Here is a 57,671-nt window from a genome sequence, read left to right as displayed (position 1 = left end):
CCTGTGTAACAAGCTGCCATTGTCAGCTGGTAAAGGTCAGTCAGCAGGCTGTAATCAGCGGTAGAGAGGTTCAGTTCTTGGCTTTGGTGGCTGTCCAAGTCTGGCAAAGTTGTCATGTAAGAGCGTCCTTTGAAGAATGCTTCTTCTATTATGGTAGTTTTTACCATAAATAATGTCAACTCTTGGATAAGTCAGTTCATGCTACTGCTAGTCAACGGTATCTTTACAGAAAGTAAATACTAAAATTTTCAATTAATTTATATTTATTAATAGTTATTTCTATTAATTATGTCAGACAAAAAGTGCTGAGTACAGATGCGACGCCAGTCGCTACAACGGGGGGAACCCCCGCAACGCGCTGGCTCATTAATCGCGTCTGTACAAGAATTAGGAATTTTATCTCTTTTCTGTCCCTCCACCTGCTTGCAATCGCTCCGTTATAATTAGAACTGAATGACTCGCGAAGAAGCTAAAGTATTGCAAACATATCTGAATAAGCATTGCATAGGTTGTCAATATATTGAGAAGAGGAGCTAGGAGAGAAGAACAGGACTAGAGTATAAACATCACAATTAATAGTGACTCAAAAAAGGAGTTTATATTATGTCTATTTCCAAAATGCTTGCTAGCATAACCCAATATATTTCGGAAGCTGCAATGCGGATTTTTGGTCCTAATGATGATGCTTATCCTACTATTGGTGTACAACCATTTACAGGCGATCCTTATAAAAAAGGTACAGCTGACAGTTGGTAGATAATGAAAGAGTAATAAATGACGTATCAGGAAATAATTAATATAAAGGCGTGAGTATAAACCTCACGCCTTTTTGCTTGGTTATTAAGGAGTCATAGCAACATAATTTAAAATTTAGGGAGATTCCTCAAAGATAGCTTTTTGTTGTAACCAATCTTGACCTACTTGGATACTGATATCCGAGTCTAAATTGCCAGTGCTTTCTACCCGCACATCTCCGAATCCTAAAGAATTGCGAATTAATTCAGCACTTGCACCATCTCCTTGTTGGGCAATAATATTAGTTACTTCTAAAGGTTCATTCCAAGGTTTAGAAACATAAATATTGCGATAACCAGCTTTTTCTAGAGCTCTAATTAATGGTCTAAGATTAGAGCGATCGCCACCTGTGCTGTCTTGAATTGCCACTCGCAAAGAACTTGGGTCACTCACCTGCTGTTCGCTTGTTGATTCCAAACCAAAGTGTTGCGTCATCAACTTGACAATACTATTTTTATTGGGTAACCAATAGCTAGCATCATACTCGTTTTTCTCACTGAAGCGACCTGGCAGCAATAACATCTGCATATTGGAGCGATTGGTTCGCACTCCAAAACCCACAAGCGCAACTAATTCCTCAACTGTTAAATTAGTGTCGATATTTTCTTTAACTACGTTGAGAATTTTAGGTAATTGAGCTACTGTCACTGGGTTGAGAGTCTGGTCAATTAAGGCACGAATCACAATTTGTTGCCGTTGAATCCGACCAATGTCTCCGAGTTCATCATGACGAAAACGTAGTAATTGCAGTGCTTGGTCGCCGTTGAGGTGCTGCTTGCCTGCTTTTAAATTGATGTAGAGGTGTTGGGAATCATCTTGGTACTTCATATCTTTGGGGACATAAACTGTCACTCCACCCAAAGCATCAATTAGCTTACCTACTCCCAGAACATTAATTCGCACATAGCGGTCAATTCCTACACCGCCCAAAACGTTACTGACAGTTTTAGCAGTCAAAGCTGGCCCGCCTTCAACATTGGCGGCATTAATTTTTTTCACTCCATATCCCTCGATTTCTGTACGGGTATCTCTAGGGATAGAGAGCATGACCACTTTTTTTGTCTCTGGGTCAAATTTCATTAAGAGCATGACATCGGAAAGACCATCAAAAGAGTTTACCTGAGGCAGGTATCTCAGATTTTTGGTTTCGGCGGGAGCATTTTGGACATCCGGCGGCAGTACGCTCATCCCCATAACTAAGAGATTGACAGGGCGAGTTAATTGTGAAAATCGTAAGCCATCACCAGAGATGCGATCGCCATCAAAGACTGCTTCTTCTTGGGGACTTAAATCGGCTTGCTGCAATGGTGTACTAGTTAAAGAAACCGCCAACAGCGCCCCTGCCGTTGCTGATACCATTGCAATACCGCTCATACCCACCCAGAACCACAGCCAGCGTCCTGATTTCGAGTTCTGGGAATTTTTGTCCTTTGGGTTGGGGGCGTTTGCTGATTGATTTCCTTCCGCCGAAGTTCTTTGAATGGTCACAGACTTCCTCACATTTAACTGATCGAATTAGGTAAATTTGCAGACTAAATAATATGCAGACAAATTAACTCATAATAGTTAACTTTTGATGAATCATGCTGACTATTTAACCGTTGCCTCTACCACAACACCACAACACTTATAGCAGCATTTCTCCTTCTTTGTGGCAAATCCGGAGATGTTTTATTGCAGTATGACAACAATAAGCTGGTTTGACCAGATCCGGTAGTAGGTAATCTGTTATTTGTGAACATTTTAAGTAAAACTACCAACCGAGCGATCGCTTGCAATAATTAAGGTCAGTATTTACCCAATACTCGTTCAGCAAAATTGCTAAACCCTGCTAAACGATTAGACTTGCCTTTGATGAGGCGAAACATGAGCCAGATACTTACCAAAAAATAACTAGATGTAAAAAAGCTATTAAGGATTAATAAACGCAGTGTAAAAAAGTTTGAAGTTTCTGCTCCAGCTGCTAACAATAAGTAACCCAATAGCCAAGTCAATGCCAGAGTAATAGACAGACGACTCACAACCAGTTGTTCCCGACTTCCCTGGCGGTGGTAGAGAGTCCACAGGGATGGAAAAAAGCCAATAATTGGAATCAAATGTATAAGCAATAGTCTTCTAAAACTAGCTGTATCTTGAATAGGGATTAGGGATTGGGGATTAGGAATTGGGGATTGGGAAGAGTTATCCCCAGTCACGCCAGTTTGCTTGACCGAAGTAACCTCCGCACGCGACTGGCTCCCCAGTTCCCCATTGCCCCTAATCCCCAGAGGGGGCCCCGAGTTCCCCAGTTCCCCAGTCTCTGACAAAGGCAAATTATCAATTGGTTCAAAATTTTCCATTGGGATGAGTCTAATCCTAAACAAGAGAGATGAAATCAGTGATGTAGTCAGAGATAATAAGCTGTAAAGAAGGATTTTATGTAGTTATATCCCGCAATCGGCTAAAGATGCAGACACGCAAGCTAGTCAACTGGTGGCAGACACTTACACCAATAGCGCGAATCGGGGCGATCGCGTTATTCGCCCCGCTGCTAGTTCTCAATGGTTGGGCTATTTCGGCAATTTTCCACTATTTCCATTCCTTAATAGTCATTTTAGTCGGAGCCTCAGTTCTAGCATTTCTACTTAACTACCCTGTAAGCTGGATGGAGCGTCGCGGTGCTAGGCGAGAGCAAGTTGCCATTTTAGTCTTTTTATTGGCTTTATCGATTCTCTTGGCGCTGGGTGTTACTCTATTTCCCCTAGCCCTTACCCAAGCTCAGCAACTGGTGGCTCGCTTACCAGAGTTGATTGATTCAGGACGCTCTCAGTTAATGATGTTAAACGAGAAAGCAGAAGTTCTCGGCTTACCGATTAATCTTGATGCTCTTGTAGTCCAAATCAACGATCGCGTCAAGGGACAATTGCAAGCGATCGCCGGACAAGTTTTGAATTTGGCTGTTGTCACATTCACCAGCTTGCTGGATTTTCTCTTGACAATGGTTTTGACTTTCTATCTTTTGCAGCACGGGGGTGAACTTTGGCAGAGTTTAGTAGAATGGCTGCCAGCGAAATTTCGCGCACCTTTCTCTCAAACAGTACGCCTGAGTTTTCAAAATTTCTTCATCACCCAGCTGATTTTATCTACTTGTATGGCCTCAGCCCTGATTCCTGCTTTTTTGTGGCTGAAAGTGCCATTTGGTTTGTTATTTGGCTTAACCATCGGCATCATGGCTCTTGTCCCCTTTGGTGGTTCTGTGGGCATTGCCCTTACCACCTCCTTAGTAGCGCTGCAAGATTTCTGGATGGGAATCAGGGTTTTAATAGCAGCCGTTATCGTACAGCAAATTCTAGAAAACTTAATTGCACCCCGAATTTTGGGTAATTTTACAGGTTTAAACCCAGTCTGGATATTAATTTCAGTCTTGACAGGTGCAAGAATTGGTGGGCTTTTAGGCGTGATTGTAGCAGTACCCACTGCTGTAATCATTAAAACTGCTTTAACCGCCCTACGTCCGACTTTGCTTAGCAGCGAGGACGACAGTACCACGACTAAAGAGATACCTACATCCGTTACACCAGAGGAATCTCCAAAAGCAGAGACAAAAAATCCTTTGAGTGTTTCGGAACCTACATTACCCTAGGAAGAAAGCAGAGGGGCAGGGGAGCAGAAGAGAGATAAAATTCCTAACTCTTGTACAGACGCGATTAATGAGCCAGCGCGTTGCGGGGGTTCCCCCCGTTGTAGCGACTGGCATCGCGTCTCTCCTAACTCAGCAACGCCACTTCCTTCAAGCCGACAGAGCCACCCACGAGACTGGCTCCGCAGAACTCTTACTGCGGTTCCACAATTGAACCCATAAACAAAACGCTTCCTGTCTGATTATCTCGGATAGCACAGAAGAAGGGACGGTCAACAATCATGCGAAATGGTTCTGGTTTCTGTCTCAAAGATGTTGTCTCTATTCCCACTGAGGTAGCTGCTGCTGCTTCTGTGCCTTCTTCATTCACTTCAACAAAAGTTTTATGCTTAACCTGACTAATTGTAAGATTCTTACCTATGCCAGAAAAGTTGGCTTTATCGCTAAAAGCCTCTTCCATGCCTAAAGCTTTTAACGCATCGTTGAGTGTAACATCGTAGTCTGTTTTAAAACGGGGCAAGCGAATAAATCCTTCCCGTTTGTGGAACTGAGTCATCCATTTTTCCCAGTTATCAAGACTTAAGTTCTGATATAAGACATTGAGATTAGAGTTTTGTCTAGGCAAAAAGACATAAAAGCTGATTTTGCCATCTGTACCGTAAGGCAAACTTACTGCCTGGAATTGCTCGTTTTCATAGTATCTGTAGTCGCCTGTTTGCGACATCATGGTGTGCTGCTTCTGCTTGCCAGATATGAGAAAAAAGGGATGTTCGGCTGTTTGCGACTTATCAAATTCGTTGCTCCATTTCCCTTTGAAATATATAGCGTTAATTAGAAATAACACTTCATCGGGTTTAATTGTTTCAATTATTTTGTTGATTTTGCCGCTTGTATTGTCATTGACCCAGTTATTGATTGTATCAGGCGCTGTGGCATCTTGAAAGTCTAAATTTGTCACCTTAGCTTTGTAAAAATCCTGGGTTTTCTGGAGAAAGTCTGGCTGCAAGCTAACACCTTTTTTTACCCACAGCGAGTTAGCAATAGTTAGCTGAACTTTCTCACCAGGATTTTCCAAGAATTCCTTTAATGAAGCGTAAGCAGAGTTAATTTCTGGTAAACTCATACCTTGTAATTCCAGGGTTTTAGCTATTGCCTGCTGAGTAGAGCCACTAGCACCGTTGTAGGTCATAGCTAGAGCGATCGCTACACTTGAAGGAGAAACAAAAATGTTGTTTTCACTACTGTTATTTTTCAGGATTTCTGAAAATAGCTTGAAGCCAAATTTATTATTAGCATTAACAAGCCTTGTATCATTGCTCACTGTTTTTTTTGGCAAGGGAGACTCTGACTGAGGTATATCGGATTGGGCAAGTGCGCTCGAACTACTATTATTCACCTGAGAACAGCTTAATACACCTAATAGAACAACGCTAGCTGCTGCCATAACATAACGTCTTCCTAGACTTACGCCATATCGTCTTTGTAGAAAACTTTCTTTCACACCACTCAACTTCTGCCGATTCATTCTGCCACCTCGCTTGCCAAATACTTTTAGCTATCTGTGAACATTGACGCTAATGAAGTGTGTTAATTATTAACTATTGCATTGGCAACAACAGAAATATGCCATGGTTACAGTTTTGGTAACGGTAAGTAATTGAAAGTAATTAAATGTCAGTTGTACATGGTACTGATTAAAGCAGCTTGATTTTTAAGGATACCTGATATTTTAAATAAATGTATTTTAAACTACTTAATGACTTAGCAATCGCTTTTATTATATTTCATGCTATAAAAAATATGATGTTTTTGTGAGGTATTTTGTGCTGCATTTGTAGTTAGTACTTCAGTGCTTAAATATTTAAGGATTCAAGTTCTCACTAAAAATGCATTTACCACGCAAAATTGATGAAACAGAACGCTAGTTTCTATCTCCTGCACAAATTAGACATTAATTAGCAAGAATATTATTTCTTTGTTAGCTATAGTTATGACCTTATAAAACTCCAAAAAAGAAATTATCCCACTTTAAGTTTTTGACTGTTAACGGTTAACAGTCAACAGTCAAAAACTATATTATTTGAAAGTTCCTCAATTAACTGGCACACTCCACCAAGCCAAACTATAGGGTTGAGTTGCTTCGTTTACCTGCTGACGAAACTGAACGCGGATTTTGTAATTGCCTGTAGCAAGAACAGGACAGAAAATATGTTCTACACTATCAATTTGACTGATGGAAGAGCAAACAGCACCAGTATCTTGATTCATAGCATCAGCTTTTACTAAGTAGAGGTCGAGGTTATTTAAACCGCGATCGCTAAAATTTTCACCTACATCATATTGTTGGTTTTTATTATTATCATTTAACTGTACTAATCGATCCCAACTTAAAGTGATAGCTACAAAACTACCCTGCTTTAACGGTTTAGCTAACACATATTCCGTAGACGCACCGACATTTACTATACGATAATCCCAACCAATGGCAGGCACAGCAACTGATGGTTGCCATTGACCAGCACTAAATTGCTGATAGGCACGAAGCGCATTTAAATGGCCCGTTCCCATTTGGGAATCTAAGGGAATTGTGGGGTCTTTGTAAGCATCGGAAGCTAGCCAATCTTGATTTTGTTTATCAATTAACGTCCGAGCCATTCCTAAGTACAACCCGTTACCAGTATCTAGGATTTTGTCTGCCGAATTCAGCAATACAGCTTTCATGACCTGATGCCGCCGTGCATCAATGCTCCAATTGGGTTGTTTTTTCCGTGTCTGTCGGTCACTAAATTCCTGCAACAAGGCAACAGTAGCAGTAACGTGAGGTGCTGCAAAACTTGTACCTGTGACTTTGTTCAATTTGCCATCTGGATTCAGCAAAGGAATGTTACTACCTGGTGCTACTAAACTAATAGAGCGACGACCATCCAAATTAAACTCTTTGCCGGCTAATCGACCACTGACTCCATAATTAGTACCTGCCAGATTGGAAACGTCAACTTTATTAAAAATCCCTCCCCGGCGCGATGAAAAAGCCACGTTTAGTCCATTAAAATTATCTGTAGGGATGGGAATACCTCCTTTACCTTGATTGCCTGCGATCGCATACAAAACATCATGAAAGCGACTAGACCAATCAATACATAGAGTTAGTAAGGCTTTGCCATCTAAAACAGCATCTGGGCGAGGATCGCGGTTGAGAGGTTCGCCAAAACTAAAGTTAATGGCACGGACATCGCCACTGTTTTGCAGCGCGATATGCTGGGCCGATAAACACTCCTCTGGCTGACCCATGTTTTTTGTAGAACCCACAGCAGAAGAATACAGTCTGGCTCCCGGAGCAATTCCTGGTAATCCTTTGTCTGTGCTGACCATAACACCAGCAACATTGTAGGCGTGAGGGTCAACACCACTATTGGACTTAGCTGGCCCATTGCGTAAAAAGATGCCAGCTAGAGATATAGCACGATTTTTAGACACTGCTTTATCCCACCCAAACATTCCCGGACGACCGATTTCTACCTGACCAATAGCAATCTTGCGACCGATTAAATTATAAGGAGGTTGGTGTAACTTCAGAGCATCAATACCGTTGGTTCCTAAGGAACTTTGTAAAGCCGAAGCAAGTACTGGTGCGCTCACACAAGAAACACTCAATCCCCAAATTATCCAAGTTAGTTTTTTGGTCATATTTAATAGTTAATAGTCAGTTGTTAGTTGTCAGAAGTCAGAAGGTGAGACAGCGCGGTCTTGGGGGTTTCCCCCATGAGCGACTGCGAACCCGAAGGGTAGAAGGTAGGAAGGAGTCAGAAGTTATTTCTCCCCTATCTCTCACCTAGCGAGGATTAAATAGATATCGGGATCGCTCAATATTTTGTTACACTATATTGTTACAATGCTTACAGACGAGGACGCTAAAAACCCACTAGCCATGACCCAAAACCTATCTCAAAAGCCCATTGTAATTGCTCCATCTATCCTATCAGCCGATTTTAGTCGTCTAGGTGACGAAGTTCGCGCCGTAGATGCAGCTGGAGCAGATTGGATTCATGTTGATGTAATGGACGGCCGTTTTGTACCTAATATTACGATAGGGCCTCTGGTTGTGGAGGCGATTCGTCCAGTTACGACAAAGCCACTGGATGTGCATTTGATGATTGTGGAACCAGAAAGGTATGTAGAAGGTTTCGCTAAAGCTGGTGCTGATATTATTTCTGTACATGCTGAGCATAATGCCTCGCCGCACCTACACCGTACTCTGGGCCAAATTAAAGAACTTGGTAAAAAAGCAGGGGTAGTACTCAATCCTTCAACACCTTTAGATTTTATTGAGTACGTGTTGGAGCTTTGCGATTTAGTACTAATTATGAGCGTTAACCCTGGCTTTGGTGGTCAAAGTTTTATTCCCGCTGTAGTACCCAAAATCCGCAAGCTGCGTCAAATGTGCGATGAACGGGGTCTTGACCCTTGGATTGAAGTGGATGGCGGACTGAAGGCAAATAATACTTGGCAGGTTTTAGAAGCAGGAGCTAATGCAATTGTTGCAGGTTCAGCTGTATTTAACGCCAAAGATTATGGCGAAGCAATTACAGCCATTCGCAACAGCAAGCGTCCTGCGCCAGAATTAGCAAAAGTTTAATCTATTGTTTAATGCAAATATATAACTAGAAGTAGGTGAGCAAACAAATTGCTCACCTACTTTTTTACTAAGAGTTTTTGCTAGCTTCTTCTTACAAAAAGATTAAAAGTTAACTTGTTTGTTTAGCTCAACTTTGTACTTGTTTTTGCTTTTTGGAATAATGTTTTTTAAACAAAAGACCTAATCCCAAAGCTGTAGCTGACCCCAGAATAGTGAATGGTTCGGGAACTGGCTTGTTCTCCCATCCCCAAGAGACACCATTGTAGATAGTCACCTCTTTGGGTTTGTCTGTGTTCAGGCTAACGAGGAATAGCTCAGCAGTCCAATTGTGGCTTTTATCAGCATCAAATCTTCTTGGACCATCTTCAAAATGGGGTGGAGTTGCAAAAGTAACGTCCAGATCATAAAATAGCCTTCCTGGATCTGTAAAAGGTTTGGTTCGTGTAGCATCTATAGCATTATCATTATCACCATGGTTACCTATAGCACTATGATTATTGAAGACCCTCTGAATCCAATGAAGTACTGTTTTACCCGCAGTAGTTGGATCGGCACCTTTGGGCAAATAATCTAATGAAAAATCTGCTCCAACTTGCGTGGCTGTTCCCACCGCTTTATATGTTGCGATCTTAAATGAACCTTCTAAATCATTCGCCGCTGTACTAAATGACCAGCCATTAGGGGTAAATCGATCGTTAAGTAGCTTTAATAGCCCTGCTGTTCCACCTTTGGCAAGTTCAGTGGCTGGGAATGGCTTTAGCGTAGTCACCCATTTTTTTCCACCTATTGTATACTCTTGTTTCTCTACGGGAGCGCTAGGTGGAGTAATACTGAATGCAAAAACAGATTGACCCGAAAATGCAACTAGTGGGCTGATAGCTAAACCAATAATGATATTACGTGGTGTTTTCATTGTTTTCACTCCTCTTGGAAATATTAGTTGTTAAAACAAGTTTGTGTGATTAGTCGCTTGTTTACATGGGTTTATAATTTATACCAAAACGCAAAATTAATGCTAATTGTGTGGCAAGACTAAAGAAATCTCAGTAATTGGAGTTTCTACTTGTCCAGTCCAAATATCTGTTAATATCTTCTGTTCTGGATAAGAGATTTGCACAGTTTCCTGACTACTGTGATATGTAAAGCGGAAACCATAGATACCCGGTTTGAGGTCTTCAAAACGCCATAAACCGCCAAATCGATCTGGTCCTTCAAGTTGAAGTTTGTTATTCTTCCAAGCAAGGGTTCCATCTAAAAAAAATGTTACACTTTCTCCAGGATGAACAAATGGACAATCAGATTCCCTGATAAGACGAGATACATTACGACCTCCTTCAAGTTGTAAATGTTTGCCGTTTTGTTCTATCAAATTTGGAAAAATTGTGTCATAACTGCAAAATCGCATAGACTTCTGAGTGTTGTTGCTAATGCGAACACCAAGCTTTACAAGAGTTTTAGAACTAGGCTTGTTTTCTGGAATTGGCAATACATGTTCTGATGCTACAGTTTCAAAAAATATTCCTTTTTGTTCAACCATAGTTTTCTCAGCAAATTCTGGAGGTTTTGATTGTTCTAGCATCCGAATTTGCATATTTTTTTGAAAGGTGAAGCCTCTGTAGGTATAGCTCAGTAGGATTGCTTCAGCAAGCACTAATACTAAAGTTAGACAGATTAACAGACAGCTACGCATTGTTAAGTTTGAAGCTATCTCCACCAGTTGTTTCAATATCAGTAAAGTGGCAACAGAAAAGTTCAGGTAATTGCGGTTCCAAAAGTGGGTCGGCTAAGTCAAGGCTGGATGATGCTCCTGCAAATATAGCAGCACCTACACCGATTTTTATTGAACTCATGGCAAAACCAGTTGAAGTTGAATTTAAACTGTGTTATACCAATTTTCTGTAAACTTGCACTTAATAATTAATCGTCAATAATTGCATAGACCAAAGATTTAGTCTTATTTCTTTGGTAAATATTAAGTGCATTATTATATGAAATTAGTATTGTTCAATATCTACCACAGAGAATCTAGTATTTCTCACTATACCTGAACAAAAATTAGTATTTTTATCTAAATTTTAATTAGTTGACTAAATAAAAACGATCACCATAAAAATGCATGATAAAAAATAATTTTTAGTAAATTTCATAGAGGAGTTTTTTAAAAAAATATTACAAAGATTATACTTTTATTAAAGTAGCTATAGTTTAATACGCCATAGTTTTGTTAAACTTTAAACGCTATTGTCTAGTGGTGATTCTCAACAGAATAGCCAAGTACGATATCTATTAAATAATTATACTAAACAGCAAAAACCGATTCTGCCAAAGAATCGGCTTGAGAAAGTGGTACCTAATGGCTTTCTAGTCTAATCGACAAAATTCAAATTAATAAGTAAATTTCTGTTACCTTTTATATTATTATCTACTTAATCTTGCCCAACTTGTTATTTTCCAAATAGTAAAAAAGAGAGCAGCAGAAACCAAAGCTCCAAGATTCCATTTCACAGAATTCTTGAGCAAATTCAGCTTTTGAGTAGATTGAGTGGCTTGTGCTTGATTTCTAATCTGTGCTTTTGCCTTAGAAACTTCTGACAATACTTGACTCTTCAATTCTTGAGGATTTTTAGTATTTGATGAGCGACCCTGGCTCTTTAACAAATTATCTATCTGCTGTGGTGTAGCTTGGCTCACTCGCTTTTCGACTTGTTCAGCTTGAGATATTTGTTGTTGTGATAAAGTGTTAATTTGAGTATAGCTTTGCTTGGTAAGCCTAACAGTGTTACCAATCGATAAAGGAATTAGCAATATAAACAATATAGCCAGCAATAAAGTTAACCAAGATAAAAATTTTAAAGTTACAAATTCCCATTTCGCTCTTGCATGTAGCTCTCCATAAAACACCAACGCTAACCCAATCAAAGGTACAGGTACTCGTTCAACCAATGAGCCAAAAGTTTGAAATTCCCAAGCGGGGTTCATAAAGCTTGGTGGAATCAACATCTCCACAATGTCGAAGAGTGCTAAAAGTAATAGACCATAGCCAAGAACTCGCAAAATAGTCATCGAGCTTGTTTGGCTGAAGACAAATTCTTGTAGTTCTTGTACTAAAGGAATAAATTTATCGCTACTTGATTTAGTCATGTTTTTAACAAATTATCAACAATTGAATTGAGAGATATTAAAGCTTTACGAAAGCAAACTGAATGCTACTAAAAAAAAGAAACCCACGTGGCTTACGAAAATTTCTAGTTATACAAATCATTAAAAATATGGCTATATATATAACTCATCTATAATCTCGACTTATCTCAATTTACTCTTAAAAGCAGAGACAACATTATAGTTTCCCTTAAAATGAGAAACTATGCAAATATCATCTTCAACAAGCACAACAATAGTAGTTTTACGTTCAGACTCTAGTGATTTTGGCTTGTTTGTAGTTTTTGTTAAAGAAACCTTCACAAAAACTAATACAACACTACCGAGAGTAACAGCTAACAATAAAATACGCAGTTTTTTCCACAGAGTCATTGACTTGAAGACTCCGCAATATTCTGTTTTTTAATTTCCTGCTCATGGAGGAGAAACCAGTAGAATAACCCAAAAATTAGTACTGTAATAATTCCAAATACTGAGGAACCACCCCCCACATGCCAGTAATGAAATGTTGGTTGGTGTTGTTTTGCCGCCATCACAGCTAGGATGGCAATACGTGCTCCATTCACAAGAAATGCTACAAAAACAGCCACAATAGGTACTAATATTCTCCTTTTCGGTTTAGGAGGAAACATGAACAAACCAATCACAGCTAGTGACAGAAGATGACACATCCATTCTAGACCGGCACATTCACCAGCAACTTTGATACCACCTGTTGGCAGATTAATATAGTTATCTTGCAGAGATACTTCAAACCCCGTGTACCAAAGTAGTAAAGTTGAATATTTGGCAGTTAGAGTAGCCAAGGGGGTAATATCAATTAGAGATAAAATAGTTACCTTTGGAACACCAAGAAAAAACAAGATTGTTAGTTCTTGCCAAAATTGCTTGAATCCCTTTAGTCCAGAAGCAAGTAAGCTAAGACCAATGGCTGAAATAAATGGTGATATATGAAGAAATGTTTTTAGCCACTTTCCATGGTGCAAATTAGCACTTTGCCAAAGTATAAAACCAATGAACGTTATGCCTAAAATACTAGGAAAAATTCCACTTTCTAAGGTCAATTTATGGCGTTTTTCTACCAGTGTGGAGGCTACAGCAAATAAACATAAGACACTTATACCCAAGTAGGAATCATCTCCAGTTCTCCACACCAGAGTTAGAAGAATTGCAATCAAGCCTCCTCCTATTCCTAATAGCCAGAATTGGGAATTCTTCAATGGTTTAATTGCAGAATCAGTAGCTTTCATGTAAATTTTCTTGGATTTAAATTCTTATGAAAAATGAACCTTAGTGTCAACTTTTTCTAATAATGGGACTTTAATTAGCGATCGCAGACGTTGCCGAAGCTATCACTCGCGACGATCGCTCAACTTTGCGTAAAGCCGAAGCTACTTACAGTCTTATATTTTGCTTTCAGTTTTTTGCTACTGGCAAGGTTATCAGTAATTCTCCTGGAATGCAACAGTAATCATCGTTACTGGTTAAGTAACTATAATCAATTACTGTGAGTAAATTTTAATAAAATCTTTAATGTAATTATTTTTATAAATTTATTTTTTATATTATCCAAAGCTAGATGCTATAAGCTTTATAACCTGAGAATGAATATATAGTTGTATGAAAATTATGTAAATTTGCTTTTGGGCAACCACAATACTTATACTATTTTATACATATAAAAGATTCTATTTTGGTATCCAAATAAAATATTTTTGAATAAAAAAGGTGGGCAATGCCCACCCCGATGCCTTAACGCTCTGGATTAAAAATTTACTTGCGACTACCCAACCATTTCGCCGCTGCAATGCCGATAATACCTGCCACTATGGGATTGCTGAGAAACTTAATAATGCCTGGTTGTTCCGCTAGCACTTCACGGAAAACATCAGGGTGGTTGTGATAAACGAAGGATGCAAGTTTGCTAACATCATCAGCACTCATGCGGCTGGCGTGGTGGGTGGACAGACCAAGCTGTTGCTCTAGATGTCGCTCGTCCAATCCTCTGGATTTCAAGTGTTTGAAAAAGGCGCGTGCTACATCGTCCCGTTCGTTTGGTTTAATTTGAGCGATCGCCTTTTGTAATTCAGGCTCCATTTGGCTGGTAGGAATCCTGTCTGGATGTACAGACCGACCAAACAATTGTCGCCGTTGATCGGTTGTTGTCCGCTGGGCAAAGTCGTCGAAATTCTCATATTCAGTCGTTGAATCTGACCTCGCATCGTCTAGAGATTCAACATTTCCTTCAGCCAAATCTTTCATTATTTGGCGTTTGTACTCTTCGCTGCTTGTCACTTTACTTAGTCTCCTTACTCACGTCAGATTTTTCAACAATCTGACAGTCACTATGCGCTTATTCAGAATTGACTATCATCAAACTTATATTTCAAATTCAGTCATTAAGTGTACTGAATTTGATTAGTTTGAGTGTCATATTTAGCAGTCAAAATCAACTTTTTATCAGGCCCGTAAACCAAAATAGTTAAATCTTGATTGGGAAAGTTTTTCCGAAAACCTTGTGCTAGAGATTTTGCTAAAGGTCGCACTTCGTTGGGACGGACTTGAGGGGAAATAACAATTCCTAGCTTATTGTTATCGCGTACATATGCATCTTTGATCAACCCTTTAGATGTTTGCACAACCCAGGTTCCAAAACTTTCCCCTGACGGAGTATTACCTCGCTCTAGTTGTGAATAAGTTACATCTCGACCAATTACTGGTGGCGCAGTTGTGCGGTCAGCTTGTGTTAAAGTGTTACCACCACAAGCAGTACTTATCATCAGCACCACAATCAATACAAAAGTTGTCGCTATTTTGCGACTCTGCTCAAGCAGAATCATTTTTCGCCTCCTTGGGTAAGACACTTCTAAATAGGCAATTCAATTTCAGCGAGATGAATTGCACAAAACTTACAGCTCGTTATTGGTAATACTTAAGCTAAAAGAAAATCATAGCAAACTATCAATTTTCTCTACTCTATCGAAATTATTAATCTGTGAAAATTAGCAATTAATGCTTCAAACATGTATGCACGCACTGAGAATACCACAAATAACCCCTATCTCCCCTTATCAAAAGGGGATGAAAGGGGTTTAACCGAATTGCTTCTTGTTTTTGCAAAATGAGGCATCCCCAGCTATGTCACTAAATTGCAAAAAGGATATTTTTTAATTAATCAAGCTTTCTCTTAACGTTATCTTTCACGTCTTCAATTCCATGACGTACTTCGCTTTCAGCTTGCTTTGCTTTACCTTCGGCTTTATCTTCGGGATCTCCAGTAACATTTCCTAGAGCTTCTTGAGCCTTACCTTCAATGTTTTTACCAGCTGCTTTAGCGCGATCTTCGATACTCATTTTATACTCCTAAATTTTGTAAGAAAAAAATTTCAAAGTCGTTAATTATTGTCAATTAACTTTGAAACTCTTTGTTATTACCTTTACAACTTAACTTAAGGTTATTGCTGGAGCCTTCCACCAGAAGACATATTATTAATCTATGTAAAAAGAAAGAGACAAAAGCAAGTCAGATATAGGTGTTGTGAGTGCAATACTCTAAAAAGTAGATTGGTATGATTAACCTAAATATAGCAATCCGCTTTGATTTGGAGAACTTAATTTGCTTAGTGCGCTTCGCGCATCAAGCAAGCGCGATAGGCAGGTAATAGGCTTTTCGATTTGTACCTAGCTTCGCAAAAATAAAATAGGAGTCCTATATGTAATATTTTGTAATTAAACAGGTTTGTTATCAACAAGTAGTAAATTTAAACAGTGAGATTTGTCCCTTTACTAAATAACAAAAAATAAATTATTTAATATTTATAGAGGGCGTTATTTCATTAATCCAGCATTGGATGCATCCCAGTTTTTATTTTGCAATGAGAGAATAGCTGTCATTGCAAGGAGGAACGACATAGGCAGAGCCTTCTCGCAGAGTAGCAATCGCATAGACTCGCTCGTAGTTGGAGGATTTGGCGATTGCTTTGCTTCTCTTCTCTTGTCGGAGACGCTGCGCGTACAGGGGTACGAGACGCTAACGCGAGCGCTCGCAATGACATGCAAAATAGTGGGATGCTCCCTCCAGCATTTTTGTCTCATAGTTTACAACTGGGAAATCCTTTGCATCCACTAAATAAAACGTTTATTTATTATTAACTACTTAAATAAAAAGCCCAGTTTCTCTATGAAACTGGGTCTTTACATTTATCTTAATTATTTTTTAACCTAATCTAGAAAACCCATTAAATTCGCAGAATCATCTATATTATTTGATGCCACTGGACGGTTACCGAACACTGAATAGCTTTCAGAAACTACCAGTGAACTTGAGGAAATTGGACGAATACCAGATGAACTAATACTGTCAACGATTTGGAATGTATTGGCACTAATTGGACGAATGCCAGCTTCGTTAATTGTCTCAACTACTTGCAAATGACTAATGCCGATAGGACGTACTCCAGCAATCGAGACTGTCTCTGCAACTTCCAAGTCACTGCTAGCAATGGGACGTACTCCAGCAATAACGAGTGTTCCACTACTCTCTGGCGCTGGCAGATCGGTATTTGGCTCGATTTTATCTGTATTCAAACTAGAACCCTGATTATTTTCAACTTCCACTGTTGTTTCCCCTTTGAGCTTGGCTCGCCTTTGCCTAGGACTAATTGCTTTACCAGTGCTGCTTATGCTCATAACCAAACACCTCTGGATTTATTAAGTTAATTTTACAATAATTAAGGAAAAATGAATTTTTTCCTACATATGAAAGTTTAACCTTAAACAAGCTTGCATAGGTATAAATATCTTCAAAATCTACATATAAGTAAATGTAAATTGTAAAATTTTACAAAGTAATATTGCTATTTATTGGTTTCAACATCTGCACTCGCTGAGTACAGATTGGTATCGTTAACATGAGATAGGATATTTCCAGCAAAACTGTATGACAGAATTTGGTCTTCAAGCTCCCTTTAAGCCTACAGGCGATCAACCACAAGCGATCGCACAATTAACATCCAGTATCCAAGCCGGTAATCATTACCAAACTTTACTAGGAGCTACGGGAACAGGTAAGACATTTTCAGTAGCAGCAGTAATTGAGAAAGTTGGTAAACCTACATTGGTGTTGGCGCATAATAAAACCCTCGCTGCACAGCTTTGTAACGAGTTGCGAGAGTTCTTTCCCAAGAACGCAGTTGAGTATTTTGTTAGTTACTACGATTATTATCAACCAGAAGCGTATATTCCAGTTAGCGATACTTATATTGAAAAAACAGCTTCGATTAATGATGAAATAGATATGTTACGGCATTCAGCGACGCGATCGCTTTTTGAACGTCGCGATGTTATAGTCGTTGCTTCTATTAGCTGCATTTATGGTTTGGGAACTCCCGCAGAATACCTCAAAGCTGCCATTCCCCTACAAATAGGTATGGAGGTTAATCAACGCCAAGTTTTGCGAGATTTGACATCTGTACAGTATAGCCGCAACGATATAGAAATGGGTCGGGGACGTTTTCGCGTCCGAGGTGATGTTTTAGAAATTGGCCCAGCATACGAAGACCGAATTATTCGTGTTGAATTCTTTGGCGATGAAATTGACGCGATTCGCTATATAGATCCTGTGACTGGTGAAATTATCAACAGTTTGGAAGCAGTGCATATCTATCCAGCGCGTCACTTTGTCACTCCAGAAGAACGGTTAGAAGAAGCTTGTGATGACATTGCAGCCGAATTAAAACAGCGAAAAGCAGAATTGGAAGAAGCTGGAAAATTATTAGAAGCGCAACGCATAGATCAGCGCACGCGCTACGATTTAGAAATGTTGCGCGAAGTCGGTTACTGCAACGGCGTAGAAAACTATTCTCGTCATTTAGCAGGAAGGAAAGCTGGTGAACCACCTGAGTGTTTAATTGATTATTTCCCCAAAGATTGGCTTTTAGTAATAGATGAATCTCACGTTACCGTGCCACAAATTCGCGGTATGTACAACGGCGACCAAGCTAGGAAAAAAGTTTTAATTGAACATGGATTTCGGCTTCCCAGTGCTGCTGATAACCGTCCTTTAAAAGCAGAAGAATTTTGGCAAAAGGTGAATCAATGTATCTTTGTTTCTGCAACACCAGGAAATTGGGAATTAGAAGTTTCTGAAGGTCATGTAGTTGAGCAAGTAATTCGACCAACAGGCGTAATTGACCCGGAAATTTCTGTACGTCCAACAGAGGGACAAATTGATGATTTATTAGGAGAAATTAAAGACAGAGTTGACCGCCACGAACGAGTTTTGATTACCACATTAACTAAGCGGATGGCGGAAGATTTGACTGAGTATCTGCAAGACAATAGTATTCGGGTGCGATATTTGCATTCAGAAATTAATTCCATCGAACGCATTGAAATTTTGCAAGAATTGCGCGAGGGTAATTTTGATGTATTGGTGGGAGTAAACTTGCTGCGGGAAGGTTTGGACTTACCGGAAGTTTCTTTAGTAGCAATTATGGATGCAGATAAAGAGGGGTTCTTGCGAGCGGAGCGTTCTTTAATTCAAACTATTGGTAGAGCAGCACGCCACATCAAAGGACAAGCCATTTTGTATGCTGATAATATGACGGACAGTATGATTAAAGCCATTGATGAAACAGATAGACGACGTGGCATTCAGACGGCATACAACAAAATGCATGGAATTACACCACAACCGATTATTAAAAAGTCGAGTAATGCAATTCTATCTTTCTTAGAAGTATCACGGCGGTTGAATGCAACCGATCTAAAAATTGTAGATGAACATATAGATGAACTGCCGTTAGAAGAGATTCCAGGGTTGATTGGTAAGCTTGAAGACCAGATGAGAGATGCCGCAAAGAAACTGGAATTTGAAGAGGCTGCAAAATTTCGCGATCGCATTAAGCACCTGCGGGATAAAATGCTGGGACATTAGCGTTTTTCCTCATTCGCTTCTGCTTTGGCTTTCAATCCTTGCAGAATACGTCAATTCTTTTAAGGCTCTTTGGAACTCTTTGTAGTTTTCTATTATTTTGTTTTTTTCAACTTCAAGCTCATGGTTGTCCCGAAGGCTTTTAATTATCGAACGGGCTTTTTTTGTACCAATATCATCTTCAAGCGAGCTTTCTATTTTCTTAAGAAGCTCTAGTGCAACTTCACGTTTTGGTGCAATTGGATTATCTCTATTAAAACCTCGCACAAGTCTATCAATTCTCTGATGATTTCGCTCATTAGTTAACTCATCTATAGCATTTATTCTTATATCATTTAAATATTCAAATAGTATTTTAAAGTTGTTCTCGAATTCTTCAAGTGGGGATAGAGGAAGGTTGTTTTGAGCAGATGAATTTATTTCAAATAAATTTTTTCTTTTCTTTTCAAAACCAAGACTATTAACTGTATCTATAATACTTCTAGCGAATCCAACTCTGTCAATATATCTGGGTTTCAGGCATTTTTGAGCCTTTGGTGTATTTTCCTTGTCCTGCATGGGTTTGAGGCTTGTTTGTGCCTCAAAAATGTTTAAGTCCCGATAATAAATCCACCTGAGAAAGAAAATAGAGGTATTATAGGCGAAAATCACTAGACCTCTAACTTTGTAAAAGTTATGGCGAAATTAAACAAGTATTAATAAACTTATTTTATATATAAGTAATATTTGATAAGCAATCCTATTATGCAACTTATGCAACCTCTACGCAAGTTCCTATCTGTAAGATGATACTGATAGGGTACAGCTAATTTATGCAACTTGCCTAAAATCTTTGATTTTTTATTGCTTTTACAAAGCCCGTGACGAGGATTGAACTCGTGACCTCACCCTTACCAAGGGTGTGCTCTACCACTGAGCCACACGGGCGAACCATCTTTTTAATTTTAGATTTTGAATTCTGATAAAATCCAAAATCTAAAATGGGCCGGGCTGGATTTGAACCAGCGTAGGCGTAAACCAACGGATTTACAGTCCGTCTCCATTAACCACTCGGACACCGACCCGCTTGTCCTACGATAGTCAATCATAGCACCATATTTTAGAAATTTCAAGGGGTTATAAGAAATTTTTTGTGATAAAAACCGGGCTGATTCACCAAACCCGGTTTCTAGTACCTAACTTAAGAGTTCTCCTGTTTCTTGCAGTGAGTGCAAGCGGCGGTAAATGCCCTCATGACGTAAAAGTTCATCGTGGCTACCCACCTCTACAATCCTTCCTCGATCTAGAACCACAATTTTATCGGCTTCCCGCACTGTACTCAGACGGTGAGCAATCACAATTGTGGTGCAAGTTCCTTGAATCGATCGCATCGCCAGCTGAATTGAACGCTCAGACTCGTAATCTAGGCTAGAGGTAGCTTCATCAAAAATCAGCACATCTGGCTCTACTAGCAACGCTCTAGCAATTCCTAAGCGCTGTCTTTGTCCTCCAGATAACCTAACGCCACGTTCCCCAACAATTGTGTAATAACCTTGGGGTAGTGCTGCAACGACTTCATCAACTCTGGCAATTCTACAAGCTTCCTGAACCTGCTCAAAATTAGCGTCAGACCTACCGTAAGTGAGGTTATCCAAGATAGTACCGTTAAAAACGTCTACTTCTTGGTGAACGATCGCCAACCTTCGTCTATACTTACCCACATCTAAGGTGCGAATATCTTGACCATCAATCAGAATCTGACCTTCTTGAGGTTCAAAATACCGCAACAGCAGCTTCACTAAAGTAGACTTACCAGAACCAGAACGCCCAACCAACGCTACTGTTTGATATGGTTCAATCAACAAGTTGATATCTTGCAAAACTTGACGGTTAGCATCATACCCAAAGCTAACGCGAGCAAGTTCAAGTTTCCCACTAAATTTATAAGGTGATTCTGTTTGGCTTCCCTCTTCTAAAAGACCAGCTGAATCAGAAGCAGTTGGCTCTTGGAGAAATTCGTGAAACCGCAGCATAGAAGAATAGCGACGAGCAAAAACTTCTGCCAGAGTGCTAATAGGTTCTAATTCTGCATATGCCATGCTGGAAAGAGTTAAGGTCATGACAAAATGACCGAGGGAAATTTGATCGTTGACTGTTGCTACTAAAGTTAAAGTCAGTATCATAAATACGCAAAACTGAATCACAGTTTTCTGCCAAGTAATCAGTTTTACGTAACTTTTATGGATACGATAATCAACCAAAGTTAGCTCACGTTCTAAACGTTGCCTTTGCCGCTTTAATTCTTTGGATTCAGTGGCAAAGGCTTTCACTGTTTTGATATTAGTGATTAGCTCAGAAGTCCGGCTTTCAGTATCTTCCGAGTATTTATCCAGGCGGGCTTCATGCCAAATTATCCGTTGTAAATTTTTCAAGGTAAACCCAAGAATAAGTACAAAGGAAATCAAATACAAAATTGCAATCCGCCACTCAATCACTAAGATAAATACAAAAATCCCCAGTACACGCAACAGTTTAGGAATCAACTGTCCCGCAATTTCTGGATATGTCCAAGTATGGTTAGCAACACCTCTAGCTACTCGTCCGGCAATACGTCCGGGATTATTTTCATCATAAAATTCCAGTGGGAGAGTAAGAATTTTTTCTATGGCTGTTTGGGTTTTATGCCGACGCGACCTTAAGGCTATGTCCCAGTGAAACCAAGCAGTTAACCAAGGCTGTGTAGGCGCTCTCACTACAGTGACAAGAAAAATTAAACCCAGTAATACACCTAGAGATAGAGGTTTATTTACTGGGTAATTAGTAACGTCTGAAATGTTTGCGATCGCCCGTTGTAGTGGGATGTCTAATGGTTGCCCCGACAAAATGTTCAAAATCTGCCCAATTGCATAAGGGACTACCAAGTCAATAATTTCATAAATGCTTGATGCTGCAATACTGAAAACACTCAGCTTCCAGTCAGGACGAAAGTAATTGAGAATATCTCGAAATTTTGCCATGATGCACCTGTCCAAGAGCGCAAGCGTTAGCTTGGAATTTTAATACTACATTTGTAGCATTAATGTAGTCAAGAGCTTGACGACAAATCATTCTTTGGGAGTAGCTGGCAGTTCTGCTGGGAAAAATTCCAGGCGATAGCGATAAAGAGCAACTGGTCTTGAACCTGCGGCAAAATAATCTGGATCTTGGGGGGAAAGGTAGACAGCAGTAACTTGATCTGCCTCTATTGCTGGATTAGATGTAGAAAGTAGCTGGTAGGCTGTGGTAGATTCAACAGAATTAAAATAAGGATGTGAACCGCCTTTAAATAATTGTTGAAAGACTTCTGTAGTGATGAACTTGCCATCAGATGTAGTTTCCGTAGCACGTGCAGTCACAATGGAAACTAGTTGGCGTTCGCCACGCAAAAATGTAATCTGACGATTGGGTGAATCTGGATCGACTTTGACTGATAACACAGCTTTATCCCCTAAATAAGCCTTAGCCAAATTCAAGCTATTAAACGCTCTATCTGCGACTAAAATTGCTAATTTATTATCTATCCTAGAGAATAATTTTAATCCAGTAACAGGCGTAGGTGTAGCCCGCCGCAGGTATCGCTCTTTGATAAAACGTACTAAAAAACTCATAGGTTGATTTAGTTGTCGGCGATTACCTTCAAATCCAGGTGTTACGATATCCGGTGCTAAAGGTGCAGCTAAATCTACAAGAGTACTGGTAACTTGCCAAGTACCAGCCATCCACTTAGGGTAAATTAAATCCCCCGAAGCCGGTTGCACAGAAGTTAATTTTTCCCACTGAGGAAAATTTGCTAAGCGTTGAGACAACTCCCCTGCTTTAGCGTCTCCGCTTCCCAGCAGAAGTAGTACCATCAAGCAAAAACTCCAAAGTACCCTGTTTTGAAAATGGGTGTAGGGGTGTAAGGGTGTGAGGGTGTAAGGGAAAGAAAACTTGTTCATGCTTGCTTGTGGAATTTTCCTGTGAATGACTGACTTGAAAAGGGAGTAGGGTCAATTTCTATCTTGTCCCCCTTGTCCCCTTCATTCCCCTCATCCCCCGTCTTCACTTTGCAGTTTAATTAACTGGCTGACTTGGGGCAAGTTGTTCAAGGGGAATCAGTGTTTCCATCACAGACTTGACAATTGGTGCAGCCACTGTAGAACCATAGGCATTTTCTCCTTTTGGCTCATCTACCAATGCAAACACTACATAGCGAGGAGATTCCACTGGCAAAATAGCTACGAAGCTCGTGATTCTCGCACCAGGGATGTAGCCACCATTGGGACTTGCTTTTTGGGCTGTACCAGTTTTACCAGCAATGCGATATCCAGGAATTTGTGACACTTTACCTGTGCCTTCGGTAACAACGGTTTCCATCATTTCTACCACCTTTTGAGTTGTCGTGGCTGAGAAAATTTGGCGTGGTTTAGGACGGTCAGGTGAATAATGCATCTGTCCTTTGCTATCAATCAGCCCTCGAACTACATGGGGTGTAACCAATTTACCACCGTTGGCTAAGGCTCCGTGCATTTGTACTAGTTGTAACGGTGTCAGGGAAAAACCTTGACCAAAAGATGTTGTAGCTGGTTCAATGGGCGATGCAATAAATTCTTCTTGGCTTTTGAGCCGACCGCGAACTTCAAAGGGCAAATCTGTATCAACGGTTTGCCCTAGGCCTAAGCGTTCTAGCCAGTTGTAGTAGACTGAAGGACGCAATTTTTGGATGATTTGCACCATGCCAATGTTGCTAGAATTTTGGAGAATTTGAGCAATGTTTATGCGGCCATAACTGTTGTGTTGAGCATTCCTGATGGTGTAGTTAGCAACTTGAATAGCGCCTGAGTCATTAAACATATCATCTGGTTTGATGACACCATTTTCTAGAGCGATCGCAACATTCACAGGCTTGAAAGTCGATCCCGGTTCATAAAGATCCGCCACAGTCCAGTTTTTGAACAGTGAGATATCTGATTTAGAATATTCATTGGGGTTATAGGTAGGCTGAGAAACCAAAGCGAGTAGAGAACCATCCAATGCGTCCATCACGATTACCGCCCCGCGTTTGGCTCTAAACTTCTCCATCTGTTGTTTTAGAGCAGTGCGGGCAGCCCGTTGTAGGCGACTATCGATAGTTAGTTGCAGTTGCATGTCGTCAAAATGCAGAAATCCATCCGGTGCATGAGCTGGCATCAGTGCCCCATTCCCCGCTCGACTCAGCCGCACCGTTTGCACAGACCGTTCTAGCAATTTCTCCTGAGAGTATTCCACCCCAGCTTGACCGCGACGGTCAACATTTACATAACCCACCACATCAGCAGCCAAATCCTCTGCTGGGTAAAAGCGGGAGTATTTTTGAATTAACTCTAAACCATTTAAACGCAATCCGGTGATGCGATCGGCAATTGCTTCTGGTACAGCAGTAGCAAGTGTAATCCCACTTTTTTGGCTTTGAAAAGTTTTTACTAACTCAGTAGCATTTTTGTCCAGCAATGGGGCAAGCTGCTCTGCCATTTGCTGATTAGACTTGTCAAACAACTTGGGATGGGCGAACAAAGTATACACCGGACGGTCAACTGCTAATACATTGTTAATGCGATCTACCACCAAACGCCGCGGCGTATAAGGCCGCAAATTTACCATTTGCTGGCTTCGCGCTTGCTGTGTTAACTTTGATCCCCGCACAATTTGCAACTGATATAAATTGATAGCCAATCCCATCCCTGCGGTAATTAAAATGCCCCATACTATGAATAGCCGGGATCTAATGTTCGGAATCTGGTCTTGGCTGTTAAAGGCTGGTGGCTCCATCCGCTTTTGGCTGGAAGTTTTCTGCCGTTTTGTAAATTCTGGATTCCGCAAGCTTCTGAATCTTAATCTACTCGGTGACTTCTGCATTGAGGTTGTCCTTTATTAGTTGTCAGTTGTTAGTTTTGTGACTACTGACCACTGACTACTGACCCTTGTACGGGCGAACGACCGTACCCTGCGGGAACGCGCTTGAGCGAACGCCGCCACTGACTCTTGACTTTTAATATCCCAGCGGCGAGGGGGTTCGCTGCTGCATTTGGGGATTTGGTTTTGTATTTGTAAGTGTAGAATTCTGATTCCCAGATGCTAAGGGCACAAAAATCGTCCTTGCTGGAGTTGGTGACACCAGTCCTGTGGCTGGTCGTTCCGCTTCCTCAGCCATTTTATTTTTTAGCGTCGCGTTGGTTGTTGTTAGCTGTCGCTCATTACGTCGCAGGTTTTGTATTTTGACGTAGTCTTGACTCCACAGTTCTTGGGAATATACTGTCCAACCATAAACTACCAGAGTTGCTGCTACTAACAAAAAAGCCACTACTGAAGAATAACGATGTAACTTGTACAATCGCAGCAACCACAAATTTGTTGCTTTAGCAGTAGGCATGGCAGGCAGACGGAGGGAATCAGTCTTCGGAATTTTTTGTGCTGCACTTGACTGTGCTTGGAGGTCAAAAACTTGTTGATTGTCCAACTCTTGCGCTTTTTTAGTGGCAGAAACCGATAAATCTTTTGTAGAACGCCGTTGTCTGCGGGAGGATACCGATGAAGTTTCAGCAGCAATTGTAGATGCACTCCGCACAGCTGATTCTAGACGCGCGGAGCGCCGCTTCCCCAAAGAAGGGGTAGAATCTCGCCGGAACCTAGTACCAGTTGCAGAAACAGCTGATTTGCGAGCAGCAGCCATAAATTTTTTAGATTGAAAGTACTGTATTTTAGACTAATTGTCTGTTTTTGCTAAGGTTAAAATCGTCTTTTGTGTGATAAGTACACATAACACCCTACACCCTTTTAAGTGTCCTGATAGCTAGCTGCACCAATGTTGGCATCACTAGGGTATTGCAGTACTGCAATTAGTGAGCAGTAATTGGACGACCTACTCTTTTTGGTGTTGCCTCTAAGTATGGCAACGCAATACGTCAAGGGCCAAGAGTCTACGAAAATCTGACAATTTTTGGTACGATAACTGGATTTGCCGCTAAACTTGGTAATCTACATTCGCTAATTAACTTACTTTGCTCTTAATTCAGAAATTTTAAGAAAGTAACCAGCCTAGCGCATAATAATCAAACCAAAAAAAATCACCCTAAAGTATTGTTTTAAAAATGTAATCGGTTGACATTGTAAAAAAAAAGCAACAAATAGGTTATCTTATTCAACAGGCGAAAAATTTTTATTGCCGCAATTTGGTGAAAGAGGAGTTATGAAAACAAAAATCCTTGGTTTGGCTCTAATGTTAAGTCTGGCTGCAACTCTCGGAGCCTGTGAAGGTGGTACTGATACACCAGGTGGTACAGCCACTACTACGCCAGCCGCTGGTGAACCGACTGATGCTGGTTCTCCTGCTGCTACCCCTGCTACTACCCCTGTCACTACCCCTACTGCTACCCCTACTAAGTCCCCTTAGATCGCAAATCTCATATCAGACCTAAAGCAGGTTAATGATACTGCTCCTCACTACACATCATTCAGTTCATTAGTTTCGGTCTCAAATTGTATTATCCGCTTGTAAGTGGGTAAAGGTGTTTTGCTGTCTAAATTGACCGTTAATTAGAGCAATAAGTAGAGGATACTTGTGAAGACGGTCTTTGCCTCATCCAAGTATCCATCTACAATTGTTGCCTATATAGAAGTTTAGTTTTAGTTATCAATACCTTCGCCAATTTACTAGGGTGAGTTGATGTATTAACTCCCTTGTTTCTAAGGTTTGGCAATATCAATTAAGTCCTAAAAATTCCTTCAAAATTCCCCGCAAGGTTTTTTGACATATTGCACGCAGTATAAAAAGTTTGACCCTCAAGGCTACCTTATTTTGGCTGATATGGCCTTTGGTAGCAAAGAATTCCGGGATACGTCAGCTTAAATATCATGCAGTTACAGACGTGTTCTGTTCTCAGTGCTGTGACATTGACTGGGCACGACCCTAGACTTTGCCGCCTCCATCACAATTGTACTAGCTAATCTTTGTCCTGATTCAAATTAATGCACGGTAGCATTCTTGTACTACCGTGCAAATCTTTAATTCACAACCTGCAACTTGTGACAAAGACCCTTAGTATGCGTAAGCTCCCATATCATAGGGAATAGTCCTAGCAATTCCTGCAAAATCTATACTAGCTGCCAGAATTGTGTCGCCTGTTTTTCGGCATGGTGAAGATACAGTCAGGCGGTAGTCGTCAATATTGCTTGAGCCAGGATTAACTAACATGGGATTGCCGGAAATGTCTGTATTACTCGCTGCGGTTCCTGCGCTCCCTCCATACCAACAGTTGTGATCCCATGATATTCCTGAGTTATCAAAGAACCTTACAATACCCCAACCTCCCCCTGTGTAGTGAAATATGTTGTTAGCTATGCGAGTTCCACTATGCCCCCAATCCTGGTCAATATTAATGAGGTACTCTGCAGAGCCGTATCTAGCATATATTGTATTGTTAGCAAAAAGGGTATTTCGCAGGCCTCCCCCTGCTCCCCAATTGCTGTAACGGAGTCCAGTAATACCACCAAAAAGTATGTTTCCTGTTATTGTCAAGTCTGTTGAATAGTTGTTGTAGTCTTCGTTAGCAATTTGGATTTGAGCTGCCGATTTTCCATATCTGAAAAATTTGCTGTCTTCTGTCGTATAGAGAAAATTGCGTTCAACAATAACCCTACTTGCCCGATCTAAATAGAGATTAACACTGAAATTGTCAAACGCTTTATTACTCCTTATTATTCCACCCTTGACTTGATTAAAGTTAAGACCTTCACCGTAATTCTTGTAAACAGTATTGTTTTCAAACATTATGTTTGTACAACTGTTGCATCCTAAAGCAGCAGACCACCCGCTGAGACTTTGGGTAGAGTTACTGAGACCATTATTGAAAATAGTAGACTTTTCAACTTTCACATCGTTTACAGTCCAGGGATTGCTATGTCCCATAAAAATGCCACTTCTCTGACTACCACGCACTGTTAATCCAGAGACAACAATATGCTTTCCACCCCAAATGGATAAACCGTGCTTGCGAGAGTTAGCTATTTCAAAGTTTCTCAGATTAATATACTGCTGGTTTACACTAAAAGCATCAGTTCCACTTGCTAGATATTGTGCATTAAGGATTGCCCATTCACCAGGATATGACTGAACGGTAATTGGCAAGCCCAGACTTCCAGAACTATCAATGCGTTGAGAGGATTTCAATAAATATGTTCCTCCTCTGAGCATAATGGTGTCACCAGGTTTAGCGACCCAGGTGGCCCGTGTAATAGTTAGGAATGGAGAGCCAATAGTACCAGATTGGCTATCACTTCCTTTTGGAGAAACATACCAGTCTTTAGCATAGCTCGGAGCAGCAGAAAATAAGGTCAAAACAATAGAAAGACATAGGCTGCCATTAAGCATCAAGAACATTAACTGAAAATGACTCTTGATACCCACTTTAGAGCCAAAAACAGTTTTATTCTGCCGACGATGACTTACATAACTGAATACTCTTGCCGCAAAATGTTTATTTGATTTCTGCTCTTTTGATGTCAAAAATATTTTAATTTCTTGGTCTGTAGCTTCTGATAGATCCTCAGAATAGCCTATAGCAACTGTACAAGTTTCCTGAAATTTCTCTTTTGCAAAATGACGCAAATAAGAGAAACGAGAACTTTTAGGATCGTGTTTTTTGGTAAAACTCATTAGTTTTCCTCACTAGCCACAAAAACATTAAAGCAGATGCTCATGTGATTTATTTAATTAAGAGCGTGTTTATATACTTCCCTGATTTTTATGCTAGATAACGTAATAACTAATAGATAAAGACAAACATTGATTGACTTTTTTCAGCGTATTCTATTGCTATGTTAATTTACGTAGACGTTCACAATAACAGTAATTATTAAACATATTCAAGCTAGAAAATTAAAAGTGTTCCTACCCAATGAATGTCGTTTAACGCAATAAATTTAAGTAGATACATCTAGAATTACAAAGGCTAAAACATATCTAAACTCGTCAATTGTACTATTAATAATCAATAAATGTTTTCTGTTATGAGGCAATGTAAGTGGATATATTTAGGAAAAAACCAATCGATAAATAGCCGTTACGATTGATAATTAACGAGATAATCAATATTGCTTCAAAATAGGGAGTGGGGTAGAGATTATTTTCATGCCCTCATTGTGCGATTTATGACATGAGCGCCGAGCTTAGAAATAAGCACGGGAACACGAGGAGGGACACTTGGCACTTTTAAGCTTGATGTCGTTGCAGTATGCTTTCAATTAGCTGCTAGAGTAATACCAATTTTAAGAATACGATCGGTACAAACCTGGAAACCCAGATACAGTACGATTTTCTTAGTTACGAATTGGTATAATTTTATGTTGCTACTACAATTTAGTACATCTCATTATTGTCGCAAAGCTCGCTTGGCGCTGGGTTATAAGCAAATTAATTACAAATGTGAAAATCTAACTCCTGGTTTGCATATCCTAAGAGTAAAACCGTTAACTGGTTTGAAAACTCTGCCAGTTTTATTACCGCAAATTGAAGGACAACCACAAGCGATCGCTGACTCTACTCGAATTTTCAAATATCTGGAATCTTACCAAAAAGAACCGTCATTGTTTTTACCAGATTACAAACAGCAAACTGAAGCCTGGATGCTAGAAGATTGGTTAGATGAAAGCATTGGAACGGCTACGCGATTTGTGTATTATCAATTTCGCGCTGGTGAGGGCAAGCAAATCGATCCATCACTGGCTAGTCAGCTAATAATCTCAGTGGTGCGTCAACAATATAGGATTGATAACGCCAGTGTAGAATTAGCTGCCAGTAGATTAGCAACTGCTTTAGAAGAATTATTTATCCGTTGGAAAAATAGTGAGTATTTAGTAGGGAATAAGTTGAGTGTGGCAGATATTGCCGCAGCTGCCTTGCTGAGTCCTTTAGCACTTATTCCCCACTACCGTCAGGAATATCCCTGGTTGTTTGAACGCATTATGCAAATTCATCAGCAATGTAGTGAATCACTTCCACCAGGACTTAGTGAGTGCTGAGTTGGGAGTACAGACGCGCTTATACTCTTACGAGAAGCCGCTCTTACGAGCGTCTACGCGTTTGTACAGGAGTTAGGAGTGCTGGGTGCTAAGAGGGAAAAATGGCGAGACTAAAAACGAGACAACGAATATTATTGTTGGTTTTGGGTGTCAGCACTGGGATTTTGGTGTGGTTAAGTAGCCATTGGGGCACAGCAGTAATGGCATTGCCGCCACCAGAGGATACGCCAGAAGAAATATTACGGACAGAAATTATTTTAGACGCGCGATCGCCCATTGATGGCAAATTCCTGACTGCTGCCGAATACGCAGAATTGCAAGAGCAACTGCAAGTTAATCCTCCACCGAAACTGAATGCCAACATACGGCAAAATATTTATCTAATAAGGTTACGTAAAGCTATACTTCAGTTTTTACCATTTTTAGATTTATGACTAAGGAGTCAGGAATGAAAGGGAAAAGGTGAGGCCTGTGCTGCAAAGAGAAGTTGGCAGGAGGGTTTCCCTCCAAGCAAACTTCGGAGAGTGTTTGCCTCCACAGGCAACTGGCGTTAGCGTAGCGTTAGCGACAAAGGAGCGTCACCCGAAGGGTTAAAGGGTAAAGGGAAAAGGACGGATCTTCTGCCTTGTCCAGACGAAGCTTCCCATAGTTGCGGCTTTAAATTGAAAAATTTATGACCATAATCCTAACTAATGATGACGGTATTGATGCACCTGGTATTCAAGCTCTGGTAAAAGCTGTAAATGATAGAAAGACTATTATTGCTGCTCCCAAACACCATCAATCAGGCTGTGGGCATCAAGTCACTACCACTCGCCCAATTCACCTACAACGGCGTTCTGATAATGAGTATGCGATCGCAGGCACTCCTGCGGATTGTGTAAGAATTGCAATGACACAAATTTGTCAAGATATCAAATTCGTGTTGTCTGGTATCAACGCGGGAGGTAACTTAGGTGTAGATGCTTATATCTCTGGCACTGTTGCCGCCGTGCGAGAAGCTGCAATGCATGGTATTCCAGGAATTGCCATTTCTCACTATCGCAAAGCCAAGCAGAATTTTGATTGGGATCTAGCTGCTAAGTTGACTGCTGAAATTTTAACTGACTTACTCCAGCGTCCCCTAGAACCGGGAAGCTTCTGGAATGTCAATTTGCCACATCTGCAACCGGGAGAACCAGATCCTAAGATGGTGTTTTGCCAACCATGTACCAAAGCTTTGCCAGTTAACTATCGCATTGATGGTGATGATTTTTATTATGTAGGGGAATATAGCAAACGCGATCGCACTCCTGGTAGCGATGTGGATGTCTGTTTTTCAGGCAACATCGCCGTAACTCAGATTAGAGTATGACAGTTGCTGCACTGCTATTCAAAATGCAAAATTAAAAGTTAAATACGGAGTTGTTCGTTTTTAATTTTTCATTCATCAAAAGGCTGACTACTACAAAGTGCAATACAAAAAATATACTTCATACGTCCTCTGTTCCTTGAATTAAGGACGTAAGTCGGTCTAGAGTTTGTGTGAGTTGGGTTAGTCTTTGTAGTGAGTCATCCTGAGATTCAGCAAGGCTCTGTACAGCATCACACAATGCAAAAATTTGATAGCCCTGCTGCTGTACTTGCTTTCCCTGTGCTTCGACTTGCGCGCTAAGGTTGTCTAATCTTTCAGCAAGACGTTCAATTGTCTCAGTAGTAGAGATTACCGCTTCCCCGATTTGCTCAACAATGGATTCCAAGCGACTAATTTTAACTTCGACTCCTGCTGAAATCATGTTTTTACTACCCCTGAATATAATGTCGCTAAATCATCCTTGAATAACTAAATCAACGCAGCAATCAAAAAATTGCTGCCATGCTGATAATATTTGTGATTTTGTTCTTTGGTGCTTTTGTCAAATGATAAAAATATTTTTGCACCTAACTGATAATTTCGTTAATTTGGCTGTCTTAACTGCTGTCTGCTATTTTTATTCTGCGAGACATGCTATCTTATGCTTTTTTCCAAATAATCCCTCTTTAGGGGATGTTTTTTCACCAGCCAACTGTATTTTTGTCAAATATGAATCTAGTTTTTTATCTTACATCCTAAGCTAGTAGCAAATGTAACATTTCAGCATTTTATATACATATCAACTACTCTGCATTATCCCCCTTACGATAGATTTATATTACTTTACATTAACTTTACAAAAGCTGACGATCCCCACAAACAATGATGAAGATCGAGTAAATATAACGTAGAAATGTATTACTTTTAATAAACCTAAGTTTATAGTCGGATCTAGAGCTTAAGTAATTCTACCCTTGTCGCTCTAAATCCGGCTAGAATAATGTACCAAACATCATTAAAAAGCGTCTTTCAAGGTGCTACTTACGAAGATTGGGTATTAGAATTTACTCCTCATCAATCTGTACAGTCTAGATTTAAACGTAGTTTGGATATAGTTGGAAGCTTGGTGGGACTAATGATTTTAGCCCTTGTATTTGTACCATTAGCGATCGCTATCAAAATTGACAGCCCAGGTCCTATTTTCTTTACCCAAGAACGTTATGGACTTCAAGGACGCGCCTTTCGGATCCGAAAATTCCGCTCGATGGTTAGTGATGCGGAACAGTTAAAATCTTTAGTGAATAACGAAGCTAACGGACTCATATTTAAAAATAAAAATGACTTTCGAGTTACGAAGGTGGGTCGGTTATTACGAAGCACAAGCTTAGATGAATTACCTCAATTTTGGAATGTCCTTGTAGGTGAAATGAGCTTAGTAGGAACACGTCCACCTACAGGAGACGAGGTTGCTAAATATACCCCTCGTCACTGGCAGCGTTTAAATGTCAAACCAGGATTAACTGGAGAATGGCAAGTAAATGGTCGTTCTCAAGTAAAAGATTTTGAACAAATCGTTGATTTAGACTTACGCTATCAACACAACTGGCATCCGTTGTATGATTTATTCCTGATTGGGAAAACTTTCTACGTAATATTTGGACGAATTGGGGCTTTTTAAGTATTAAGCTGATGAACGCCAGTTGTTGGGTAGGAAGTGTCGTGGAAACCCGCATGAGCAACTGTCGACGCTCGTACGTCGCTACTCTTCAAGTTCGGCAGCAACGCTACGCTACCACCGCACTGCCTCTCCAAGACACTGGCTGCTGATGATTGATGACTATTAAAGTTTGATAGTCAATATTAGCCGATCGAGCTTTGCAAAAACACAATGCCGATCGCACAGAAAGCGAAGCCCACAACGATAATTACTTTTGACAAAATTTTGTTAATGTTGGCACGGGTGATTGTATTGCCAATTTCTTTAGCACTCATGACAACTGCGTACTGAGTCAAAGTCACACCCAAAATATAGGCAAGCAATGATATTACTCCTGTGCCAATAATGGATTGACCATTATCGTAACCTTGAACCAAACCAGCGATCGCCCCCAGCAGTGCTAGTATTAACCAGTTAGGTCGTGGAAGCGCTAACATGACACCGAAGATAATGCTGGAAACGGCGATCGCTATTTCTGTACTTGGTAAATTTAGCTGGAACAGATGAATTACCATTCCCAAGACTGCTGCTAACACAAACGAAGTAGCGATTAAAGTGCCACGAACAACTCCAGCCGACAGCAGGCCAATAGCAACGATACTAGCCAAACGATTCAAACCAATTACTGGATCTGCCATTCCCCACAAAAAGCCTTCCCAACAGTTGGATATAGCATGGTGAGAGGGCAATCCATTCCACGAACATAGCAAACTGATTAATATAAGAGAAGCGATCGCACCCAGATGGCGATGCTGCAACTTAGACGAAAATCCTGATAATCCAATTTTTAACATCACTCATACCAGATTAGTTGATTCGGTACTTTAATACTGCCCAAGTAGCCAAAAAAACTAACGGAGTAATTTTTGATTTGTCAGAAAGCAGAAGGCAGGAGTTATTCTCCGCGTCTCCCTAAACTTCAAGAACGCCTTTAGGCGAACCCGCAGGCTAGCAAGTGGCATCCAAGACTCCGACTTCCTCACAGCGTCCCTGCGTCCCTAGTCATCAGTCCCCACTTTTCAATGTAGTAATTCTTCTACCTGATGCTGGCTCCACAAAGTTCTATACATACCATCTTGTTGTACTAGTTCCAAATGATTGCCTATTTGGACAATTCTTCCCTTGTCTATGACAAAAATCCGGTCAGCAGCGGCAGCAGCAGATAGTTGATGAGTAATAAAAATTATCGTCTTGCGAACTTTACCACCAGCAAGATTGTTGAGAATTTGTGTAGCAGTTTGATTATCCACACTAGAGAGGGCATCATCCAAAATTAATATCGGAGCATCAACTAACATTGCCCTAGCCAAAGCAGTACGTTGTCGTTGTCCGCCAGAAAGAGTAATACCACGTTCGCCAACAATTGTTTCATATTTTTGGGGAAAATTACTAATTTCTGGGTGAATCTGGGCTATCTGAGCCACTAATTCTACATCGTCTTGTTCTCTCAATGGGTCGCCGTAACGGATATTATTTTTGATAGTAGTGCTGAACAAAAAGCTATCTTGGGGAACATAAGCGATCGCACCCCGTAAATCTGATAACGCTATTTTGGTAATATCGCATCCGTCTAAAAACAGCTGCCCGGGTTCAATATCCAACAAGCGTGGTAAAGCATTTGCCAAGGTGGTTTTCCCGGAACCAATTGCCCCAACAATTGCCACTATTTCCCCAGGAAAAATAGTAAAGTTGACATTTTCTAAAGCTGGGGTGCTGGCAGTCGGGTAAGTATAGCTCAGATTTTTAGCTGTTAATTCTCCCTTCACTTCATCTCTAGGCAAATGTATGACATCAGCTGCATCCTTAATTTTAGGTGTGACGCTGAAAATGGACTCAAGGCGGTCGATACTTACTTCACCTCGTTGGTAAGCAGTAATTGTGAATCCTAACAAGGCGGTAGGGAAAACTAGACGTTCTACATAAATCAGCAGTGCCAAAAAATCTCCAACTGCCAGCGTTCCAGAAGAAATCTGCGTCGCCCCCAGCCAGATAATCACTAGCGAACTGAGATTAGCTAGACCACCAATTAGGGGAAACAGTGTGTTTCGGCTTTTTGCCAGTTGCAAGTTAGCTGCTAATAGCTGCTGATTCTTCTTGGCGAAAGCGCGACGCTCGTTTTCTTCTTGAGCGTAGATTTTAATTAAGGCAATGCCGCTAATATCCTCTTGAATGAGTTCGCTGATTTCAGAGAGTTGCTCTTGTACTACTGCTTGTTCTTGGCGTAAGCGATTACTAAACAAATGCACTAAAAAGAACATCACCGGATAAACTGCTAAAGCGGCTAATGTCAGATTTACACTAAGTGCCAGCATCACTGGTAGTGTCAGAGTGTAGGCAAACAAAGTATTTGCCAAACTGAGTACTGCAAAGCCTAACAACCGCCGGATATTGTCTACATCACTAGTAGCCCTGCTAATTAAATCGCCAATGGTATTTGTGGCAAAATAAGATGGCTCTAGCTGGAGTAAGTGTTGAAAAATCCGTTGTTTTAGGTCAAATTCTACCTGACGACCCACTCCAAATAGCCAGATACGCGATGCCATGCGGATTAGCAACATCGCTGAACTCAGCAAAACGATCTGCACCACGTAATACAGTACTTCGTTCAAGCTAAAGTTTGTCGAAAGTTTGTCAACGCAGTTGCGAATTAACAGAGGTATATAAACACCCAACCCATTAACAGACAACAAAGCAATAATGCCTAATGTTGCCTCCCGCCAATGGGGACGTAAGTAAGCAGTAAGTTTAGCGATTCGTCGAGATTTTGCCATCAAAGCAATTGTGCAACTTTATACCAATTTGAAAAAAGAAGCTACAGATTCAAATGTGGAAATCCAGATAAAATCTGATTATGGGTGTAAGACTTTGCGCCTCTTGATTACCAGGGCAAACGCATTTAAAGTATAAGAATCCTTTAATGGCAAGGGTTTGGGCGTTTTATAATTGAGTCTCTTTTTTCATCAATATCCTTGTCCCGCAAGGGTTTCAGGTTTTACGTGCGTTTGCCCTGTCTTGATTACGAATTACGAATTGGTATTATCATCCTAATCCAACAAGATATTAAATCTATCTTGTTTTTGAAGTTTAACAGCTTGCCCTACTTTACCTAAAAATTGAGTCTTTTAGGAAAGAGTCAGGTTAACATCAGCAAGTCTACTCAAATTTTTAGAAAATTAAATAAGGCCAGCCACCAGGACGTAGCATAGCGGCCTTTTTATGGTTACTTGTTTAGCCCTGTGACTGGCTACCACGTAAGAAAAAGTAAACTTGGTTAAGATAACTTTCCCAGACTTGGGTTGTTAATTGCAGTGTTGCTGCACTAGGTACAAAGTCTTCAATGCGTAACCCTCTTGTCCTAATGTCCTGGGGATTTTGCAACAGGTAAGGCGGAACTTTGATGTCCACCGAGTTGAATGCGATGGCCAGACTCATATCTCTAGCAGGTAGGATATTATCCCCCACAACATCTGAGATGGTAGCTGAGGTAGTGTTTTGCCCCAATGCCACAAGCGTCCCAGTGTCTAATGACGCTGCTATTGGTGTCCTGACTAAAAAGTAAGCGATCGCTGGCGTACTTGACAACAGCAAAATTGTCAGCGCCCAACCCACCAAGTATCCTCCGGGTTTGTCTATCCCGCCTCCTTTTATTTTCTGGGCAGCAAATATTAACAGCAATGCTGAAGCTCCCAAAGGCTTGAGCGGAAAAGATACTAACCTCCACAAAGATGCCACAGCTGGTTCATTGGGGTTAACAAACGACAGCGCTATGACAATCAACACAATGACTAAGACTACTCGTCCGACAAAAGTTCCGCTGGGATAGAATCTCTGAAACAGAGAATATACGATAGTGCCAATAAGTAGCCACAGCAGTACCCGGCTTAGCAATAGAAACATAGATTAACTCTCAAATTTTCTGGTGCGGTGAGCCAGTGTGGTGACGGGTTTACCGGCATAAAACAACTGGCGATCTTCTTAAGGTAAGACGCTAGGAGCGTCACCCATAAGGGTCAGCCGAGAAGTTTTGGGCAGTCGGTTTATTTTATCGTCAAATTGTAATCGCACTGTTACCTGACATAAAATACCTCAAACCTCACACCAAAAGACTACCGTCGTAGTGATTTTAGTGCAATTTTTTCACTATGCGTCTATTATTTGTAATTTTTTGGCTGAGTAATATGGCACCGGTAAATTAAATTAATTGAGTAGTTGTCAACTTCAAAGGAAAAACTATGTCGTCTGGAAAGTCTACCATCTTAGTCACAGGGGGAGCTGGATATATTGGTTCCCATACAGTTCTGGCTCTCAAACAAGCTGGTTATGAGGTGGTAATACTGGATAATCTGGTCTACGGTCATCAGGACTTGGTAGAAAAGGTTTTACAGGTAGAACTTGTAATTGGTGATACAAGCGATCGCGCCCTGCTAGATGAATTATTTAACACCCGTAATATTGGTGCTGTTATGCACTTTTCTGCCTATGCCTACGTAGGAGAATCGGTGACAGACCCTGCTAAATACTACCGTAATAATGTTCTTGGTACGCTAACGCTCTTAGAAGCGATGCTGGCTGCATCTGTTAAAAAATTTGTCTTTTCTTCTACTTGTGCCACCTATGGAGTACCGGAAGTCGTACCTATTCCCGAAAACCATCCCCAAAATCCCATTAATCCCTATGGTGCTACTAAGCTGATGGTGGAGCGGATTCTCTCCGATTTTGATGTAGCTTACGATTTTAAGTCAGTGCGTTTTCGCTACTTTAATGCTGCTGGCGCTCATCCCAATGGTTTACTAGGTGAAGATCACAACCCAGAAACCCATTTAATTCCCTTGGTGCTGCTGACAGCTTTCGGCAAACGAGAATCTATCTCAATTTTTGGCACTGATTATCCGACACCTGATGGTACTTGTATTCGCGATTATATTCATGTTAGTGACTTGGCAGATGCCCATGTTTTGGGATTGGAATATCTATTAAAAGGCGGCGATAGCGAAGTATTTAATTTAGGCAATGGTAGTGGCTTCTCCGTGAGAGAAGTAATTGCAGCTGCCGAGCAAGTGACTGGACTTAATATACCAATTCAAGAGTGCGATCGCCGCCCTGGAGATCCCCCAAGTCTCATTGGCAGTGGGGAGAAAGCCAGAAAAATCTTAGGCTGGCAACCTCAGTACCCAGAAATCAAAGATATTGTTACTCATGCGTGGCAGTGGCATCAACAGCGACATAAGTAAAATTGATGGTTGCTAAGGATTACAAAGCAAATGACTAACGAGATTACTAAAAAATTAAAGCAAGCCTCGGATGGCTTGCTGTTCATGAGTGAATCTGATTATCCCTTTGAGGTTTTTTTCTGGTCTGCTCAAGCCAAAGAAACCCTGACAGACCAGAAACTCCTCCACCTAACAGGTCATTCCCAAGACGTACTAGTCGAAACAGTTGACCTAGATTACTTGTTTCGTAATAGTGCCCAAGAAAAAGATTGGCACGATCGCCAGCAGAAAGAAACTGTTAAAAAATTTCAGTCACTTGTAGAGACGCTAAAAGCTAACCTTAGTGATATTCAGGTTTATCGTGTGGGCACTATCAACATAGATGTCTATATTGTTGGCAAGACCCCATCCGGTGACTTAGCAGGACTGTCAACAAAAGTTGTCGAGACTTAGCTAGCAGTCAACTTGCAAATCACAAGCCTATCCGCATCTGCGGACAGGTTTTGTAGTTTTGATTCAACTATCGAGTCTTACAAATTATCAATTCTGGACTCAATGACATTTTGAGTAGACGCAGGAACATTGGAAAGGAAATTGTAACCGGTATTAGATTCAATGCTGTCAACAGAAACTCTATATGTTTTCCAGTTGGCATTTCTGATCCCCTGTGAGTTAGGCATATCAACAGCAATAACTCGTGTGTTACTCGTCACACCACCTACCCCAGAACCTGGTGTATTTAAGACAACAATAACCTTCCAAGTTCTTGCCGGAACTTGAATTCTGCCACTAGCAATTGTGTATTTTGTTCCATTCGAGCCAGTGCCACCAACACCATATCCACCCGAAATGATATAGAGTTCTTTACCTTGATTAACAACTAAGTCTCGACTATAGTTTTCCAGATTAGCCCACGGCCCTTGATTGTTATCAGGTGCTTGCGGAATCATATTTGTCATCAGAAAAGTTGCAGAGTTATCTGTAACTGTCCTTGTTCGGTCTGCGGAAGGAGTCATGTGTCCCCGATCGAATCCACTGCCTTGGTAATCAGTTCCTTGAACTCGATACCAAGTAGACGGGAGGGATGTATCAGCACGAAAATCATCTTGACGGGGAGCGCTACCTAACCAGCTATTATTCAGCTGCCAACTCACCCAATTTGGGATTCTAGTCGTGTTGTTGTACGACAGCGCATACTGAGATTTGCTCATCAGATAATTGTTGGGGTACGAAGTGCTGGTTACAGCTCCGGTGGGGTTCCCCATTGTTAAGTGAACGCTTGAGGATTGTGCAGGTGCTTTTTGCGATCGCAGTAAGAGTGTAAGTGAAACTACACCCATCAAAGGCAGAAGAAAGTTGAAAAATTTAAATTTCTTCATGGCGCAACTGTATATTTAGTGACGCACCTAGTATTCAAAAGTGAACACTTAAATATCAAGTAATCCTGGATACAAAAACAAAACTATATAAATAATTGAATACAACACATTGCTTTTATCCCATAAAAAAGTGTAGGGGTGTAAGTTTTCAAAACCCTTACACCCCTAGATCCATACACCCTTATACCCAACCTCAACAGACAACTTTTGTGCGTAAGTGTTGTAGATTAACTCCTCCTCACCGCTTGTACTAGGAAAAATAAAATACCTGTACCAAGAACAATTGCCAGCACTGTAATAGGAAGCCCTAGCCCTGTATTTATTCCCTGTGTAGGTACATCATTGACATCTTGCACATTTTGTATGTTTCTTGCCGATCCTGCTACCACGGTAACTTCAAACTTAAATTGAAACGGTTTAAAACTTGCTTGAGTTACTGGTTTACCACTTAGCTTGAGCTGATAAATTCCTGGTTTGGGGAAAACAATATCTGCACCTGGAATACCTTGATATCGCTCGGCTGCCACAGGTTTTAAGGATGGCTCTAGTAGTGCTGGCTCTCCTGCTGTATGGGGTTGGGCATAGACAACCAACTGACAATTGCACTGTGTCAGAGGAATCGCTTTTCCACCTTTGCGGGTAAGTGCAAACCAGGCTTGTGTGGGTTCTCCCGCACGAGGATTATCATTTGGTTCAACGTGGAGAGTAGCACCTACATCTGCTGCTATTTTTGTCTCATGAGCAGAGGCAGTGTAAATATTAGTTATTGATATAACCAAGCTACTGAGAAATAATAAATTCTTTATCCTTCTTAGGCTCTGCCAATGCCTGTTTTTTGAACTCATTGAATGCTCCCAAGTTGAGCTAGGGAACAAGCATGGTTTAACGCGATTTAGTTGGGGGGACATACAACTTTTCTAGAGTTAACTTTGACCAAAACCAGTGCGATGCTTAGGGTAAGGGCTTCGCCCTACGCACCAGCAACACACCGAGGGTGACAATTCCCATCAGCACTGCCGCTAATTTATTCCCCCAAGTTGATTGCAAGGAACCCAAGTAATGGGAACCAATCAACACAGCATGAATGGCACTCAAAAGCAAAGCTGGCACACTCAATAAATGAATCTGTCGCCAGCGCTTGCCTAACGATTTCTGCAAAGATTCCAAACTTGTGAAAGCAGCGGGGGTTATTAATATTAATGCTACAGCACCCGCAGCCATGCCCCACTGAAAGTCTAGCGGCAAGAAAAAGAAGGCGGCAAAATTCCATTGCAGTGAGTGTTCTATCATGTGGGTAGTGTGAACCACAGACAGCACAAAGGCTCCTACTCCCAAGGCACGACGGTAACGTAGGGGTGAAGCCCACAAGTTGCTAATCGGACGAGCAATTAGCGCCAATATCAAACAAATCAATGCCGCATGTCCGGTGTAATCTACCATTGTGTCACCAGTCCGCAGCAACGTGATAACGCCAATGGTGAGAGTAACCCAACCGCCTAAACGAAACAGCTGACTGCGCCTGTCTTTACTCACTAAAGAGGTGGAAATGCCTACTCCTAACATAGTGGGTAGTGTTCCCAAGCCAAAAGCCAGCATCATTGCCGCACCCATCCCTAAATTGCCAGTTTCCGCTGCTTTAATTTGAGCTGCATATAGAAAACCGCAGGGCATCAAACCCCAAGTCATTCCCAAAAGCGTTGGTGTCCACCATTTATTTTGTAAGGAAAGCTTGACCATTCCAGCACTCAAGCGATCGTGTAAGCTGCCTTGCAGGAGAGGGTGTAAAATCGGAATTCGAGGCAGGAAATTGGGCGTTACTTGTCCTAACCCAAACCAAATCAGCATTATCCCAGTAACAATTGCCATGACTCGGCGGAAGTCACTGCCAACACCTGCTAACTGTCCACCTTGCAAAAATACTGAACCTAGTGCCCCTATACCAGCACCAACCAGAGCGTAGCTTAACATCCGCCCTAGGTTCAGCAGGATATGAAATTTTAATTGCTGTTGCCATGTGGAGGACACTTCCAAGGTTAATGTTCCTCCAGAAGAGACTTTTTGTGGAGTTTTCTGCCGTTCGGACAGGGAAAATGCCACTGTTAGAGGGCCACACATTCCAAAACAATGCCCAAAACTGCCCAGGAACCCTAAGATTGCGATTAGCGACAAATCTAGCATAAGTAAATTCCTGAGTCAGAAGTTAGGAGGCAGGGGAGCAGAGGGGCAGGGGAGCAGAGGGACAGGGAGGACAAGGGACTTCCGAATAAAAAAATAATCAATTGCTTGGGTGAGCAGGGGGAGCAGGGGGAGCAGGGGGAGAAGAAATTGGATGCAGGAATTGAGTAATTTAATTATTGGATGTCCCCAAGGGGGACAAGGGGAACAAGGAAGAAGGCTTCGCTTGGGAAAGGGGAAAGGAAAAGATCCGTCCTTTTCCCTTTAACCTTTTCCCTGCCTAAAGGGTTTTTATTTCCTAACTCCTAACTCAGCACTCAGTAGTCTTCTAGTGCGGAACTTTAGGTGAAGTTACGATCGCTGTCAAAAGACGGGTTGTCAAACTTAGCGATCGCGTTACCCTAAGTCTGGAAGCCAAGGTATAGATTTACATGAAAAAATGGATTTGGCTAGGGCTGTTGGTGTTGGTGGCAGTTGCTGTGGTGAGTAGTAGAGGTACTGCATTCAACGGTTTTTTTGAGCAACGTCCCTCACCTGTAATCGTTGAACGCATTCCAATGGAAACACCTCAACCACCACAGCTCCAGGAAGTGAAGATTACGCCCCAAGTTTCGGCTGACAAGCTATTAACTCATATCCAAAAGTTGAATTTTCAGCGCTACACCACTATAGAGCGATCGCTAACTCGCACTTATATCACTACAGAACTGCAAAAATTAGGCTGGAAACCCCAGCTGGAAAAGTTCGCTGACGGTGTTAATGTCTTTGCAGAACGACAGGGAACTGACAAGACAGCCGGAGCAATTCTCGTAGCAGCACATTACGATACCGTTGCCTTATCTCCTGGTGCTGATGACAATGCCACTGGTATTGCTGTGGTACTGGAAGTTGCCCGCCTTCTGGCTTCGCGTCCGATGCCACGGACATTGCAATTAGCTTTTTTTGATAAAGAAGAAGCCGGTCTGTTAGGCAGTCGGGCGTTTGTCACCAAAGCAGTACGCTTAAAAAATCTACGCGGTGTCATAGTTATGGATATGGTGGGATATGCTTGCTATACTCCCGGCTGTCAAAAGTATCCCGCAGGATTGCCCATTACCTCACCCAGCGGCAAGGGCGATTTTTTGGCAGTAGTCGGCGATGCAGAACATTTACCTTTGCTGAATGCCTTTCAAAACTCACAGAGTTTAACCTCAACTACCCGAAATCAGGAAGCATCGAATCTGCCACCAGTCCTGAAACTACCCATTCCTCTGAAAGGTTTGCTGACACCCGACACCTTACGCAGCGACCACGCCCCATTCTGGTATCAGGGAGTTGGTGCTGTGCTGGTCACGGATACGGCAAACTTACGTACTCCCCACTATCACCAACCCAGTGACATTCCAGCGACTATAGAGCGATCGTTTTTCACGGGAGCCGCACAGATTGTAGTAAATACTACCAATAATTTGGTAGAAAACAACAATATCTTGGAAACTCAACCACCAACTTGACAGCGATCGCAACTTCACCTAAAATTCCGCACTAGAAGACTACTGAGTTGGCAGTGCTGAGTTCTACTCCTCTGCCCCCTGCCCCTCTGCCCCTACTCTGCCATCTCTTCTCGATCAGCCTTTGGCTGAGGAAAGGTCAGCGTCCAGCTCTGTTTATCATTAAGCTGGAAGTAAAACCCTTGAAGAATGAGCCGCAGAGCAATGCGGGTTCTAATGTAGTTTCTCACTAAATGAGTCCCAGCCTCAGCAAAGATGTCATCAAAGTTTTGCCTGTAGCCAAATGGTCTCGAACATTCGCTGATAGCACCCTTGACTGTTAAAACAAAAAATGGAGTTTGCTTGTATTCGTCGGGAACCATAAAAACTCCATACACTTGGTGTTCGCCGAGCCATGGCTGAACAACAACTTTAGTGGCCTGTACTTGGAATTTTTTGGTTTTTGATTTTAGAAAAGCCTCTGAATCACATTCAGAATCATTCACGGGCCACCAAAGCGTAATAACACTCAATGAAAGCAGCAGAATTAAAACATATATAATTTTGCGACGCATATAGTCTAGAAAAAGTCTTGATGCGGCTGCTGCTAATATTTTTTGGTTCTTACGTTAAAACAAAAAATAGGTTGATTGATATTAGAGAGTTCAATTAGCAACGTTCCTAAATGATACCCCTCAGACAGCATACGAAAAATCATTAATACTATTGTTGGGGCTGAAGTTCGGTTGAGTTGCTAGTTTCAATTTATACATAAACTTTTGTTTTCGACAACTTTTTGTAAGATAACCATCGACAAGACACAGTTACGATTTGTATTGAAATCTATTGACGAATGACTCAATTTCTCTATAATTAATTTTATGCACACGTGTGCAATATCTAAAAATTTCTCAGATAGCAAATGAGCAAACGAAGAATTTCAATTGAAGATATTGCTCGCAGAGCAGGCGTTTCTCATTCCACCGTTTCACGCGCTTTACGAGACAACTCTCTAATTAGCCCCAAGGTGCGAGAGGAAATTAAGCAAATAGCGAAGGAGATGAATTATGTGCCTAATGCTATTGCTCAAAGTTTGCAAAATCAACGTACCAATACCATTGGGGTAGTAGTAACTTCAATAGCAGATCCCTTTTACGCTGAGGTAGTAGAGGGAATCGAAAAGGTAGCCAAATCGACTGGCTTGAGTGTTTTGTTAAGTGCTTCACACCGCGATTTTGAACAGGAAATAGCAGCTATTGATACTTTTCATCGCCGGAGAGTGGACGGTATCTTAGTAGCCGACTCACGAATTAATAAACACCATACAAAGCAACTAGAGCAAATTGCTGTACCCACAGTTTTTATTAATAGCCAGACTGAAGATCAACCTGACATATTTCACTCGGTGGAAATAAACGATCGCTTAGGTGCAAAATTGGCTGTAGAGCATTTAATAAGTCTGGGACATACCTCCATTGGGTATCTAGGTGTGGGCGATCGCAGCAGGTCAAACCAGCAGCGTCTAGAAGGATATCGCATGGCTTTGACTGAAGCTGGTTTACCACAAAGTAATTATTGGGTTGCAATTAGTGATGAAGACAATGTCAGAATCAGCGATGTTGCCACCGGGCAACAACTATTATCTAAACTAGTCATTGCTGGGGTAACTGGCATCTTTTGTTACAACGATATGATAGCGATTGGCGCTCTTTTAGGCTGCCAAGAACTAGGTATTTCAGTACCGCAAGATTTAAGTATAGTTGGATTTGATGGTATTGCTTTAAGTCGTTACGTTACGCCGCCACTGACGACAATTTGCCAACCAATGTTAGAAATTGGTTCCTCTGCCATGCAGATGTTACTCGATTTATTAGAGGAAAAAAGTGTAGAAAATCGCGTTTTATCTCCTTTCTTGGTAAAGCGGGGTAGTAGTGCAGCAGTGAATAGAGGCAGAAGGCAGGAGGCAGAGGGCAGAAGGTAAGAGTGTTTTCAACTCGTTCATTTTGCTTTAAATAGTTATCTTTATTTATGCCTTCTGTTTTTCATTAATAACTTTTTATCGGACAAAAATTATGTTAACCAAAAAACGTAGTTTATCTGGCGATCGCTGCTTCTCCCCAGAACCAATTCAAAGACAAATAGCCCATCAATTTTTTGATAGCATATCCGCTTTACCGCTGGTCTGCCCTCACGGCCACGTAGATCTAGCCTTGTTAGCTAATCCAGCAGCGCGTTTTGGTTCGCCGACTGAATTATTTATTATCCCTGACCACTATATTTTCCGAATGCTCTATAGTCGGGGCATACCTCTGCAAGCTTTGGGTATACCTACCAGTGACAGTTCGCTGATAGAAACTGACCACCGCAAAATCTGGCAGCTTTTCGCCGAACATTTTTATCTATTCCGGGGTACTCCGTCTGGGTTGTGGCTAAAAGATGAACTATATAACGTCTTTGGAGTCGATGAGCCTTTAAATTCCCGAAATGCCGGAGATATCTATGATTATCTAGAAGATCAGTTGACCTTACCTGAGTTCTCGCCTCGTGCTTTATTCAAACGCTTTAATATTGAAGTGCTTTGTACTACTGATGCGGCCAGTGATACCCTTGAGCATCATCAATCGCTTCACCAAGAAGGTTTTACTCACATCAGACCGACTTTTCGACCAGATGCAGTAGTTAACCTAGACACTCCTGGTTGGCGCGAAAATCTTGCCAAGCTGGAAAGCACTGTAGACTGGGAAATCAGCACTTACGCTACTTTTGTGCAAGCTTTAGAAGAACGTCGAGCTTTCTTTAAAAAAATGGGCGCGACAGCTACTGACCAGAGCGCAGCTACGCCTTATACCACGCACCTTTGTGACCGGGAAGCAGAGGCTATCTTTGCGAGAGCATTAGTCAGCAAGCTAAATCCAGATGATGCACAGCGTTTTACTGGTCATATGTTCGTGGAAATGGCTCGGATGAGTGTGGAAGATGGTCTGGTGATGCAAATGCATTGTGGTATCACACGCAACCATAACCCTGCTGTGTTTGAGCAATTTGGATCTGACAAAGGTGCCGATATTCCACTGCAAATAGAGTGGACTGAAAATCTGCGTCCGTTGTTGGAAGTCTACGGCAATAATAGGAACTTCCACTTAATCCTTTTTGGATTGGATGAAAGCACTTACAGCCGCGAACTCGCTCCTTTAGCCGGTCATTATCCAGCTATACTGCTCGGGCCGCCCTGGTGGTTTCACGATAGCGTGAATGGTATGGAACGCTACTTCGAGCGAGTCATGGAAACTGCTGGCCTTTACAATACCGCCGGGTTTAACGATGATACACGCGCTTTCGTTTCCATTCCAGCTCGCCATACTGTTTGGCGGCGTATAGCTTGTAATTGGTTAGCGGGATTGGTAACACGTGGGTTGGTCGAGGAAGAAGAAGGCTATGAAATGGCTCGCGCTTTAGCTTACGACCTCGCTAGGGTGGCTTATAAATTGGACTAATATTTGCGTTCAAAGATATTACTTGCTGAAGAGACAAAGGAGACTAGGGGGAATAATTTCTATCAGGATTTTTGGGAAACTGTATAAGCAGAGGAATTATTGATGCCAGACTTATTGAACAAACCAGACTTGATTTTAAATAAACTTTTTAGTCTCAAAGACCAAGTAGCTGTAGTCACAGGCGGTTCTGGTGTGCTTGGTGGAGCTATGGCACGGGGTTTAGCTCTTGCTGGGGCGCGAGTAGTTGTTCTTGGTCGCAATGAAGCACGGACGGGTGCGGTGGTGGCTGATATTAGCGCTAACGGTGGAGAAAGTATTGCTGTGGTGGCAGATGTTAGCGATCGCTCGCAATTAGAAATAGCCAAAAGCGCTATTATCAAGCATTGGGGTCAGATAGATATTCTAGTAAACTCAGCCGGCGGCAATATCCCCGCTGCCACAATTACTCCTGATGCAACTTTTTTTGATATGCCACACGCAGCTTTTGAGCAAGTGGTTAGTCTAAATTTGGTTGGTACTCTACTGCCTAGCCAAGTTTTTGGTCAGGCAATGATTGAAAGAAATCAGCCCCGCGGTTGTATTGTCAATATATCTTCGATGTCTGCTATACGTGTAATCAGTCGGGTGGTTGGCTATTCAGCGGCGAAAGCGGGGATAGATAACTTTACGCGCTGGCTAGCTGTAGAACTCGCCCAAAAGTATGGTGCTGGACTGCGAGTAAATGCGATCGCCCCCGGTTTCTTTATCGGGGAGCAAAATCGAGATTTACTCCTACACGCAGATGGAAGTTTGACAATTCGCGGGCAAAAAATTATTGAGCATACCCCCACTGGGCGTTTCGGAGAACCTGACGAATTACTCAGTACTTTGATTTGGTTATGCAGTTCTGGTTCTAGTTTCGTCAACGGGGTAGTTGTACCCGTAGATGGTGGATTTAGTATCTACAGCGGAGTTTAAAAATGTATTCACTGGCTGTAACTAACGGCACACTTGCCGATGAGCAAGTTTCCCAGCTGGTTCATGAAGCTTTGGCAGACTCTACGTTAGATGGAAAACGTATCTTAGTATTAATTCCAGATGGTACCCGCACTGCTCCCATACCCCAAATGTTTCGATTACTTCATAAAGAGTTGGGCGATCGGGTTGCTGCACTAGATTATTTAATCGCTCTGGGTACGCATAATCCCATGAGTCAGGAACAAATTAATCGCTTGGTAGATGTAACACCACAAGAGCGAGAAACAACTTTTAAAAAAGTTCAAATTTTTAACCACCTGTGGAATAAACCAGATACCTTTATTTCTTGTGGAGTGATTTCGGCAGATGAAATCGCAGATATCAGCAGGGGAATGCTGCATCAGGCAGTTGAGGTGCGTGTTAATCGACTTGTAATAGAATATGATTTGATAATCATTTGCGGCCCAGTCTTTCCCCACGAAGTTGTCGGTTTTTCTGGTGGAAATAAATATTTTTTTCCCGGTATTAGTGGTCAGGAAGTCATTAATTTATCACACTGGTTGGGTGCTTTAATCACCTGTTACGAAATTATTGGTAAACCAGGAATCACACCAGTTCGGCGCTTGATAAACCGAGCCGCTAGCCTAATTCCTACTCCGAAGCTTTGTCTAGCAATGGTGGTTGCACCAAAAACGAATCAGTTAGCTGGGCTTTATATAGATAAACCAGAGTCAGCCTGGGAAGCCGCTGCCAATTTATCGGCCAAAGTACATATCAAATACGTAGATAAGCCTTTTAAACAAGTGCTGTCGGTAATGCCCCAAATGTATGACGACATTTGGACGGCGGCTAAAGGAATGTACAAGCTAGAGCCAGTAGTGACTGATGGAGGTGAGCTAATTATATATGCCCCCCACATTACCGAATTTAGCTATACACACGGCGAAATCTTAGCCGAAGTAGGCTATCACGTGCGTGATTACTTTCTCAAACAATGGGATAGATTCCAAGCGTATCCTGGTGGAGTACTCGCCCATAGCACTCACTTGAAAGGTATGGGCACTTTTGATTCTATAAAAGGGGAACAAGCAAGAATTCACGTCACTTTAGCTACAGGTATCTCTCCTGAACGCTGTGCAGTGCATAACTTAAACTATCGCGATCCAGCTACCATTCAACCAACAGAATGGTCAAACCGTGAGAATGAAGGCATTTTGCTTGTACCAAAAGCTGGGGAGATACTGTACCGTCTTAATTCGTAATCAAGAGGTGTAATGATTATTCTCGTAATGGGTGTTTCTGGATCTGGCAAAACCACTGTGGGAAAACTGTTAGCAGACTCTTTACACTGGGAATTTAGTGATGCCGATGCTTTCCACTCGCTGGAGAATGTTGAGAAAATGCGGCGTGGTATCCCCTTAACTGAAGCCGACAGGATGCCTTGGTTGCAAAATTTGCAAACAGCTATTAAACAATGGCTACAAGACAATAAAGATGTGGTACTGGCGTGTTCGGCACTGAAACAAAGCTATCGCCAATTTCTTACATTGGATAGCGAACGCATCAAGCTAGTTTACCTCAAAGGGGCTTATGAGTTAATTCAACAGCGATTGCAACAGCGTCAAAATCACTATATGAGTGAAAAACTCCTAGGTAGCCAGTTTGAGACTCTGGAAGAACCATTAGACACTATACATATGGATGTTGCACAGACACCCCAGGCAATTGTCCAAAACATCAGAATGACTTTGGGAATTTAGCTTATTGATTAAAGTCTATAAAGTACCCCTCAGACGAGATTAATCGCTTTTCTCTGAAAATACGGTGTTTTGGCAACTAAATCATATCAAAAGTAATCTCATACAAATATAAAAGCGATCGCATCACTGTAGTTGTAAGAGGAAACTTATGTTTCTAAGATTAGCGCAACAACATCAGCAAGTCGTTCAAGACTTGGTAATGAGCCTGCAAGCCTTATCAATTGTACTTGAGCAACGCGGCTATCCTACATCTTGTTATACATGTGGCCACAAAATCAAGAGTGCTTCATTTATGGTTAGTCTGGGAGAAAAGCACCTGATTCGGTTTTTAGTGTCTGATTATGGTATCACTTGGATGGAAATCTGGGATGACCGCGAATTAATGAAGTTAGAGGGTGCAGAAGCGATAAATCAATTGCAGGAATTGTCTGATATTGCCAAGTATCCACAGCAAAAAATCCACATTGTCAAGCATCCACAGGAAAATATTCACTTACTAAAGTAAAGAATGTTTTTTGAAGGCAAAATATACACTTGTGCAAATAGATAAAAAAATTAACAACTATTTTTGCACACGTGTGCAAAAATAAAAATAAGCTCAATACAGTTTTTGCACACCTGTGCATTAAATGAAGTGCAAAAGTATTATTTAACTAACAAATCAGCATCGAAAAGTGGGAAGATATGTCTCAAACTCTAACTCGTCTCATCAAGCAAGCTCAAAACAACCCCTTACATTCGTTGGAAGAATGGGAAGAAGACTTACTTAATCGCTATCCCGATCCGAACAGCATAGTTCAAGAAGGTAAAACTGTTGAAGCATACAGGGATTATGAAACGCTTACCAGAGATACAGTCAAAGAATTCTATCGGTTAAATCATATTAATCAAACATATGATTTTGTACTACAAAAAAAAGCAGAGTTTTTAAAGTTTGACAAGAAAGAAATGACTGTTTGGGATGCAGTCGACTTTTTGAATCAATTGGTTGATGATTCAGATCCCGATACAGACCTAGACCAATTACAGCATTTGTTGCAAACATCAGAAGCGATTCGCGCCGATGGTCATCCTGATTGGATGGTACTGACTGGTTTCTTTCACGACATGGGAAAGGTACTTTGTCTATTTGGTGAACCTCAATGGGCTACCGTAGGCGATACCTATCCTGTAGGTTGTGCATTCTCTGATAAAATCGTCTTCTCTGAATTTTTCAAAAATAATCCCGATCGCAATAAATCGATATATAACACTAAATATGGTATATACGAACCAAATTGTGGATTAAGTAATGTACACATGTCATGGGGACACGATGAGTATTTCTATAGCATGATGAAACCTTACTTGCCAGAACCAGCATTGTACATCCTTCGCTATCACTCATTTTATCCTCAACATCGTGAAAACGCATACGACCATTTAATGGATAAACACGATAAAGAAATGTTTAAATGGGTGAAGTTATTCAATCCCTACGATTTGTATTCAAAAAATCCTAATCCTCCTGACTGGCAAACACTAAAGTCGTACTATGAGGATTTAGTGGCTAAATATTTACCCGCAACATTAAAATTTTGAATGTTCGGTAGTAGTAAAGGCAAAGATTTAAAGAATATTGCATTGATATTATACCTGATTTTGGTTGTCGAGATTGTAATTATTTTTTGCTCGTCATTATCAGCAAAAATTCTTCGACAAGCCTAAACCAAGTGAAATGTTTTTCAAATCTTAATGTCATAATTTATGTCTGTAACAGCATACAAAAACTGTACAGATATCCTTATTTGCCAGCCACTTGCTTGATTTTTATGGAATTACCTAGTCAACCGAAATAGGCGCAAAGCTACTCATCGCGTCCGTTCTGTGACATTAAAAATTTTTCTGTGTCTAAAGTTCCGTTCGGCTTCGACGAACGGACTTATCTCCACGTCAGAACTAATGACAAGCCGCTCATTGAATATGATATTACATTCAGATGAACAAAGAATTGTTTGGTTTGTAAACTTCAATAAAGTAAATTCATTTTTGCCAAAAAGAAAGGATAAACTAGTAAAAAAATAACAGAAAAACTTGTAAGTTTGATAGCATAAAATTCTTTAAATCTTAACGAACAACTGTTTTCAACTACACACTTTCAAATCAAGTTTTCACAAAGAACAAAAACTGATTTTTGTGTGTATTGCAGCGTTCAATGTTTTGCTCGATTGAGCCAAAAAATAATCTAGTGTAACTAATAGTAACAATTCAAATTACATCAGATTGCAAGATGTTTGATAATTGAAATTGCCAAAGCTAGCAGTGCCACTAAATTAAGTCGGAAGTTGTCAAGATTGTCTGATATAGCAGATTTAAATTCTGCTGATTTTCCTCAAATTCAAATGCGTTCTTGGATATAGATGAATATGAAGAAAATTTTGTTTGCAGCTAGCATATTAGGTTTTATCAGTAGTACTCTTGTTGCTTGCACCAATGACTCTCAAAATAGCAACACTGCTTCTAATAGTGAGACTAACACAGCTACCAATACTAGTTTGAATCAGGCTAGTTCTCCAAAGGGAAAATTGCAAACTATCGGTGTTGCCCTTGGCGATTTGGGTAACCCCTTTTATGTAGCAATGCAGAAAGGCGCTCAAGAACAAGCGAATAAACTCGGCAATGAGATCGAAGTTAATGCAGTGTCCAGTGCCTTTGACCTGAATCAACAAACCAACCAAATCGAAAATTTCACTGCGGCGAATACTGACCTAATTATCCTCAGTGCGGTTGACAAAAAAGGAATTAAACCAGCAATCGATCGAGCAAGGAACGCAGGTAGAGTTGTGATTGCGGTAGATTCAGCCGTTGATGCAGATGTAGATGCAATGATTAGTTCTAATAATACGCAAGCGGGAGAGATTGCTTGCAAATATATTAGCGATCGCCTCAAAGGTCAAGGTAACGTAGTCATTCTCAACGGTACTCAGATGGATTCCATAGTCCAGCGAGTTGAAGGCTGTATGACTTCATTGTCCAAATATCCTGGAATAAAAATCGTCTCTAAAGACCAGAACGCAGAAGGGACAAGGGATGGTGGACTCAGAGTTATGACTGACTTGCTTACAACTTTTCCCAAAATAGATGCTGTTTTTGCCACTAACGACCAAAGCGGCGTCGGCGCAGACTTAGCAGCAAAACAAGCAAAACGTAAAGAATTTTTTATTGTTGGGGTTGATGGTTCACCAGATGCAACCAAAGCAATGGAAGATAAAAATGGTGTATTTTTTGCAACTGCTGCTCAAGATCCCGCAGGCATGGCACAAAAAGCGGTTGAGGTTGGCAACGATGTCATCCAAGGCAAAAAACTGGAGTCACCCAACATTCTGGTTCCAGTCAAGTTAGTCACGCGAGAAAACCTCAGCAGCTACAAAGGCTGGTAGGGGAAGTAGGGGAGCAGAGGAGGAGCAGGGGGAGATGAGGCAGATAACTCCTGACTCAGCACTCAACAGTTTTTCAAAGAGGAGATTTATGAATGTGAAAAAGATTGCGATCGCAGCTAGCCTATTAGGCATTCTCAGCGGTACTGTTATTAGTTGCTCAAATGGCTCTCAAAATGGCAATACTGCTACTAACACTGATACCAACACTGCTACGAATACTAGCGCAGAGAGTAAAACTGGTACTGGGGATGGGAAATTGCGATCGGTAGCTTTCACAGCTGGCGATCTAAGTAACCCCTTCTTCGTCCTGATGGGACAGGAAATTGACGCAACAGCCAAGAAAATCGGCGGTAATGATGTCAAAGTTAGTGTGGTTTCCAGTGCCTATGACCTCAACCAACAAGCCAACCAAATTGAAAACTTCACAGCGGCGAATACTGACATCATTATCCTGAATGCGGCTGATAAAAATGGCATTAAGCCAGCAGTGGAAAAAGCTAAACAAGCAGGTAGAATCGTCATCGCCGTCGATACAGGTGCAGAGGGAGTAGATGCCACCGTTACTACTAATAATGTGCAAGCTGGAGAGGTTGCTTGTAAATATATTGGCGATCGGCTCAAAGGCAAAGGTAATGTCGTAATCGTCAATGGCCCTGCGGTGGAATCAGTGGTTCAGCGAGTTAGTGGTTGCGAGAAAGCACTATCCAAATATCCTGAGATCAAAATCCTCTCTAAAGATCAGAATGCTGAGGGAAGCAGGGATGGAGGACTCAGAGTCATGACTGATTTGCTGACAACCTTTCCCAAAATAGATGCTGTTTTTGCCATCAACGATCCGAGTGGGGTAGGAGCAGAACTAGCAGCAATCCAAGCACAACGTAAGGATTTCTTTATTGTTGGGGTCGATGGTGCCCCAGAAGCAATCAAAGCGATCGCGAATAAAGATGGGATATATGCTGCAACAGCTACTCAAAATCCACGAGGAATGGCTGCAAAAGCAGTTGAAGTTGGCAACGACATCTTGCATGGTAAAAAACCAAGTAATTCCACCATTCTAATTCCAGTCAAGTTGATTACAAAAGATAACGTCAGCACAGAGAAAAGTTGGTAAGCAATCATAATTGCTAGTTAGGAATTGAAAATTATGCCTAATGTGAATTATCCAATAGATGCTTAGTGTCTTTGCACCTATCCATTCCATAATGTATAGATAGGCATCAGTGGCTGGTTTTTCAAACACAATTTTGTAATTAACTTTAATTTCACATCAGGCGTGAGTTGATTAGTTTCGGTGTTGCTGATTGATGAGATAAATTTTGTTTCGCGCAAAAGCGCAAAAGCGCAAAAAATAGACCTTCGACTTTAGTCAAAAATATCAATTCATACTCAAATTCAGCAACGCTTTAATTTCTAACTCAACAATGGCGAATTCTAAATTATTTTTAGAGAATCGGCTCATGACAACAAGTATTGAAACCTTTTTTCCTCATGTACCAACTGCTACCCCTGTATTAGAAATGCAAGGGGTTTCAAAAAGATTTCATGGTGTATCTGCTCTGGAAAATGTCAATTTGACGATTTATCCAGGAGAGGTTCACGCCTTAATGGGTGAGAACGGAGCAGGTAAAAGCACATTGATGAAAATCCTGGCTGGGGCTTACATTGCCGATGAAGGCGAGATTCGTATCAATGGTCAACCCGTAAAAATTACCGATCCGGCTTCAGCACGCAAAGCAGGTATTAATCTTATTTATCAAGAACTCAACGTTGCGCCTAATTTAACCGTTACCGAAAATATTTTTATGGGTAGCGAGTTGCAACGAGGTCAATTTTTAGACCGCAAAGGAATGGAAGAGGAAGCACAACAAGTGCTGCAAAGCCTCGGAGCAACTTTTACACCAAATACTGTGGTTGGCACTTTATCGATCGCCGAACAGCAGCAGGTAGAAATTGCCAGGGCACTGAAGGACAAAAGCCGAATTTTGGTGATGGATGAGCCAACAGCAGCCCTGTCTGACCGCGAGACTCAGCATTTGTTTGAGGTAATTCGCAGACTTAAAGATGATGGCATTGCTATTATCTACATCAGTCACCGCATGGAAGAGATATATGCATTGGCTGACAGGATTAGCGTACTGCGCGATGGTCAATACATTGGTAGTTTGACGCGGGATGAAATTTCTGCACAGCGATTAGTACAGATGATGGTTGGTCGCTCAATGCAGGATTTTTACGAACACCAACGGCAAACCAATCCTGGACCGATAGTGCTGGAAGTCAGAAATATTAGTGACGGACGCAAGATTGAGCCAGCTAGTTTTCAAATTCGCGCTGGAGAGATTCTCGGTCTAGCTGGGTTAGTTGGTGCAGGACGCACAGAGGTATCCCGACTAATTTTTGGTGCTGACCGCAAGGCAAGTGGGGAAGTCTTCCTGAATGGCATGAAACTGAATATTAATTCGCCTAGTGATGCCATTGCTGCCGGCATTGGCTACGTCCCGGAAGACCGCAAAGACCAGGGTTTATTTTTGGAGATGAGTTCTCGGAAGAATATTGCCCTTAACACACTCAAGCAAGATGCCAAGGCTGGTATTGTCAACTGGGGTTCAGTCAATCTCTTGGCGAAGCAAGCAGTGGAAAACTTCAATATCCGGCTGGCGAATTTGGAAATCAGAGCCGTGGATCTTTCTGGTGGGAATCAGCAGAAGCTACTACTCGCGCGTTGGCTAGCTATTAAGCCGAGAGTACTGATGTTAGATGAACCAACACGCGGCGTAGATATTGGTGCCAAAAGCGAAATTTACCGAATTATCAGTGAATTGGCAGCCCAAGGCGTAGCGATTTTGATGGTTTCCAGCGAACTACCGGAGGTTGTCGGATTGAGCGATCGCGTCCTTGTGATGCGAGAAGGACGGCTAGTGGGCGAACTTGACGGCAGTCCGGAAAAAGAAATTACCCAAGAAAATATTATGCACTATGCGACTGGAGCATCGGAGGTATCATCATGAGTCAGACCGTAAGACCAGCTAATAAGAAATCGGGCAATGCTCCGATGTCGCTCAATCGGAAATCAATCAATACTCTGCTTGAGGTTGCAGGTATTCTGCCGATTCTCGTCATCATCTGCATTTTATTTACATTCCTTTCTCCCAACTTTCTTACTGGCGGTAACATCGTTAATATCTTACGCCAAGCATCAATCAATATTGTGCTGGCAACCGGGATGACGTTTGTAATTCTCACCGGAGGCATTGACCTTTCAGTTGGTTCAATATTAGCTGTTTCTGCCGTAGTTACCCTCTTGGTATCGTTACTTCCCGCTATAGGTTGGGCCGCTGTGCCTGCTGGTTTACTCGCAGGATTGCTTTTGGGCTTAGTGAACGGCGCTTTGATCACCTTTTTAGATGTGCCGCCTTTTATTGTCACGTTGGGTTCACTTACCGCCTTGCGTGGTGTTGCCTATTTGATTGCCAAAGGAACAACGGTGATCAACCGCGACATAAATTTTGCTTGGATAGGTAACAGCTATGTCGGCCCACTTCCTTGGCTAGTTATCATTGCGTTATTGACTGTAGTAGTGAGTTGGTTTGTGCTACGACAAACTGTCTTAGGAGTACAAATATATGCAGTCGGTGGTAACGAGCGAGCAGCAAGATTAACTGGGATTAAAGTTAATCGGGTGTTGCTATTTGTCTATGGTGTGAGTGGATTGCTATCAGGTTTGGCTGGCATCATGAGTGCCAGCCGTCTTTATAGTGCTAGTGGCTTATTAGGTCAGGGTTATGAGTTAGATGCGATCGCTGCTGTGATTCTTGGTGGAACCAGCTTTACAGGCGGTATTGGTACTATTGGCGGAACCCTTCTTGGTGCATTGATCATTGCGATTCTTAACAACGGTCTAACCTTGTTGAATCTGTCTTTCTTCTGGCAACTAGTCGTCAAAGGATTGGTAATTATTTTGGCAGTGATGATCGACCGAGTCCGCAGACGTTCCAGACGGTAAAGAAAGGCAGGAGGTAGAAGGCAGAAGGCAGAAGGAATAAATTGTTATCTTTATTAACTCTGTTTCTTTTGTCTGTGCGTCTTTGCGTGACACCAGTTACTACAACGTGATGGTACTTCACCTGAGTTCGGGAACGCTAAGAGCGAACAAGTCGGCAAAGCCGCTCAACGGAGTACCTTGGGAACCCGCGCAACGCACAGCCTCTCTCTGCGTGAGTCAATCATCTCTCTATTCAACAACGCCAGATTTTTCATACGAGATATAACCATGACCTCCACTACTACAGCAGCGTTTTATGGTGAGCAGTCGGGTTTTCGGAAAAAGATTCTCTCACAATTACAGGGATTACAGGTGCAGTAAATATTATTACGACACTGATTGCGATCGCCTTTGTAGATAAATTTGGTCGCAATTATGTGTTATCTTTCTTTTGTCACTCTCGGAAAACAATAATCGAAGCAAGATTCTGAAACTTTGATTGAGTCAAGCTTTGAGCCTTTATTTTCTAACAGTAACTAAAATTTATAGCCAAAACTTAGAAATTAAAGCCTCGAAAGGCT

Annotated in this window: 53 protein-coding genes, 2 tRNA genes and 1 pseudogene (1 of these 56 running past the window's edge); 25 read left to right on the top strand and 31 right to left on the bottom strand. The window is 41.4% G+C overall.

Annotated features, from left to right (window positions below; genetic code table 11):
- A protein-coding gene (locus RMY31_RS16915; protein ID WP_322656749.1) for a nicotinate phosphoribosyltransferase crosses the window boundary here: on the bottom strand, nt 1-116 show its start. 1,300 nt of this gene lie to the left of the window's left edge; 116 of the gene's 1,416 nt are visible here — the first part of the coding sequence; it begins with the start codon at nt 114-116; its stop codon lies beyond the left edge, outside the window.
- A 487-nt stretch (nt 117-603) separates the two neighbouring features.
- On the opposite strand from RMY31_RS16915, the gene RMY31_RS16910 reads away from it, so the two are divergent.
- Nucleotides 604-756, top strand: coding sequence for a nicotinate phosphoribosyltransferase (locus RMY31_RS16910; RefSeq protein WP_322656593.1), 153 nt, complete (start codon nt 604-606; stop codon nt 754-756).
- 114 nt (nt 757-870) lie between these two features.
- On the opposite strand, the gene RMY31_RS16905 is transcribed toward RMY31_RS16910, so the two are convergent.
- A complete protein-coding gene (locus RMY31_RS16905) occupies nt 871-2,283 on the bottom strand; it encodes an LCP family protein (protein ID WP_322656592.1) in 1,413 nt (470 codons plus the stop codon).
- A 299-nt stretch (nt 2,284-2,582) separates the two neighbouring features.
- Nucleotides 2,583-2,939 carry a hypothetical protein gene (locus tag RMY31_RS16900; protein ID WP_409878043.1) on the bottom strand — a complete coding sequence of 119 codons (357 nt, stop codon included), beginning with the start codon at nt 2,937-2,939 and terminating at the stop codon, nt 2,583-2,585.
- Nucleotides 2,940-3,241: 302 nt separating this feature from the next.
- Between RMY31_RS16900 and RMY31_RS16895 the strand changes: the two genes are divergently transcribed.
- A complete protein-coding gene (locus RMY31_RS16895) occupies nt 3,242-4,417 on the top strand; it encodes an AI-2E family transporter (RefSeq protein WP_322656591.1) in 1,176 nt (391 codons plus the stop codon).
- A 67-nt stretch (nt 4,418-4,484) separates the two neighbouring features.
- Nucleotides 4,485-4,628, top strand: a complete 144-nt coding sequence (locus RMY31_RS16890; RefSeq protein WP_322656590.1) for a hypothetical protein — start codon at nt 4,485-4,487, stop codon at nt 4,626-4,628.
- Here the strand turns inward: RMY31_RS16890 and RMY31_RS16885 are convergent.
- Together RMY31_RS16885 and RMY31_RS16880 are read right to left on the bottom strand one after the other, a co-directional pair.
- A complete protein-coding gene (locus RMY31_RS16885; protein ID WP_322656589.1) occupies nt 4,608-5,939 on the bottom strand; it encodes a serpin family protein in 1,332 nt (443 codons plus the stop codon). The two genes, RMY31_RS16890 and RMY31_RS16885, sit on opposite strands and share 21 nt — an antisense overlap.
- 566 nt (nt 5,940-6,505) lie before the next feature.
- Nucleotides 6,506-8,101 (bottom strand): S8 family serine peptidase, encoded by a 1,596-nt coding sequence (locus RMY31_RS16880; protein ID WP_322656588.1) that lies wholly within the window; start codon nt 8,099-8,101, stop codon nt 6,506-6,508.
- A 241-nt stretch (nt 8,102-8,342) separates the two neighbouring features.
- On the opposite strand from RMY31_RS16880, the gene rpe reads away from it, so the two are divergent.
- A complete protein-coding gene (gene rpe, locus RMY31_RS16875) occupies nt 8,343-9,050 on the top strand; it encodes a ribulose-phosphate 3-epimerase (protein ID WP_322656747.1) in 708 nt (235 codons plus the stop codon).
- 127 nt (nt 9,051-9,177) lie between these two features.
- On the opposite strand, the gene RMY31_RS16870 is transcribed toward rpe, so the two are convergent.
- From RMY31_RS16870 to RMY31_RS16825, 10 genes are all read right to left on the bottom strand, one after another.
- Nucleotides 9,178-9,963 (bottom strand): PEP-CTERM sorting domain-containing protein, encoded by a 786-nt coding sequence (locus tag RMY31_RS16870; RefSeq protein WP_322656587.1) that lies wholly within the window; start codon nt 9,961-9,963, stop codon nt 9,178-9,180.
- Between the two features lie 102 nt (nt 9,964-10,065).
- Nucleotides 10,066-10,629 carry a hypothetical protein gene (locus tag RMY31_RS16865; protein WP_322656586.1) on the bottom strand — a complete coding sequence of 188 codons (564 nt, stop codon included), beginning with the start codon at nt 10,627-10,629 and terminating at the stop codon, nt 10,066-10,068.
- 103 nt (nt 10,630-10,732) lie between these two features.
- A complete protein-coding gene (locus RMY31_RS16860; RefSeq protein ID WP_322656585.1) occupies nt 10,733-10,900 on the bottom strand; it encodes a hypothetical protein in 168 nt (55 codons plus the stop codon).
- 568 nt (nt 10,901-11,468) lie between these two features.
- Complete coding sequence (locus RMY31_RS16855) at nt 11,469-12,191, bottom strand: HpsJ family protein (RefSeq protein WP_322656584.1); 723 nt, start codon at nt 12,189-12,191, stop codon at nt 11,469-11,471.
- Between the two features lie 162 nt (nt 12,192-12,353).
- Entirely contained in the window at nt 12,354-12,581 is a 228-nt protein-coding gene (locus tag RMY31_RS16850) for a hypothetical protein (RefSeq protein ID WP_322656583.1), read from the bottom strand.
- Complete coding sequence (crtA, locus tag RMY31_RS16845; RefSeq protein ID WP_322656582.1) at nt 12,578-13,459, bottom strand: cyanoexosortase A; 882 nt, start codon at nt 13,457-13,459, stop codon at nt 12,578-12,580. The genes RMY31_RS16850 and crtA overlap by 4 nt, the downstream gene beginning before the upstream one ends.
- A gap of 523 nt (nt 13,460-13,982) precedes the next feature.
- Complete coding sequence (locus tag RMY31_RS16840; protein WP_322656581.1) at nt 13,983-14,504, bottom strand: hypothetical protein; 522 nt, start codon at nt 14,502-14,504, stop codon at nt 13,983-13,985.
- A 104-nt stretch (nt 14,505-14,608) separates the two neighbouring features.
- Nucleotides 14,609-15,049 carry a hypothetical protein gene (locus tag RMY31_RS16835; protein ID WP_322656580.1) on the bottom strand — a complete coding sequence of 147 codons (441 nt, stop codon included), beginning with the start codon at nt 15,047-15,049 and terminating at the stop codon, nt 14,609-14,611.
- Between the two features lie 331 nt (nt 15,050-15,380).
- A complete protein-coding gene (locus tag RMY31_RS16830; protein WP_322656579.1) occupies nt 15,381-15,563 on the bottom strand; it encodes a CsbD family protein in 183 nt (60 codons plus the stop codon).
- A gap of 867 nt (nt 15,564-16,430) precedes the next feature.
- Complete coding sequence (locus RMY31_RS16825) at nt 16,431-16,898, bottom strand: hypothetical protein (RefSeq protein WP_322656578.1); 468 nt, start codon at nt 16,896-16,898, stop codon at nt 16,431-16,433.
- 250 nt (nt 16,899-17,148) lie between these two features.
- On the opposite strand from RMY31_RS16825, the gene uvrB reads away from it, so the two are divergent.
- Nucleotides 17,149-19,146, top strand: coding sequence for an excinuclease ABC subunit UvrB (gene uvrB, locus RMY31_RS16820; RefSeq protein WP_322656577.1), 1,998 nt, complete (start codon nt 17,149-17,151; stop codon nt 19,144-19,146).
- Nucleotides 19,147-19,155: 9 nt separating this feature from the next.
- On the opposite strand, the gene RMY31_RS16815 is transcribed toward uvrB, so the two are convergent.
- The 7 genes from RMY31_RS16815 to RMY31_RS16785 form a co-directional block, all read right to left on the bottom strand.
- The gene (locus RMY31_RS16815) at nt 19,156-19,701 is read right to left on the bottom strand and encodes a hypothetical protein (RefSeq protein WP_322656576.1); all 546 of its coding nucleotides are present in this window, start codon (nt 19,699-19,701) and stop codon (nt 19,156-19,158) included.
- Nucleotides 19,702-19,998: 297 nt separating this feature from the next.
- Nucleotides 19,999-20,070 (bottom strand) — tRNA-Thr (locus RMY31_RS16810).
- Nucleotides 20,071-20,124: 54 nt separating this feature from the next.
- Nucleotides 20,125-20,207: transfer RNA gene (locus tag RMY31_RS16805), tRNA-Tyr, on the bottom strand.
- A 111-nt stretch (nt 20,208-20,318) separates the two neighbouring features.
- Nucleotides 20,319-22,139: an ABC transporter ATP-binding protein gene (locus RMY31_RS16800; protein WP_322656575.1), complete on the bottom strand. Its 1,821-nt coding sequence runs from the start codon at nt 22,137-22,139 to the stop codon at nt 20,319-20,321.
- 87 nt (nt 22,140-22,226) lie between these two features.
- Nucleotides 22,227-23,012 carry a DUF6816 family protein gene (locus RMY31_RS16795; RefSeq protein WP_322656746.1) on the bottom strand — a complete coding sequence of 262 codons (786 nt, stop codon included), beginning with the start codon at nt 23,010-23,012 and terminating at the stop codon, nt 22,227-22,229.
- Between the two features lie 202 nt (nt 23,013-23,214).
- Nucleotides 23,215-25,035 carry a penicillin-binding protein 2 gene (locus RMY31_RS16790; protein WP_322656574.1) on the bottom strand — a complete coding sequence of 607 codons (1,821 nt, stop codon included), beginning with the start codon at nt 25,033-25,035 and terminating at the stop codon, nt 23,215-23,217.
- Nucleotides 25,036-25,168: 133 nt separating this feature from the next.
- Complete coding sequence (locus tag RMY31_RS16785) at nt 25,169-25,849, bottom strand: hypothetical protein (RefSeq protein ID WP_322656573.1); 681 nt, start codon at nt 25,847-25,849, stop codon at nt 25,169-25,171.
- A gap of 516 nt (nt 25,850-26,365) precedes the next feature.
- Here RMY31_RS16785 and RMY31_RS16780 point away from each other — a divergent pair.
- On the top strand, nt 26,366-26,569 hold the full coding sequence (locus RMY31_RS16780; RefSeq protein WP_322656572.1) for a hypothetical protein: 204 nt from the start codon (nt 26,366-26,368) through the stop codon (nt 26,567-26,569).
- A 645-nt stretch (nt 26,570-27,214) separates the two neighbouring features.
- Here the strand turns inward: RMY31_RS16780 and RMY31_RS16775 are convergent.
- Nucleotides 27,215-28,831: a right-handed parallel beta-helix repeat-containing protein gene (locus RMY31_RS16775; protein WP_322656570.1), complete on the bottom strand. Its 1,617-nt coding sequence runs from the start codon at nt 28,829-28,831 to the stop codon at nt 27,215-27,217.
- A 686-nt stretch (nt 28,832-29,517) separates the two neighbouring features.
- Here RMY31_RS16775 and RMY31_RS16770 point away from each other — a divergent pair.
- The 3 genes from RMY31_RS16770 (at nt 29,518) to surE (ending at nt 31,549) form a co-directional block, all read left to right on the top strand.
- Nucleotides 29,518-30,195 carry a glutathione S-transferase family protein gene (locus RMY31_RS16770; RefSeq protein ID WP_322656569.1) on the top strand — a complete coding sequence of 226 codons (678 nt, stop codon included), beginning with the start codon at nt 29,518-29,520 and terminating at the stop codon, nt 30,193-30,195.
- Between the two features lie 101 nt (nt 30,196-30,296).
- Nucleotides 30,297-30,629: a hypothetical protein gene (locus RMY31_RS16765; RefSeq protein ID WP_322656568.1), complete on the top strand. Its 333-nt coding sequence runs from the start codon at nt 30,297-30,299 to the stop codon at nt 30,627-30,629.
- Nucleotides 30,630-30,868: 239 nt separating this feature from the next.
- Complete coding sequence (gene surE / locus RMY31_RS16760) at nt 30,869-31,549, top strand: 5'/3'-nucleotidase SurE (protein ID WP_322656567.1); 681 nt, start codon at nt 30,869-30,871, stop codon at nt 31,547-31,549.
- A 118-nt stretch (nt 31,550-31,667) separates the two neighbouring features.
- Here the strand turns inward: surE and RMY31_RS16755 are convergent, their stop codons facing one another.
- Nucleotides 31,668-31,970: a hypothetical protein gene (locus RMY31_RS16755; RefSeq protein WP_322656566.1), complete on the bottom strand. Its 303-nt coding sequence runs from the start codon at nt 31,968-31,970 to the stop codon at nt 31,668-31,670.
- A 558-nt stretch (nt 31,971-32,528) separates the two neighbouring features.
- Between RMY31_RS16755 and RMY31_RS16750 the strand changes: the two genes are divergently transcribed.
- The gene (locus RMY31_RS16750) at nt 32,529-33,206 is read left to right on the top strand and encodes a sugar transferase (protein WP_322656565.1); all 678 of its coding nucleotides are present in this window, start codon (nt 32,529-32,531) and stop codon (nt 33,204-33,206) included.
- 182 nt (nt 33,207-33,388) lie between these two features.
- Here the strand turns inward: RMY31_RS16750 and RMY31_RS16745 are convergent, their stop codons facing one another.
- The 3 genes from RMY31_RS16745 to RMY31_RS16735 form a co-directional block, all read right to left on the bottom strand.
- Nucleotides 33,389-34,039, bottom strand: coding sequence for a HupE/UreJ family protein (locus RMY31_RS16745; protein ID WP_322656564.1), 651 nt, complete (start codon nt 34,037-34,039; stop codon nt 33,389-33,391).
- A gap of 225 nt (nt 34,040-34,264) precedes the next feature.
- A complete protein-coding gene (locus tag RMY31_RS16740; RefSeq protein ID WP_322656563.1) occupies nt 34,265-36,016 on the bottom strand; it encodes an ABC transporter ATP-binding protein in 1,752 nt (583 codons plus the stop codon).
- Nucleotides 36,017-36,473: 457 nt separating this feature from the next.
- Entirely contained in the window at nt 36,474-37,142 is a 669-nt protein-coding gene (locus RMY31_RS16735; RefSeq protein WP_322656562.1) for a hypothetical protein, read from the bottom strand.
- Nucleotides 37,143-37,477: 335 nt separating this feature from the next.
- Between RMY31_RS16735 and galE the strand changes: the two genes are divergently transcribed.
- Nucleotides 37,478-38,476, top strand: coding sequence for a UDP-glucose 4-epimerase GalE (gene galE, locus RMY31_RS16730; protein WP_322656560.1), 999 nt, complete (start codon nt 37,478-37,480; stop codon nt 38,474-38,476).
- Nucleotides 38,477-38,506: 30 nt separating this feature from the next.
- Nucleotides 38,507-38,908 (top strand): nuclease A inhibitor family protein, encoded by a 402-nt coding sequence (locus tag RMY31_RS16725; RefSeq protein ID WP_322656559.1) that lies wholly within the window; start codon nt 38,507-38,509, stop codon nt 38,906-38,908.
- Between the two features lie 77 nt (nt 38,909-38,985).
- Here the strand turns inward: RMY31_RS16725 and RMY31_RS16720 are convergent, their stop codons facing one another.
- The 3 genes and pseudogenes from RMY31_RS16720 to RMY31_RS16710 form a co-directional block, all read right to left on the bottom strand.
- Nucleotides 38,986-39,834: a DNA/RNA non-specific endonuclease gene (locus RMY31_RS16720; RefSeq protein WP_322656558.1), complete on the bottom strand. Its 849-nt coding sequence runs from the start codon at nt 39,832-39,834 to the stop codon at nt 38,986-38,988.
- 227 nt (nt 39,835-40,061) lie between these two features.
- A complete protein-coding gene (locus RMY31_RS16715; RefSeq protein ID WP_322656557.1) occupies nt 40,062-40,679 on the bottom strand; it encodes a hypothetical protein in 618 nt (205 codons plus the stop codon).
- Nucleotides 40,680-40,716: 37 nt separating this feature from the next.
- Nucleotides 40,717-42,012 (bottom strand): annotated as a pseudogene (locus tag RMY31_RS16710) (sulfite exporter TauE/SafE family protein).
- A gap of 428 nt (nt 42,013-42,440) precedes the next feature.
- Between RMY31_RS16710 and RMY31_RS16705 the strand changes: the two are divergent.
- Entirely contained in the window at nt 42,441-43,502 is a 1,062-nt protein-coding gene (locus RMY31_RS16705) for a M28 family peptidase (RefSeq protein ID WP_322656556.1), read from the top strand.
- A gap of 92 nt (nt 43,503-43,594) precedes the next feature.
- On the opposite strand, the gene RMY31_RS16700 is transcribed toward RMY31_RS16705, so the two are convergent.
- Entirely contained in the window at nt 43,595-44,053 is a 459-nt protein-coding gene (locus RMY31_RS16700) for a hypothetical protein (RefSeq protein ID WP_322656555.1), read from the bottom strand.
- Between the two features lie 347 nt (nt 44,054-44,400).
- Between RMY31_RS16700 and RMY31_RS16695 the strand changes: the two genes are divergently transcribed.
- The 12 genes from RMY31_RS16695 (at nt 44,401) to RMY31_RS16640 (ending at nt 57,581) form a co-directional block, all read left to right on the top strand.
- Entirely contained in the window at nt 44,401-45,459 is a 1,059-nt protein-coding gene (locus tag RMY31_RS16695; protein WP_322656554.1) for a LacI family DNA-binding transcriptional regulator, read from the top strand.
- 91 nt (nt 45,460-45,550) lie between these two features.
- On the top strand, nt 45,551-46,972 hold the full coding sequence (uxaC, locus tag RMY31_RS16690) for a glucuronate isomerase (protein ID WP_322656553.1): 1,422 nt from the start codon (nt 45,551-45,553) through the stop codon (nt 46,970-46,972).
- A 102-nt stretch (nt 46,973-47,074) separates the two neighbouring features.
- The gene (locus RMY31_RS16685) at nt 47,075-47,929 is read left to right on the top strand and encodes an SDR family oxidoreductase (RefSeq protein ID WP_322656552.1); all 855 of its coding nucleotides are present in this window, start codon (nt 47,075-47,077) and stop codon (nt 47,927-47,929) included.
- A gap of 2 nt (nt 47,930-47,931) precedes the next feature.
- Complete coding sequence (locus tag RMY31_RS16680; RefSeq protein ID WP_322656551.1) at nt 47,932-49,191, top strand: lactate racemase domain-containing protein; 1,260 nt, start codon at nt 47,932-47,934, stop codon at nt 49,189-49,191.
- 12 nt (nt 49,192-49,203) lie between these two features.
- Entirely contained in the window at nt 49,204-49,689 is a 486-nt protein-coding gene (locus RMY31_RS16675; protein ID WP_322656550.1) for a gluconokinase, read from the top strand.
- A 148-nt stretch (nt 49,690-49,837) separates the two neighbouring features.
- Nucleotides 49,838-50,194 carry a DUF1815 family protein gene (locus tag RMY31_RS16670; RefSeq protein ID WP_322656549.1) on the top strand — a complete coding sequence of 119 codons (357 nt, stop codon included), beginning with the start codon at nt 49,838-49,840 and terminating at the stop codon, nt 50,192-50,194.
- A gap of 179 nt (nt 50,195-50,373) precedes the next feature.
- The gene (locus tag RMY31_RS16665) at nt 50,374-51,270 is read left to right on the top strand and encodes an inositol oxygenase family protein (RefSeq protein WP_322656548.1); all 897 of its coding nucleotides are present in this window, start codon (nt 50,374-50,376) and stop codon (nt 51,268-51,270) included.
- A gap of 824 nt (nt 51,271-52,094) precedes the next feature.
- Nucleotides 52,095-53,108 (top strand): ABC transporter substrate-binding protein, encoded by a 1,014-nt coding sequence (locus RMY31_RS16660; RefSeq protein WP_322656547.1) that lies wholly within the window; start codon nt 52,095-52,097, stop codon nt 53,106-53,108.
- Between the two features lie 88 nt (nt 53,109-53,196).
- Nucleotides 53,197-54,219 (top strand): ABC transporter substrate-binding protein, encoded by a 1,023-nt coding sequence (locus RMY31_RS16655; RefSeq protein ID WP_322656546.1) that lies wholly within the window; start codon nt 53,197-53,199, stop codon nt 54,217-54,219.
- A 346-nt stretch (nt 54,220-54,565) separates the two neighbouring features.
- Complete coding sequence (locus tag RMY31_RS16650; protein WP_322656545.1) at nt 54,566-56,116, top strand: sugar ABC transporter ATP-binding protein; 1,551 nt, start codon at nt 54,566-54,568, stop codon at nt 56,114-56,116.
- Complete coding sequence (locus RMY31_RS16645) at nt 56,113-57,111, top strand: ABC transporter permease subunit (RefSeq protein ID WP_322656543.1); 999 nt, start codon at nt 56,113-56,115, stop codon at nt 57,109-57,111. Before RMY31_RS16650 ends, RMY31_RS16645 begins: the two co-directional genes overlap by 4 nt.
- A 335-nt stretch (nt 57,112-57,446) precedes the next feature.
- Nucleotides 57,447-57,581: an MFS transporter gene (locus RMY31_RS16640; RefSeq protein WP_322656745.1), complete on the top strand. Its 135-nt coding sequence runs from the start codon at nt 57,447-57,449 to the stop codon at nt 57,579-57,581.
- Nucleotides 57,582-57,671 lie beyond the last annotated feature (90 nt).

This window comes from Dendronalium sp. ChiSLP03b, from assembly GCF_034531165.2.
In the GTDB taxonomy this organism is placed as follows: domain Bacteria; phylum Cyanobacteriota; class Cyanobacteriia; order Cyanobacteriales; family Nostocaceae; genus Dendronalium; species Dendronalium minutum.
Note: the sequence above shows the minus strand (reverse complement) of the source record. Positions and strands in the feature narration are given on the sequence as shown.

Excerpts from the sequence above, each read along its gene's own strand:
- RMY31_RS16705 (WP_322656556.1), top strand. The coding sequence starts at position 42,441 with ATGAAAAAATGGATTTGGCTAGGGCTGTTGGTGTTGGTGGCAGTTGCT.
- RMY31_RS16910 (WP_322656593.1), top strand. The coding sequence starts at position 604 with ATGTCTATTTCCAAAATGCTTGCTAGCATAACCCAATATATTTCGGAA.
- RMY31_RS16850 (WP_322656583.1), bottom strand. The coding sequence starts at position 12,581 with ATGACTCTGTGGAAAAAACTGCGTATTTTATTGTTAGCTGTTACTCTC.
- RMY31_RS16890 (WP_322656590.1), top strand. The coding sequence starts at position 4,485 with ATGAGCCAGCGCGTTGCGGGGGTTCCCCCCGTTGTAGCGACTGGCATC.
- RMY31_RS16800 (WP_322656575.1), bottom strand. The coding sequence starts at position 22,139 with ATGGCAAAATTTCGAGATATTCTCAATTACTTTCGTCCTGACTGGAAG.
- RMY31_RS16680 (WP_322656551.1), top strand. The coding sequence starts at position 47,932 with ATGTATTCACTGGCTGTAACTAACGGCACACTTGCCGATGAGCAAGTT.
- uxaC (WP_322656553.1), top strand. The coding sequence starts at position 45,551 with ATGTTAACCAAAAAACGTAGTTTATCTGGCGATCGCTGCTTCTCCCCA.
- RMY31_RS16720 (WP_322656558.1), bottom strand. The coding sequence starts at position 39,834 with ATGAAGAAATTTAAATTTTTCAACTTTCTTCTGCCTTTGATGGGTGTA.
- RMY31_RS16715 (WP_322656557.1), bottom strand. The coding sequence starts at position 40,679 with ATGAGTTCAAAAAACAGGCATTGGCAGAGCCTAAGAAGGATAAAGAAT.
- RMY31_RS16860 (WP_322656585.1), bottom strand. The coding sequence starts at position 10,900 with ATGAGTTCAATAAAAATCGGTGTAGGTGCTGCTATATTTGCAGGAGCA.
- RMY31_RS16770 (WP_322656569.1), top strand. The coding sequence starts at position 29,518 with ATGTTGCTACTACAATTTAGTACATCTCATTATTGTCGCAAAGCTCGC.
- RMY31_RS16885 (WP_322656589.1), bottom strand. The coding sequence starts at position 5,939 with ATGAATCGGCAGAAGTTGAGTGGTGTGAAAGAAAGTTTTCTACAAAGA.
- uvrB (WP_322656577.1), top strand. The coding sequence starts at position 17,149 with ATGACAGAATTTGGTCTTCAAGCTCCCTTTAAGCCTACAGGCGATCAA.
- RMY31_RS16675 (WP_322656550.1), top strand. The coding sequence starts at position 49,204 with ATGATTATTCTCGTAATGGGTGTTTCTGGATCTGGCAAAACCACTGTG.
- RMY31_RS16645 (WP_322656543.1), top strand. The coding sequence starts at position 56,113 with ATGAGTCAGACCGTAAGACCAGCTAATAAGAAATCGGGCAATGCTCCG.
- RMY31_RS16735 (WP_322656562.1), bottom strand. The coding sequence starts at position 37,142 with ATGTTTCTATTGCTAAGCCGGGTACTGCTGTGGCTACTTATTGGCACT.
- RMY31_RS16755 (WP_322656566.1), bottom strand. The coding sequence starts at position 31,970 with ATGATTTCAGCAGGAGTCGAAGTTAAAATTAGTCGCTTGGAATCCATT.
- RMY31_RS16895 (WP_322656591.1), top strand. The coding sequence starts at position 3,242 with ATGCAGACACGCAAGCTAGTCAACTGGTGGCAGACACTTACACCAATA.
- RMY31_RS16865 (WP_322656586.1), bottom strand. The coding sequence starts at position 10,629 with ATGCTAGAACAATCAAAACCTCCAGAATTTGCTGAGAAAACTATGGTT.
- RMY31_RS16870 (WP_322656587.1), bottom strand. The coding sequence starts at position 9,963 with ATGAAAACACCACGTAATATCATTATTGGTTTAGCTATCAGCCCACTA.
- RMY31_RS16650 (WP_322656545.1), top strand. The coding sequence starts at position 54,566 with ATGACAACAAGTATTGAAACCTTTTTTCCTCATGTACCAACTGCTACC.
- RMY31_RS16855 (WP_322656584.1), bottom strand. The coding sequence starts at position 12,191 with ATGACTAAATCAAGTAGCGATAAATTTATTCCTTTAGTACAAGAACTA.
- RMY31_RS16740 (WP_322656563.1), bottom strand. The coding sequence starts at position 36,016 with ATGGCAAAATCTCGACGAATCGCTAAACTTACTGCTTACTTACGTCCC.
- RMY31_RS16665 (WP_322656548.1), top strand. The coding sequence starts at position 50,374 with ATGTCTCAAACTCTAACTCGTCTCATCAAGCAAGCTCAAAACAACCCC.
- RMY31_RS16700 (WP_322656555.1), bottom strand. The coding sequence starts at position 44,053 with ATGCGTCGCAAAATTATATATGTTTTAATTCTGCTGCTTTCATTGAGT.
- RMY31_RS16685 (WP_322656552.1), top strand. The coding sequence starts at position 47,075 with ATGCCAGACTTATTGAACAAACCAGACTTGATTTTAAATAAACTTTTT.
- RMY31_RS16775 (WP_322656570.1), bottom strand. The coding sequence starts at position 28,831 with ATGAGTTTTACCAAAAAACACGATCCTAAAAGTTCTCGTTTCTCTTAT.
- RMY31_RS16655 (WP_322656546.1), top strand. The coding sequence starts at position 53,197 with ATGAATGTGAAAAAGATTGCGATCGCAGCTAGCCTATTAGGCATTCTC.
- RMY31_RS16780 (WP_322656572.1), top strand. The coding sequence starts at position 26,366 with ATGAAAACAAAAATCCTTGGTTTGGCTCTAATGTTAAGTCTGGCTGCA.
- RMY31_RS16825 (WP_322656578.1), bottom strand. The coding sequence starts at position 16,898 with ATGAGCATAAGCAGCACTGGTAAAGCAATTAGTCCTAGGCAAAGGCGA.
- RMY31_RS16785 (WP_322656573.1), bottom strand. The coding sequence starts at position 25,849 with ATGGCTGCTGCTCGCAAATCAGCTGTTTCTGCAACTGGTACTAGGTTC.
- RMY31_RS16830 (WP_322656579.1), bottom strand. The coding sequence starts at position 15,563 with ATGAGTATCGAAGATCGCGCTAAAGCAGCTGGTAAAAACATTGAAGGT.
- RMY31_RS16795 (WP_322656746.1), bottom strand. The coding sequence starts at position 23,012 with ATGGTACTACTTCTGCTGGGAAGCGGAGACGCTAAAGCAGGGGAGTTG.
- RMY31_RS16815 (WP_322656576.1), bottom strand. The coding sequence starts at position 19,701 with ATGCAGGACAAGGAAAATACACCAAAGGCTCAAAAATGCCTGAAACCC.
- RMY31_RS16745 (WP_322656564.1), bottom strand. The coding sequence starts at position 34,039 with ATGTTAAAAATTGGATTATCAGGATTTTCGTCTAAGTTGCAGCATCGC.
- RMY31_RS16725 (WP_322656559.1), top strand. The coding sequence starts at position 38,507 with ATGACTAACGAGATTACTAAAAAATTAAAGCAAGCCTCGGATGGCTTG.
- RMY31_RS16660 (WP_322656547.1), top strand. The coding sequence starts at position 52,095 with ATGAAGAAAATTTTGTTTGCAGCTAGCATATTAGGTTTTATCAGTAGT.
- surE (WP_322656567.1), top strand. The coding sequence starts at position 30,869 with ATGACCATAATCCTAACTAATGATGACGGTATTGATGCACCTGGTATT.
- RMY31_RS16695 (WP_322656554.1), top strand. The coding sequence starts at position 44,401 with ATGAGCAAACGAAGAATTTCAATTGAAGATATTGCTCGCAGAGCAGGC.
- rpe (WP_322656747.1), top strand. The coding sequence starts at position 8,343 with ATGACCCAAAACCTATCTCAAAAGCCCATTGTAATTGCTCCATCTATC.
- RMY31_RS16790 (WP_322656574.1), bottom strand. The coding sequence starts at position 25,035 with ATGCAGAAGTCACCGAGTAGATTAAGATTCAGAAGCTTGCGGAATCCA.
- RMY31_RS16750 (WP_322656565.1), top strand. The coding sequence starts at position 32,529 with ATGTACCAAACATCATTAAAAAGCGTCTTTCAAGGTGCTACTTACGAA.
- RMY31_RS16765 (WP_322656568.1), top strand. The coding sequence starts at position 30,297 with ATGGCGAGACTAAAAACGAGACAACGAATATTATTGTTGGTTTTGGGT.
- crtA (WP_322656582.1), bottom strand. The coding sequence starts at position 13,459 with ATGAAAGCTACTGATTCTGCAATTAAACCATTGAAGAATTCCCAATTC.
- RMY31_RS16670 (WP_322656549.1), top strand. The coding sequence starts at position 49,838 with ATGTTTCTAAGATTAGCGCAACAACATCAGCAAGTCGTTCAAGACTTG.
- galE (WP_322656560.1), top strand. The coding sequence starts at position 37,478 with ATGTCGTCTGGAAAGTCTACCATCTTAGTCACAGGGGGAGCTGGATAT.
- RMY31_RS16880 (WP_322656588.1), bottom strand. The coding sequence starts at position 8,101 with ATGACCAAAAAACTAACTTGGATAATTTGGGGATTGAGTGTTTCTTGT.
- RMY31_RS16835 (WP_322656580.1), bottom strand. The coding sequence starts at position 15,049 with ATGATTCTGCTTGAGCAGAGTCGCAAAATAGCGACAACTTTTGTATTG.